This is a genomic window from Delftia sp. Cs1-4 (assembly GCF_000214395.1).
Taxonomy (GTDB): domain Bacteria; phylum Pseudomonadota; class Gammaproteobacteria; order Burkholderiales; family Burkholderiaceae_C; genus Comamonas; species Comamonas acidovorans.
Genome location: NC_015563.1, coordinates 4,008,875 through 4,063,365 on the forward strand (window position 1 = coordinate 4,008,875; position 54,491 = coordinate 4,063,365).

Sequence of the window (54,491 nt, forward strand, 5' to 3'; positions counted from 1 at the left end):
GAAATCGTGGTCAAGCGCGGCGCCGACGGCTGCAGCTACTTCAGTGCCGACGAGCGCATCGACCTCGACGCCCTTGCCGTGGACGTGGCCGACCCCACGGGCGCGGGCGACTGCTTTGGCGCTACCTTCATCGCCTGCCGGCGCCTGGGCAAGACCGCGCTGCAATCGCTGCGCTACGCCAATGCGGCCGGCGCGCTGGCCGTCGCCAGCAAGGGGCCGATGGAGGGCACATCCGGCTTTGCCGGGCTCGACGCGCTGCTGGCACAACAGCCGCAGCACCTGCGGCATGCGGTGATGGAGGGCTGAAACCATGCCCGCCCATCTCACCCACCTCACCCACCCCACCCATCTCACCCACTTCACCCGCCTGGCGCAGTCACGCTCCGGGCAAACGCCAGCAGCCGCAGGCGATGCGCGCGAAACAGGCAGCGCACTCGGCATCTACTCCATCTGCTCGGCCCATCCCCTGGTCATCGAGGCCGCCATGCACCAGGCGCTGGACGATGGCACGCCCCTGCTGGTGGAGGCCACCGCCAACCAGGTCAACCAGTTCGGCGGCTACACCGGCATGCAGCCCGCCGACTTCCGCCGCTTCGTGCTGGCCATCGCCCACCGCGTCGGCCTGCCGCCAGACCGCGTGCTGCTGGGCGGCGACCACCTGGGCCCCACGGCGTGGACCCATCTTCCCGCGGCCGAGGCCATGGAACTGGCGCAAGACCTGGTACACGCCTATGCGGCGGCCGGCTTCGTGAAGCTGCACCTGGACGCCAGCATGGCCTGCGCAGACGACCCCCAGGCGCTGGACGACGAAACCGTGGCCCGCCGCGCTGCCCTGCTCTGCCAGGCGGCCGAGCGCGGCAGCACCTGCCCGGCGCCCGGCCCCGTCTACGTGATCGGCACCGAAGTGCCCGTGCCCGGCGGCGCCGCGCATGCGCTGGAGCATGTGCAAGTCACTGCCCGCGCCGACGCCCAGCGCACGCTGCAGGTGCACCGCGACGTCTTCGCGCAACAGGGGCTGGACCCCGTCTGGCCGCGCATCATTGCCATGGTGGTCCAGCCCGGCGTGGAGTTCGATCACACGCGCGTGGTGGACTACGCGCCCGGTGAAGCGGCCGACCTCAAGCAGTTGCTGCGCCAGCACCCACAACTGGTCTTCGAGGCCCACTCCACCGACTACCAGCGGCCCGAGGCCCTGCGCCAGCTGGTGCAGGACGGCTTTGCCATCCTCAAGGTCGGCCCCGGCGCCACCTTTGCGCTGCGCGAGGTACTGTTCGCGCTGGCCTCCATCGAAGAGCAGCTCATCGACGCGCACCAGCGCTCCCACCTGCCCGCCGTGCTGGAGTCCGCCATGCTGGGCCGCCCCGCCAGCTGGGAGCGCTACTACCGCGGCGAGCAGCCCGATCCCGGCGCCCAAAGGCTGCTGCGCATCTACAGCTACAGCGACCGCATCCGCTACTACTGGGCCGACCCCACGGTGAACGCCGCCGTGGCGCGGCTGCTGGACAACCTGTCCGCCTGCGCCCTGCCCGAGAACATGCTCAGCCAGTTCCTCCCCGCCCAATACCAGGCTGTGCGCGCCGGGCGGCTGGCCCCCTCGCCCCACGCGCTGGTGCTGGACCGCGTGCGCGAGGCGATCAGGCCGTATGCGGCGGCTTGTGGGGGTGTTGTGTGATGCGCCAGCCTCTTAGGGGAACTGGGTCTTGAACTGGGCAATTATGTTTGCACATATACTTTTTGAACCCGTTCCCCCGCTCAAGGAGTAGCCGCCATGTCGCAAATCACACTCTATTTGGACGACACCACCCAAGCTCTGGTGGAAGAGGCGGCCAGAGCCAATGGCATGTCCAAGAGCCGCTGGGTCGCCGAGATCATTCGCAAGTACGCAGCGCATGAATGGCCTCAGGATTGCATTGAGCTGGCAGGTCGCTTCGCCGATTTCCCTCTTGCGAACGAACATAACGCTCCAGTTGCCGCCGATGTGCCTCGAGTCGGCTATTGACATGCGGCCATGCTGATCCTCGACAGCAACACCATCAGCTATTACTTTCGCGGAGACCCGCAGGTAGTGCCTCGCCTGCAGGCTTTGCGCCCCACCGACATCGGCGTACCGGCCATCGTGGAGTACGAGCTGCGTTATGGACTGCAACGCTTGCCGCCAGCCGCCTCCGCGCCTCGTCTTGAGGCATTGGTGCAACTCCTGCGCCCCATGCAGTTGCTGGCATTTGACAGCGAATGCGCGACTCATGCCGCCCGCATACGCGCAGCGCTGGAAGCCAAGGGCACGCCGATAGGACCGCATGACACCTTGATCGCAGCAACTGCATTGCGCCATCAGGCAGCGCTGGTCACCCGCAATATCCGGGAGTTTTCTCGTGTGCCCGACTTGCAGTGCTTGAACTGGCACATGGATTGATCCTCGCCCACCACAGCCTCACAGCTGCCCCGCCTCCCCCCTGATCAAATCCCACACGCTTTGCGCCACGGGCGACAGCTCGCGCTGGCGGCGGCGCACCAGCATGATGTCGCGCTGCACGCGCGGCAGCAGGGGGCGGCTGGCGAGGGCGTCGGGGGTGGTGGCGCCACTCGCGGGAGCTCGCCATTCCTGCGGCACGGCCAGTTCCGGCACCACGCTCAGGCCGAGGCCCGCCTGGAGCATGCAGAAGATGGTGGTGGTGTGGCCGACTTCCTGGACCACGGCGGCCTCGGCGTCGTGGGCCTGCAGCGCGGCGTCGATCAGGCGGCGGCTGCCCGAGGCGTGGTCCAGCAGTACCAGCGGCTGGCCGGCCAGGTCGCTCCAGGCCACCTGGCGCTTGCGGGCCAGCCGGTGCGTGGCCGGGCAGACCAGGCAAAAGGGCTCGCTGAGTATGGTTTCGCAGTACAGGTCATCGCGGCCCTGCGGGTCGATGACCACGCCGAAGTCCACCTCGCCGCTGCGCACGCTTTGCAGCACGTCGCTCTGGATGCGGTCCAGCAGCAGCAGCTCGATGCCCGGCGCCTGCTCGCGGCAGCGCGCAATGCAGCGCGGCATCAGATGCGCCGACAGCGTGGGGCTGCTGGCCGCGCGCACCTTGCCCAGACGCTGGGTGGCCAGGCCGCTGACTTCGAGCAGGCATTCATCCAGCGCGTCCAGCACGCGCGTGGCATGGCCTTGCAGCAGTCGGCCGGCGTCGGTCAGCTCCACCTCGCGCGTGGTGCGGTGCAAAAGCTGCACGCCCAGGGCCTGTTCCAGCTCGGTGACATTGCGGCTGACGGCGGGCTGGGTGAGCGCCATCAGCTCGCCCGCGCGGCTGAAGTTGCGGCTTTCCGCCACGGCCAGGAAGGCGCGCAGCTGGCGCAGGCTGATATTCATACGGAAAAATTATAAAACCATCAGATAAATCCATTTCTCTTTTCAATGGCCGTGGCGTCCAATCGGGGCCTTGCAGCCTGGCTGCACGAACCGATAGTTAGTTGGAGAGAGTTTTCCCATGGCACGCCCCCGCTTCGCCCCTGACAATTTCACGCTGATGCTGCTGTCCACCGTGGCACTGGCCAGCTTCCTGCCCGCCTCGGGCACCGTCTCGCAATGGCTGGAGGTGGCGACCACGCTCATGGTCAGCCTGCTGTTCTTCCTGCACGGCGCCAAGCTCTCGCGCGAGGCCATCTTTGCCGGCATAGGCCACTGGCGCCTGCACCTGACCATCTTCGCGGCCACCTTCGTGCTCTTTCCCCTGCTGGGCTGGGCGCTGCGCCCCGTGCTCGAGCCCCTGGTCACGCCCGAGATGTACATGGGCGTGCTCTTCCTGTGCACGCTGCCGGCCACGGTGCAGTCGGCCATCGCCTTCACGGCCATGGCGCGCGGCAACATGCCCGCCGCCGTGTGCAGCGCGTCGGCCTCCACGCTGATGGGCATCGTGATCACGCCCATCCTGGTCAGCATGCTGCTGCACAAGAGCGCCGAAGGGGGCGATGCGCTGCAGGCCATCGGCAAGATCGCGCTGCAGCTGCTGCTGCCCTTTGTGCTGGGCCATCTGCTGCGGCCCGTGATCGGCGGCTTCATCTCGCGCCATGCCAAGCGCGTGAAGTTCGTGGACCAGGGCTCCATCCTGCTGGTGGTGTACACGGCCTTCAGCGCCGCCGTCATCAGCGGCCTGTGGCAGCAGACGCCCCTGCCTGCGCTGCTGGGCCTGCTGCTGCTGTCGTCCATCCTGCTGGCCCTGGTGCTGGTCATCACGTCATGGACGGCGCGCCGCCTGGGCTTTTCCAAGGAGGACGAGATCACCCTGGTGTTCTGCGGCTCCAAGAAGAGCCTGGTCAGCGGCGTGCCCATGGCCAAGGTGCTGTTCGAGTCCAGCGCCGTGGGCGCCATCGTGCTGCCGCTGATGGTCTTCCACCAGCTGCAGCTCATGGTCTGCGCCGTGCTGGCCCAGCGCTATGCACGCCGGCCCATGCATCCCGAGGCGATCGAGGATGGCGCCGTGCCCGCCAGCGCTGCGCCGGCCGCCAAGGCCGGAACGGCGCCGGCCAAATAAGGCGCGGGCGCGCTCCCATCACAAAAAAGCCTGGCTCTCGCGCCAGGCTTTTTTGCATCTCAGCCCTTCAGGGCCAGGTTGTTGAGCTTGTCCAGCCGTTCAGGCCAGCTTCCCTGCTGCGCCGACTGCAGCAGGATGCGCGTCCAGGCGATCCAGGCGTCCCACTGCACGCGCTTGTCCCAGGCATTGCCCCAGCCGCTGAAGCACTGCAGCGCGCTGGTGGCTGCGCGCGCGGCGTCGTCGGCGCGGCCGGCAGACAGGTAGAGCTGGGCCAGCACCATCTGCGGCTCGCCCACCCAGGGGTTCAGGCGCACGGCGCTTTCCAGCACGGCCGTGGCGGCGTCCAGGTCCACCAGCGGCTGGTCCAGCTGGATCACCGACCAGTACAGCGACACGGCAGCGGCCTCGTCGCCGGGCGGCAACTGCCGGCTGCAATGGTCGAACACCGGCGGCAGCGGCAGCTGGGCGCGCAGCGCCGGGTGCTGCAGCGCACGACCCAGGTCGCTGATCTGGCTGAGCATGCGGCTGGCAGGCCGCATGGGACCGGGCCACAGCGAGGCCGCCCAGTGCACGCCCTGCTGCCGCTGGTTCTGCACCTGCGGAAACTGCGAATAGATGTCTTCCTGCCAGCTGAACCACTGCTCCATGGCATCGGCCATGCTCACGATGGTGAAGGCCGCCACTTCATAGGCACTCAGGCGCTGGCTACGGCCGGCGGATTCCAGCGCCATGGAGCCGTCTTCGGCCAGGTCGCCGGCCAGGATCTTCTGCATGAACTGCGTGCGGCTCATGGTGCAGAACAGGTAGACCAGGTGCTCGGCGCCCTCGCCCACCAGCTCGCGCAGGCGGCCGCGCTCGCTGCCCGCATCGAACTTGACCAGGTCCACGAAGGCGTTGCCGTAGACGCTGTGCAGCAGGCCCAGCAGGCGCACGTCGCGCGGCTGGCGCCACAGCGCCAGCGAACGCGCCACGCCCGCCAGGTGGTGGCGGAAGGTGCCGGCCTTGTGCCAGTCCTGGCCCACGCCGCGCGCCAGCACCACGGGCAGCACAGGAGCGAGGTCGGCATCCTTGGCCAGCCATTCTTCGTCCAGCAGGTCCTGGGCCCGCGTGAACAGCGCCTCGTCAAGTGTCTGGAACAGTGTCGGGACAGGCATGCTCATGCAGGCACCTCCATGGCAGCGGCAGGCCGCTGGGTATATTGCGCCACCCAGCCCGCCGTATCGGCGAACAGGCGCAGCGCCTTGATGCGCCGCGTGGCGGTCAGCGTGAAGCGGTGCTCCACGCCGGCCGGTATGCGCAGGTAGTCGCCGGGCTGCACGCGCAGCACGCGCTCTTGGCCGCCGGCATCGAAGAAGCCGAACAGGCCTTCGCCTTCGAGGATGTAGCGTACCTCGTCATCGGCATGGGTGTGGGGCTTGTCGAAGCGCTCCAGCGCCTCGTCCAGGCCCGGCGTGCCCGGGTGCAGCACGACCAGATCCATGCTGTGGTAGCCATGGGCCACGCATTCGTCGACCACCAGCATGCCCACGGCCTGGACCACGGTGGCCTTGCCGCCGTCGTCCAGTTGGGCCTGCGCCAGCAGCGCGGCCAGGCCGGGCTCGGGCGCCAGCGGGCGGCGCTGCCATTGCACGCCGATGGCGGCCACGAAGTCCGCGTCGGAAACTTGGTGCGATGCGAGGCTGCCCATGCTCTTACCAGGCCGCCGTGTAGGCGCCCTTGAACTGCGTGTCGATGAACTGGCGCACCTCGGGCGACTGGTAGGCCTTGACGAAGGCCTGCAGGCCCGCGTCCTTTTCATGGCCGGCGCGCGTGGCGATCAGCACGGTGACATAGGGCGTGTCCGTGGCTTCCAGCGCCAGCGAATCCTTTTGCGGCGACAGGCCTGCGGCCACGGCGTAGCTGCTGTTGACGGCGGCGACGTCCAGGTCGTCCAGCGAGCGCGCCAGCTGGGCGGCCTCCAGCTCGACGAAGCGCAGCTTCTTCGGATTGGCCGTGATGTCCAGCACCGAGGCACGCGCGCCCGCGCCGGTCTTCAGTTCGATCAGCTTTTGCGCAGCCAGCACCATCAGTGCGCGCGAGCCGTTGGTGGGGTCGTTGGGGATGCCCACGCGCGCACCGCTCTTGAGGTCGGCCAGGCTTTTGATCTTCTTGGAATACACGCCCATCTGCTGGTTGACCGCACGGGCCACGGGCACGAGCTTGTAGCCGCGGTCCTTGTTCTGGGCGTCCATGAAGGGCTGGTGCTGGTAGATGTTGGCATCCAGCTCGCCCTGGGACAGGGCAGCGTTGGGCTGGATGAAGTCGCCGAACTCGACCAGCTTCACCTTCAGGCCGTTCTTCTCGGCCACCTTCCTGGCCACCTCGGCGATCTGGGCATGTGGGCCCGAGGTCACGCCGATGGTGACCGAGCCGTCGGCCGCATGGGCCGGCAGCGCCGCCATTCCCGCCAGGGGCAGGACGGCGGCCAGGGCCAGCGATTGAAGCAATGCGCGCTTTTTCATGGAATCCCTCTTTCAGACAATCTCGCGGCAGCTTGCCGCCCCGGCCGCGCCGGCCGCCGGGGTGTTTGGATCAGCGGTGGCTGAGCCTGCGCACCGCCCAGTCGCCCAGGCTCTGGATGGCCTGCACGAAGAAGATCAGGATGATGACCACGGCCAGCATCACATCGGGCAAAAAGCGCTGGTAGCCGTAGCGGATGCCCAGGTCGCCCAGGCCGCCGCCGCCAATGGCGCCGGCCATGGCCGAATAGCCGGTCAGGCTCACGAAGCTGATGGTCAGGCCCGCCACGATGCCGGGCAGCGCCTCGGGCAGCAGGATCTTCCAGACGATCTGGCCCGTGGTGGCGCCCATGGACTGGGCCGCTTCCACCAGGCCGTTGTCCACCTCGCGCAGCGCGGTCTCCACCAGGCGCGCCACGAAGGGGGCTGCCGCAATGGTCAGCGGCACCACGGCCGCCCAGGTGCCGATGGACGAGCCCGTGATCAGACGCGTCAGCGGGATGATGGCCACCAGCAGGATGATGAAGGGCGTGGAGCGCAGCGCATTGACGATCCAGCCCACGATCTTGTTGGCCGGGCCGTTCTGCAGCACGCCGCCGTGGTCGGTCAGGCGCAGGAACACACCCAGGGGAATGCCGATCAGGCCACCCACCAGGCCCGAGACGCCGACCATGATGATGGTCTCCCACAGCGAGCTGACGAACAGCTCCAGCATCATTTCCGAAAAATTCTCAAACATCGCTCAATCCCTGGTGGAAACGATCTGCACCTGCACGCCGGTGGCGCGCAGATGGTCCACGGCGGCATCGATCTTTGCCGCGTCGCCGCTGGCGAAGACGGCCAGCGAGCCGAAGGTCTGCTCCTGGATCTCGTCGATCTGGCCATGCAGGATGGACAGGTCCAGCCCCAGCTCGCGGATCAGGTGCGACAGGATGGGCTGGTAGGCGCTCTCGCCCGCATACGACAGGCGCAGCAGCCGGCCTTGCTGGCCCGGCGCCAGCTGGGCGGCCAGCGCGTTCACGCGCACGGCCACCGACTCGGGCAGTTGCTGGGGCACGATCTCGTCGATCAGGCTGCGCGTGATGGCCTGCTGCGGGCGCGTGAACACGTCGATCACGGGGCCCAGCTCGGCAATCTCGCCGCCGTCGATCACGGCCACGCGGTCGGCGATCTGCTTGATCACCTGCATCTGGTGCGTGATCAGCACCACGGTCAGGCCCAGTTCGCGGTTGACCTTGCGCAGCAGGTCCAGGATGGAGCGCGTGGTCTCGGGGTCCAGGGCCGAGGTGGCTTCGTCGGACAGCAGCACCTTGGGGTGGCTGGCCAGCGCGCGCGCAATGCCCACGCGCTGCTTTTGCCCGCCCGAGATCTGCGCCGGATAGCGGTCGCGCAGCGCGCTCAGGCCCACCAGGTCCAGCAGCGGGTCCACGCGCTTCTTGATGTCGTCGGCCGACATGCCCGCCATCTCCAGCGGCAGCGCGGCGTTGTCGAACACCGTGCGCGAGGACAGCAGGTTGAAATGCTGGAACACCATGCCGATGTCGCGGCGCGCCGTGCGCAGCTCGGCATCGCTGAGCTGCATCAGGTCACGGCCGCCCACCAGCACCTGGCCGGAGGTCGGGCGGTTGAGCAGGTTCAGGCAGCGCACCAGCGAGCTTTTGCCCGCGCCGCTGCGGCCGATGATGCCGAACACCTCGCCCGACTCGATCTGCAGGTTGATGCCCCGCAAGGCATGGACGGGCCCGGTGGGGCCCTTGTAGGTCAGGGAAAGATCCCGAATCTCGATCATGAAAAAACGCCGCGGCGCAGGACGGCCTGGGGACGCCGCTGCGCATTGTTGGGAAGTGGGAGCAAATATAGGTTGCGCGTATAAAAACGCAAACTATAAAAAAATAAAGTAATAAGAAGCTCCGGTTATGCCCGGGACTTCACTACTTTCTGCACAACCCTCAACTATGCCTGAATGTGGACACGCCCTTGCCCTGCCGGGCTATGCGCGGTGCCACGGAGCACTGCGGCAAGGCCCTTCTTGCGGCGGCGTCTGATTGACAGTGCGGCCGGCACGCTGCCGTCGCGGCCTGGCGGCCCTGGCCCGCTCCTGCTTTTGACGATGGCAAGCACCCGCCGCTGCCGCCGCGCTGACGCCAGAAGCAGCCTTTGCTGACAGGCCGCGCGGCATGCGCCCTCCTACAGTGGGCTCAACCCCACAGGAGAAGAGCGCCATGCGCCCAGAACAACACTCCGGCGCCGGCAGCCAGGCCGGCGCGGCTCCCTTGTCGCGGCGCGGCTTTCTGCAGGCCGCCAGCATCGCAGGCGTCAGCGTCTGGGTGGCGCCGCTGGCCAGCCAGGCCTATGCAGCCCTCTTTGAAGACCGCGTCCTGGGCAGCGTGGCCCGCGAGCCGGCCACGCAGCTGCCGCGCATGCGGCTCGATGGCCGCTCCAAGGTCATGGGCGCCAAGGTCTTCGCCCGCGATATCCGCGCACGCGACATGCCGCACTGGCCCCAGCAGCAATCCCATGCCTTCATCGTGCGCACCACGCTGGCCGACCGGCTGTTCGACGGCATGGACCTGTCTTCCCTGGACGGCGAACTGGCACCCGACCGCGTGGTCACCGCCGAGGACCTGGTGCGCGACGGCCTGGCCTTTCCCGAGTTCTATGGCGAAGACATGCTGCTGCCCACAGGCAAGACCCCCGCATACCTGGGCCAGGCCGTGGCCATCCTCATCTACCACGACTTCGCGCGCTTTCGCTTTGCCAAGGAAAGGCTGCAGGCCACGGCCGGCGTCATCCGCTACGGCCGCATCACGGGCGCGCTGGACCGTCCGCCCTGGGGCGTGTTCCGCTATGTGCGCCAGGGCGGTGCCACGGCCTTTGACGACGACGTGTTCTCCAGCCTGCGCGATGCCCCGCTGTTCCCCGCCGAACGCAAGCCGCTGGTCTGGCCGCAGATCTCCAAGGCCGACGCGGTCACGGCGCGCGGCCTGCGCGCGGCCGAGCAAATCGCCCAGGAGCTGGCCACGCCGCCTGCCGACTGGCTGGTGCTGCAGCGCCATTACGCCACGCAATCGGTGGACACGGCCGCGCTGGAGCCCGACAACGCCAACTGCTGGTATGACGCGGCCACGCAAAGCCTGCACATGGTGCTGGCCACGCAGTCGCCGCACGAAGTGGCCGAATGGGCTGCGCAGATGGTGCAGGCCAGCAGGTTCCCGCTCAAGAACCTCTTCATCCACCCCTGCTACACGGTGGGCTACGGCTCCAAGGACCACGCGCCCATGCCCTACTACGGCCTGGTCTGCGCGCTGTATGCGGACGGCAAGCCCGTGCGCCTGGCCAATGACCGGTTCGAGCAGTTCCAGTCCTCGCTCAAGCGCCATGCCTTCGAGATCGACTACACCATGGCCATCGACAGGAAGACCGGCCTCTTCCAGAGCCTGGTGGCCAGCATGACGGCCAATGGCGGCGGCCGGGCCAACTTCTCGCCCTCGGTGGCCATGGTGGGCGGCACGGCGGCGCAGTCCATCTACTACTTTCCCAAGAACGACATCACCGCCGTGGCCCTGGCCAGCCGCGCGCTGGACGCGGGCTCGGCACGCGGCTACGGCACGCTGCAGAGCATGGCGGCCACCGAAATGATGGTGGACGAAATCGCCGGGCTGCTGCAGATCGACCCCATCGAGCTGCGCCTGCGCAACGTGCTGACCTCGGGCGCCAAGAACACCCAGGGCGCCATTGCCGCCGGTGCCCTGCGCGCCGACGAGGTGCTGGAGCGCGCCCGCCGCCATCCGCTGTGGACCGAGCGCGCCAAGCGCAAGACCGCCTACGAGGCCAGCCACCCGGGCCAGCGCTACGGCGTGGGCTTTGCCTGCGTGCAAAAGGACTTCGGCACGGGCGGCGAGGCGGCCTTCGCCCGCATCGAGATATCGCCCCAGGGCCGCGTGCTGCTGCACCACTCGGGCACCGAGATCGGCACCGGCATGGGCACCTCGCAGGCCCAGCTGTGCGTGCAATGGTTCGGCAAGCCCGCCGACGAGCTGCAGACCGCCTGCCTGGACTGGCCGGAGCTGCCGCTCAAGGCCGAGGGCGACAACTACACCATGCCCCAGGCCGACCAGGACCGCTTCGCCACCCGGCCGCTGTGGACGCCGGTCTACGCCTCGCCGGCCAGCGCCAGCAACTCGGCCTACTACTACAGCCACGCCACCAGCGAGACGGCGCGCGTGGTCTTCGAGCACGGCCTGTGGCCGGCCGCCGTCGCCATCTGGAGCCAGGGCACGGGCGGCGGCCAGAAGGCGCCCTACGTGGTGCGCCGCGAGGACGCGCGCTGGGTCAACGGCATGCTCACGGCCAACGGCATGCAGCCGCTGTCCCTGCAGGCCCTGGCCCAGAAGGCCCATGCCATGCAGCTGGTCACGGGCGCCGTGGGCCATACCTTCAACCGCTGGCAATGGGCCGAGGCGGACTTCGACATCCTGGGCACCAGCGCGCGCCGGCCGATGGACGCGCTGGCCGTGCGCCTGGGCAGCGCGCCCGATGCTGCCGCCGTCACGCCGGCCCCTGACACCACCGACACGCCGCAGGCGGCCACGCCCGTCGAGGCCTCTGTCACCGCGCGGCGCAGCGCCGCCGGCTACCGCATGATTGCGCGGCGCAACCTGTTCTATCCGCCCATGCAGCGCAACAACGCGGGCGTCACTTACTACAGCGCCAATGCGGCCCTGGTCGAGCTGGCGGTGGACACGGGCACGGGCGCGGTCGAGCTGCTGGCCCACCACTCCATCATGGAGTGCGGGCGGCCCATCGTGCCCGAGCTGGTGCACGGCCAGCTCGAAGGCGGCATTGCCATGGGCATAGGCCACGCCCTGTACGAAACCATGCCGCTGTACGAGGGCGGCCCCGGCGACGGCAACTGGAACTTCCACCGCTACCACCTGCCTCGCGGCAGCGAGGTGGCGGTCTGGAAGCAGACGGCCGAGCTGCTGGCACCTCTGTCGGACACCGATCCGCCCAAGGGCATTGCCGAGGTGGTGATGATTCCCATCGTCGCCGCCATCGTCAACGGACTGCACCACGCCATAGGCAAGCGCTTCCACGACCTGCCCGTGACCCCGCAAAAGATCAGGGAGGCACTCGCACCATGAGCCTTGTCCCACGCCCCTTGTCACTGACCGTCAACGGCCAGAGCGTCGGCCCCATGGACGTGCCCGAAGGCATGCCCATGATCGACTTCCTGCACGAATACCTGAACCTCACCGGCTCGCGCCTGGGCTGCGGCATCGGCGAATGCCGGGCCTGCACCGTCATCGTGGACGGGCCCGAGGGCAGCCGCGAGATGCGCACCTGCATCACCGGCGCCCACTACTTCCAGGGCCGCAAGGTCCGCACCATCGAAGGCATTGCCGACCCGGCCGGCGCGGACACCGCGCCCCCGCCCCCGCCCGGCGCCTCGGGCCAGCCGCGCAAGGTCATCGCCATCAGCCCCGTGCAGCAGAAGTACCTGGAGCATTTCAGCTTCCAGTGCGGCTACTGCACGCCGGGCTTCGTCATCGCGGCCACGGTGCTGGTCGAGCGCCTGGCCAAGGCGCCCATCCGCGCGGCCGATGTGGAACAGGTCGTGGGCGAGGCGCTGCAGCCCCACCTGTGCCGCTGCACCGGCTATGTGCGCTACTACGCGGCCGTGAAGGACCTGGTCCTGAACACGCCCGGGCTGACCTTGAAAGGATGAGCGCCATGTCCGCCGCCGACCCCAGCGCAGCCGCCCCCGCCGCCGCCACCGCCGCCACCGCCGCGCCACCTGCCGACTACAGCGGTGCCCGCCCCCCGCCACCGCGCAGGCCCAGGCGCCGCTGGCGCGGGCTGCTGCTCATCCTCCTGCTGCTGGCCGTGCTGTTTGCCATTGCCGCCGTCTGGGGCAACCGGCCCCATGTGCCGCAGCGCGAGCCGCAGGCCGTGCACCGCAGCCCCCAGCAGCTGGCCCAGGGCCTGTACCTGGCGCGCGCCGCCGACTGCATGGCCTGCCATGACGGGGTGGGTGGCATAGGTGGCGCCCGGGAAGGCCAGCCCTTTGCGGGCGGCAAGCCCCTGCCCACGCCCTTCGGCACCCTCTACGGCACCAACATCACCCCCGACCCCGACCACGGCATAGGCCGCTGGACGGCCGAGGAATTCCACGCCGCCGTCACCCGCGGCACGGCGCCGGGCGGGCGCCAGCTCTACCCGGCCATGCCCTATGCCTCCTACCACCTGATGAGCCGCGAAGACTCGGACCTGATCTACGGCTACCTTATGAACATCCGGCCCGTGGCCCAGCCCAACACCAAGCCCGCCCTGCCCTTCCCCTTCAACCTTCGCGTGCTCATGTTCGGCTGGAAGACGCTGTTCCTGTCCAGCGCGCCCCTGCCCGTGGGCTCGCAGGGCCAGAGCCCGGCCTGGCTGCGTGGGCAATACCTGGGCAATGTCATGGGCCACTGCGCCGAATGCCACACGCCGCGCGGCATGTTCGGCCAGATGCAGAAGGACCGCTGGCTGCAGGGCGGCACGCTGTCGCTGTTCACGGCCCCCGGCATCACCGCCGAAGCCCTGGCCGCACGCGGCTGGACGCGCGAGGGCATGGCCCAGTTCCTGCAAACGGGCTTCTCGGCCCACGGCAGCGCCTTCGATGAAATGCACGAGGTCATCGCCAACAGCACCCGGTACCTCACGGCCGAGGACATGACGGCGCTGTCCACCTTCCTGCTGGGCGACAACCCGCCCGCGCCCCAGCCCCTGCCGGCCGCCGTGTCCCCGGATTCCGGCACCGGCAACAGCGCGGGCAATGGCGCCGGCAACGGTGCGGGCACGCTGGACGCGGGCCGGGGCCACTACATGGCGCTGTGCGCCAGCTGCCACGGCAGCGAGGGCCTGGGCCGCAGCCTCACCATGCCCCCGCTCAAGGGCAACAGCACCGTGCGCCAGGCCGACGCCCGCAACCTGGTGCTGGCCATCCTCGTCGGCCTGCCCAAGCACCCGGCCACCCAGCAGGGCCCCACGCCCCTGCCCGGCATGCCCGGCTTCATGCAGGAGCTGACCGATGGCGAAGTCGCCGCCCTGGCCAACTACACCCGCACGGCCCTGGGCGGCCAGCCTGCCGATGTGACAGCCGCCCAGGTGGCCGACCTGCGCAGCGCAGCCGGAAAGTCAGGGCACAAGGCTGCGCCGTGAAACACCGGCTGTTCTACGGAGCCCAACCCGTATGCCCGCGCCTGCGGCGTGGCGGTTGCGGGGTTGCAAGCCTGCCGAAGGACAGGCTTGCTTCGTCGTCTGACTCGCCGTGATGTCTGAACGTAGCGTGCAGCGCGAAGTGAGTTTCACGGCGAACCCCGCAACAGCCACGACGCAGGTTGCCCGCAGCGAAGCGGAGGGTCGCGGACATCCGGGTCGCCTTCTTTGATCTGACCTTTCTTGGCGAATCAAGAAAGGGCAGTCGGCTGCCGGGCCGAGACCCGGCCTCGAAAAATAGCCACCCGGCAGATGGCCATAAGCATCCCTGCACTAGCTGACAAGCCGCGGTCACAGCCCCAAAACACAAGCCCATTGTTTCCACCACGGAACCAACCGCGTTCCACCACCCTCCTTTGCCAGCCGCCCCTGTCTCCCTAGAGTGAAAGCAAAAGGAGACAAGCATGTTCGAAGCCAATCTATTCCAGGGCCAGCGCGTCCTGATCACCGGGGGCGGCACGGGGCTGGGCCTGGCCATGGCGGCCAAGCTGGCGGAACTGGGCGCCGAGCTGCACCTGTGCGGCCGGCGGCGCTCCGTGGTGCAGCAGGCCTGCGAGATGCTGAACAACGACACGGGCGCGCAGGCCTTTGCGCATGAACTCGACATTCGCCAGCCCGAGGCCGTGCACACCGTCATCGACCGCATCTGGGCCGAACACGGCCCCCTGACGAGCCTGGTCAACAACGCGGCCGGCAACTTCGTCAGCCGCACGGAGGACCTGAGCATCAACGGCTTCCATGCCATATCGGACATCGTCTTTCGGGGCACCTTCTACGTCACCCAGGCCGTGGGCCGCCGCTGGATCGCCGAAGGGCTGCCGGGCTCAGTGCTGTCCATCGTCGTCACCTGGGTGGACACGGGTTCGCCCTTTGTCGTGCCCTCGGCCATGTCCAAGGCCGGGCTGGACGCCATGACCAAATCGCTGGCCGTGGAATGGGGTCCCAAGCGCATACGGTTCAACGCGATTGCACCGGGCGTGATTCCCACCCAGGGCGCCAGCCAGCGCCTGCGCCCCAGGATCGACGGCAACGAGGACTCGGCCGACCGCCGCCGCCTGGACAACCCCACGCGCCGCCTGGGCACGGGCGAGGACATCGGCAACATGGCCGCCTTCATCCTGGCCCCGGGCAACACCTGGCTCAACGGCCAGACCATCACGCTGGACGGCGGCGACGCCCTGGCCAACGGCGCCTACTTCACCGAATACCAGGCCTGGGACGATGCCGACTGGGCGCGCGCCCGGCAGATGGCCAAGGCCGCCAACCAGCCCAACGTCAACGATGGGGAGCAGGAGGCCACGCCCACATGAGCACCGCCGCCACGCCCCATTCCACCCTGGTCTTCGAACAGCGCACGCTGACCGGCGCCGCCCAGCAGCAGCGCGGCCGCCAGCTGGCCCAGGGCCTGCGCAGCCTGGGCCTGGCCGAAGGCGACGTGCTGGCCGTCTTCCTGCGCAACGGCATCGAATACGCCGACGTGGTCCATGCCTGCCGCATTGCGGGCATCTACTACTGCCCCGTCAACTGGCATTTCACGGCCACGGAGATCGACTACATCCTGGCCGACAGCGGCGCCCGCGCCCTCATCACCAGCCAGGACCTGCTCGACGGCCTCAAGGGCGAACTCTATGCGGACCTGCCCCGGCGCGTCGCCCACGCACGCGAGCCGGAGCTGGACTACGAAACCTGGCTGGCCGCCCAGGCACCCTACGATGGCCCGCTGGTCGCGCCGCGCGGCCACATGGCCTATACATCGGGCACCACGGGCCGCCCCAAGGGCGTGCTGCGCAAGGCGTTTCCCGTGGAAGAACTGCCCCGGCGCCTGGCCGTGAACCAGGCGCTGATCGCCACCGCCTACGGCCTGCAGCCCGGCGCGCGCACCCTGCTGACCGCGCCCATCTACCACAGCGCGCCCAGCCTGTACTTCCAGAACGCGCTCATGCTCAGCGAGCTGGTGGTGCTGGAGCAGCGCTTCGACCCCGAGCGCTTTCTGCAGCTGGTGCAGGAGCACCGCATCGACACGGCCTACATGGTTCCCATCATGTACGTGCGCCTGCTCAGGCTGCCGCGCGAGGTGCGCGAGCGCTACGACATCTCCTCGCTGCGCTTCATCGCCTCCACCGGCTCGCCCTGCGCGCCCGAGGTCAAGAAGGCCATGATCGAGTGGATGGGGCCCATCATCAACGAGACCTATGCCTCCAGCGAGTCGGGCCTGGTCACCTTCATCGGCTCGGCCGACGCGCTCACCCACCCCGGCAGCGCGGGCCTGCCGCTGCAGGAAGCCGAAGTCCGCATCCTCGACAGGCAGGGCCAGGCCCTGCCCACGGGCGAGGTCGGCCTGATCTACGTGCGCCAGCCCGCCTATGCCGACTTCACCTACAAGGGCAACGAAGACGCCCGCCGCAAGATGGACCAGGGCGGCCTGATCACCCTGGGCGACATGGGCTACCTGGACGAAGAAGGCTTTCTCTACGTCTGCGACCGCGACTCGGACATGGTGATCTCCGGCGGCGTGAACATCTACCCGGCCGAGATTGAGAACGAGCTGCTCAGGCACCCCGGCATAGCAGACTGCGCCGTCATCGGCGTGCCCGATGCCGAGTACGGCGAACGGCTGCTGGCCCTGGTCGAGCCCGGCCAGTCAGGCACACTGCCCGAAGCCGAACTGAAAGAATGGCTGCGCGGCCGGCTGGCGGCCTACAAGCTGCCGCGCAGCTTCGTCTTCCAGCGCCTGCCCCGCGACGACAACGGAAAGATCGCCAAAAGAAAGCTGCGCGACGCCCACTGGGGCGCGACGCAGCGCAAGATCTGAACCCGCCAACACCGAAAGAGAAGGAGACAACGCATGAACAAGGCCATCGCATTGCTGCTTGCCGCTGCGGCCACCGCAGCCGCAGCCCCCGGGTTCGCCCAGTCCGACTACCCCAGCAAGCCTATCAAGCTCATCGCCCCGTATGCGCCGGGCGGCTCGGTCGATGTGCTGGCCCGCACCCTGGCCACGCACCTGTCCACGGAGCTCAAGCAGTCCGTGGTCGTGGAGAACCGGCCGGGCGCCAACACCATGATTGCCGCCTCGGCCGTGGCGCGCTCGCCGGCCGACGGCTACACCCTGCTGCTGGCCAGCAATGCCAGCATGGTCCTCAACCCCCTGCTCTACAAGAAGCTCAGCTACAACCCCGACCGGGAGCTGAAGCTCACCAACATCCTGGCCGAGGCCCCGCTGGTGCTGGTCACCAACAGCCAGACCGGCATCAAAAACGTGGCCGACCTCAAGGCCTACTCCAAGGCCCACGCGGGCAAGCTCAACTACAGCTCGGTCGGCCTGGGCAACCCGCTGCAGCTGACCACCGAGCTGATCAAGTCCCGCCTGGACGTGGCCGCCACCCACATCCCCTTCAACGGCAGCGCGCCGGCCCTCACCGCCCTCATGGCCAACGACACCCAGCTCATGGTGGACGTGGCCGGCACCTCCCTGCCCCACATCAAGGCCGGCAAGCTGGTGGCCATTGCCACCACCGGGCCGGAGCGCTCGCAGTTCCTGCCGCAGACGCCCACCATTGCCGAATCGGGCGTGCCGGGCTTCAGGGCCTCCACCTGGTTCGGCATTGCCGTGCCCGCAGGCACGCCAGCGGACGCGCGCAACACCCTGCAGGCCGCCGTCAACAAGGTCATGCTCAACCCCGAGTTCGCCAGCGCCCTGGGCAACCAGACCCTGGCCGCCAGAAAGCCCCAGACCCAGGCCCAGCTCGACGACTTCCTGGCCGCTGACGGCCAGATGTGGCGCAAGGTGATCGCGGACAACGCGATTGCGCTGGAGAACTGAAGCACTGGTGAACCGAGGCGCTAAGGCCCGGGCTCCCCGGCCTGCTCCACGAAGCGCAGCAGGCTGGCCCTGAGGAACTCGGTCATCACCTTGACGGCATGCGAGGGCCGCCGGTCCTCGGCCGTGATGATGTACAGCCGGTCGCCCAGGCCGGACACCGTCCAGTCCGGGCACACGCGCTGCACCGCGCCCGATCGCAGCTCGTCCATCACCATGTAGTTGGGCAAGGTGGCCACGCCGCTTCCCCGGAGCATGGACTGCTTGAGGAAGGGGAAATGCTCGCTGGTGATGCAGGGCTCGCACTTGAGCGCAATCTCCTGCTGCCCCTTTTTCACCGAGACGGCATAGGTCTTGCCGTCGCCGGGCGGCGTCAGCAGCACTCCGTGGGGAATCTCGGCAGGGTCGTGGAACGGCCGCGCCTTGGCATAGGCGCTGCTGGCATACAGGCCAAAGCCCACCGGCCCCAGGTCGCGCGCCACCAGGTGCTCCTGCACGTCGCGCGCCACGCGCACGGCCACATCCACCTGGGCGCTCATGGGATCGCTCACCCGGTTGGAGAACAGCACGCGGATGCGCACCTGCGGGTGCCGCTTCTGGAACGCCAGCAGCATGTCGGCCAGGTACAGCTCGCCCAGGCCCGTGGGAATGCTCAGCCGCACCGAGCCCGTCACCACATGCTGCAGCGCGTCGATGGCGCCCTGCGCCGCCTCCACCTCCTGGATGATGCTGCGCCCATGCTCGTACAGCACCTCGCCCGCCGCCGTCAGCAAAAAGCTGCGCGTCGTGCGGTGCAGCAGGGTCACGCCCAGCGCCGTCTCCAGCGACTTGAGCTCCTTGCTCACCTTGGAGCGCGTGATATCGCGCTTGCGCGCCGCAGCGCTGAGGCTGCGAGCGTCCACGATCTCTACGAAATTGCGGATGAGGTTGATGTCCATGGCTTGAGGCGGCAGGTCAGGCGGCCCGCCTTGTGCGCGGCCGCAGGCAACGCGCCCGGACCGCCACCCCCGGACTATGGCACCGTCACGACGCCTGGCCCCGCCACCCGTGGGCGCCTGGACACAGGGCTTTCCCCGGTGCCCGCCGCATCAGTCCAGGCTGATCTGCGACGAAGCGGCCACCTGCTTCCAGGTCGTCACATCCTTGAGGATCACCGCGCCGAACTGCTCCGGCGTATTGGCCACCACCGTGCCGCCCAGCTCCGCCAGGCGCTGGCGCAGTTGCGGATCGGCCAGGGCCTGCACGCTGGCCTTGTGCAGCTTGTCGCGGATGTCCTTGGGCAGGCCCTTGGGCGCCAGCAGGCCGTTCCAGGCCTGCACGGCGTAGCCGGGCACGCCGGACTCGGCAAAGGTCGGCACGTCGGGCAGCTCGCTGCTGCGCTGGGCCGTGGCCACGGCCAGCGGGCGGATCTTGCCGGACTTGATGTGCGGCAGCGAGGCCGGCAGCGGCTCCCACAGCATGGACACCTGGCCGCCGATCAGATCGGTGAAGGCCGGGCCAGCGCCACGGTAGGGCACATGCATGATCTGCACGCCCGCCTTGGCCTTGAACAGCTCCATGGCCAGATGGCCCAGCCCGCCCGCGCCCGAGGACGCATACGACAGATGCCCCGGCTGCGCCTTGGCCAGCGCGATCAGCTCCTTCAGATTCGCCGCCTTGACCGAGGGATGCACGCTGAGCACGCCCGGCACCGTGATCACCTGGGTGATGGGCGTGAAATCCTTCACCGCGTCATAGGGCAGCTTGGTGTAGACGGCCGGATTCGTGCCGTGCGTGCTGGACGTGGCGCCAAGCAGCGTATAGCCGTCCGGCTTGGCATCGGCCACGAAGCGCGTGCCCAGCGAGCCACCGGCACCGGCCTTGTTCTCCACGATCACCGAGGCGCCCAGCACCTTGCCCAGTTGCTGCGCGAACAGGCGGTTCACCACATCGGCCGTGCCGCCGGGCGGAAACGGCACGATCAGGCGGATGGGCTCGGCCGTGGGCCAGCCGGCATCGGCCGCCAGGGCCGACTGCGCGGGCGCCAGGGCGCCCAGGGCCAGGGCCGCCGTGGTTGCAGACAGGCTGCGGATCATGAAATTGCGGCGTTGCATGAGATTTTTCTCCTCGTTGAAATTCTTCGGGACCAGCACTCTCCAGTCACCGGCCCAGGCGCTCCAGCCAGGCCAGCATCCGGCCCAGCACCTCGTCGCCATTGGTGTCCAGCATGCAGAAATGCGAATTGCCGGTGATGCCTGCGGCCGGCAGGTCCAGCACCTCGGCACGGCCGCCCAGGCGGCGCAGCAGCTGCCAATACACATCGGTCTGCGCGCGGTACTTCTGCCACTGCGGGCTGTGCGCGAAATGGTCGCCCCACACCGCCAGATGGGGGATGGCCGAGGCAGGCGCGAAGGCATCCGCCCCCTCCTGCCCCTCCTGCCCCTCCTGCCCCTCCTGCCCCTGTTGCCCCTGCTGCCCTTCTTGCACCACCGGCATGCCCGTAGGCTCCACCCCCACCACGGCGCGCACCAGGTGCGGCTTGCGGACGGCCGCATGCGCGGCAAAGCCGCCGCCCTGGCTGTGGCCTATCACCACACAGGGGCCGAACTGCTCCAGCAGCGCGTCATAGGCCGCCATGGCCATGGCCTCATGCCCCAGCCAGCGCGGCACCATCTGCCGCACCAGGGCGTCAAAATTCTCATGTGGAAACCGCTGGCCGACGAAGGGCTCGCCCACACCGTCGCCCGAAGGCGCGCCATGGCCTATGCGAAACAGCGTCCATGCCTCCTCGGCACTGCGGAACACGGGCGCCTCGGCATAGATCTCGGGGAACATCGCCCAGCCCGCGCGGCCGCGCTCCACTGCATCGCAGACCACCACGTCGTGGCCGGCCTCCAGCAGGCGCCACAGCCAGCCCTGGCGGCCATCGGGCGTGGACTCCCACTGCGCACCCGTCATGCCGCCGCCGTGCCACAGCAGCACCGGCAGGGGGCTGCGCGGACGCGCAAGCCGGTACTCCATGGCGTACATCTGGCCCACGGCATAGCTGCCATTCATGTCCAGCGGCCGCTCGCCGCCATTGCGCACCACTTCCCTGTGCTGGATCGGCAGATCCCGCACCGTGCGCTGCGCACCGCCAATGAAATGGCTTTGCATCTTCCTGAGGCAAACTTCAGGCATAACAGGGCTTCTCTCGCATGCCGCCATGCTAGGCATGCCCCGCCTTGGTGCTGTGCCGATTACGGCGGCGCTGTGCCGGATCAGCACAGCCCTGGACCCACCCTACCCATGCACGAACTCAACCTCAAACTGCTGCAGGACCTGCAGGCCCTGGCCGACACCGGCAGCCTCTACAAGGCCGCCGAGCGCCGCCACATCACCCACCCTGCCTTTGGCCGCCGCATCCGCGCGCTGGAGGAATGGGCGGGCACGCCCCTGGTCGAGCGCGGCCACCAGTCCACCACGCTCACGGCCGCCGGCAAGACGCTGCTGGCCTCGGCCCATGAAGTGCTGGGCATCCTGGAGCAGACCCACGGCCTGCTGCAGCGGCCCCACCGCACGCGCGACGAAACCATCACCATCGCGGCCGGCCGCACGCTGTCGCACACCGTCCTGCCGGGCATCATCACCGCCCTCAACCAGGCCATGCCCCAGCTGTGCTGGAAAGTGGTCACCACCAGCCTGGACTACGGCGTGGAAATGCTGCTGCAAGGCAAAGTGGACCTGCTCATGTGCCATGCCCAGCCTGCCATCGAAGGCAGCCTGCAGGGCCACCACCTGGCCTGGCTGCCCGTGGGTCAGGACACGCTGATCCCCGTCAGCATCCCCCTGGTCCCCCAATTGCCCAAGTACGCCCTGCCCGCCCACGGCGGCGGCCCGCTGGTGCCCTACCTGGACTACGCGCAAAGCATGTCCCTGGGCAAGATCCTGCGCAGCCACCTGCACGAACTGTGCGACACCACGCGCCTGCGCACCGTCTACGAGGCCGACCTCGCCGACTCCCTGCACGCCATGGTCCACCAGGGCCTGGGCCTGGCCTGGCTGCCGCTCACCCTGGTCAAGACCGACCTGACCGAAGGCCGCCTGGCCCGCGCGGCCGGGCCCGACAAGGACGTGCCCATCAACGTGCGGCTCTACCGGCGGCCTGCGGCCCAAAGCAAGCCGCTCACGCGCAGGGTGTGGGCGGGGTTGGAGAATCTTTATGGGAGGAGTCAGAAGTCGTGAGCAGTCAGTCTGACCCGTAGCGTTCGACCTTCACGTTACTCAGCGTCTGCGAATTTAGAGCTGCAGAACTCATCCACCATCGCCTTGAACATCGGGCTTTGGCCAGTCTCTGCGGCCACCAGCGTACTGGCAGCATTCGAATAGAAAGCGCGATAGCCGGAATAGGCACCGGCTTCATTCTTGCCATCAATTTTTCCGCACAGCGTGGGCTGTTCATCCACGTTGCTGATAAACAAGTCCTTGAAGCGTGCAGACTGGGGATTCTGGAGCTTCTTGGATGTACTGATCTTCGCGTTTGCCACGAAGCTCTTCCAATTGCCAGCGGCGATCTGGCCCACTGCCTGTTCATTGGATTGGCGCTTTTCCTGCGAGGATTTCAAATCAGCCTTTGAGAACTTGCGCCCCATCACGCTGGCCTCTTCCACCTCCGCACTGGTCTTGCCCACGGAGCACACCAGCTTTGCGCCCATGTAGTTGAACTCAAGATTGATGCGATCGTCCTGTGCAAACGTTCGCATCTTGTCGTCCACGGGAGAAGCCGCTTCGGGGAATGTCTTGAGGCACGCCTTTATCGCACTGTCGCGATTGGCCACAGGTGCGGCGGCAACGCTCAATGCCATCTGCGCAACGGCCATTGCAATGATCAGCTTCTTCATGTGTTCCGCTCCCTTATTCAATTGATTCACTCATGCCCGACTTGGGCGCGGGCATCTTATCAGTTGCATTTGAATCATTCGCGCAATGGACGATGCGGATTCCCACTTCGGATTGCATCCCTTCATCACTTGCCAAACAGCTGCTTCCCAAAGCCTGCATTCGGCCTCGCAGACACACCGAATCGCTGCCCCGCCCTCCGCACCCTGCGGCATCAGGCAGGCCACATTGCAGGGATGGAAGCTGCCCAGGACTTTCCCCTTGGCCCCGCTGCAGCCTTGAACTAGCATGGCCTGCACCGCCCCGGCCGGGGCGGCTCTCCTTTGGGCATCGATGAGCTTTCCCGTTCAGATTCCGATCCGAGTCCCCTGCCCTCCGGGCGCCTGCATCTGCGAGCACGACGCCCTGCTCGCCGACTCCATGGCCGACCAGCGCATTCTGCGACTCACCAGGGAAGAGGAAAAACGCCTGCTGCTACGGCTGGAACGCATCACCAGCCTGCAGGACCTGCGCCATGTGGAGCAGCGCATGTATGAGCAGCTCGGCATCCGCGTGCGCATCGAGCCCGGCGCCAGCGAAGTGCGCACCGTGCGCGGCATACAGATCGAGGTCTTGCCCATGCGCGGGCTGTGCAGCAAGACTCGGCAGGCGATTCCTGCGGCGATTCGGCGGGGGATGGAGAGGACGCCTGAGGTGGCGTTTGAGTTGTTGGATGAGGGGGGGTTGTTTGGGTAAGGATTGGCAACCTCGACCGACCAGGAATCACTGGTTTTCCGCAAGGCGCTCAATTCCAGCTTTGCGACTGTGGCCAGAAGCTAGCTCCAGACCTCCTCTGTCAGACGCCTCAACTCATCAACCGCCGCAGAAAAAGCCGTCTTGTCAAATACTGCTCTTTTATTTCCCGCTACCCATTCAACCGAAACAACAATACCATTTCTCACATCGATAGCACGTCCGATTCTCGCCCAACTCACCGCTTCTTCATCAACCAGCTGCTCTACCACCGCAACAGTGCAATTCATATCCATATCATCTGGACAGATCATGATTGGCACTATCGTCGACGAATTTTTATTTTTTGGATTCAAAAGATACCAAGCATTTTGCAAATCGCACTCATCAATAAGCCACCCTTGGGCCGGGACAAGGCCACCCACAGTATCTTCTCCAAAGACAGCCGAGCAATCTGCCTCTTTCAACCATAACTCAAGCGGCACCCCGTCAACCACCAGGACAGGATGGGGAGCCTTCGCGTAAAGCGACATGTGCATTACAGCTTCAATAACGTTCATGTGGTGCCAAGATTTCATTTTCAGTGTCCATGACGATCGATTGTCCTTACCGCGCACAGGTCCCGTCAACCTCCTTCACCCTCCGTAGGCTCACCATCCCTGTCGCGTGACCCATACGGGCACTCCGCCCGAAGACATGCACGCCATCGCGAGGCGACCTGCCACCATGCCTACTCACCGCCACCGCAAACGCTGAGGATGCATGGCAGCACGCCTGAATCAAGATGCCAAGCTCCTCATCATGCGGCACAATCAGCCGACAGCGCCCCTGAAGCCAGGTTTGAATCTACTGGAAGCACCAGCCACCCGCCTCCAACATGGAATGCCCCATCTGCACAAGCACTGATTTTCATCGCCCCGCGGAGAAATCTGCAATGGAAATATGGCACTGCAAAAACTGCGGGAATGGATGTGCAGTGCGTTGCAATTACATCCCCGATCTTTCGGACGTGAAAGGCCATGACCTGTTCGTTGGAACGGCATCGGTTTCCACAGGTATAACGGGCCTTAAGGCATTGATCCAGTTAAAGAAAGCTCTTTCATTTGCAGAGCATTTTGTGCCTGCCAGACTTGATGAGCAGCACCGAGCCGGGAAACTCCGTTGGGACCTAGGATATTTTCTGGATTTTGAAGTCCAACAGGCCGAAGCAGAGTGCGAACGAATCGGTATAGCTGCGTTATTCAATAGATTGGTCTAGGCGGGCTTGATGCAGATGACAACCGGCGTGCGACGACTGACAATGCCAGTCCGTGGCACAAGCTCCTGAGATCAATCACAATCAATACGGCCGCATGGAGATAACAATGGCATTCAAGATAAATGCAGATACAAGAACCACGATCGAGAATATTCTTGGTCGATCCATCGAAGCGGAGTGCGGTGATCTGGCCAATTATGGCGAAATCGTTGACAAGGATCTGGAGAGTTTTCGGCGGCTCTGGCCCACCGGCGCAGTGATCACAGCCAACTATCTTCTATACAGGCTGGACGGACGATACGGCCTGCAAAAGGCGATGATGTATATACATCATGTGATCGGAGTTGAGGACATGACGGCGGATCAATGGCTAAAGCAAATGTTGACACTTGAGCAATAAGATGTCGAGAACTGCTTTCGGCCGATCAGACGCATCTGCGAAAACTCAGTAAAAATCACTAATTAATAAAACGTCAGACATATGGTGGCTCTCATGTCCTGGGGCGCCGAACATCCACCCATGACATTCCAGAAGACATGAATATTGAGGCACTGGCAGAAATTTTCCATGATGGCAGCAACGGCCTGATTACATCCATAAGTCGTTCAGAGAACAATGAACTCTTGATTTCGATCGAATGCGATGACTGGAAAAATTCACGGATACGCAGAGAATTCAAAATCGTGTGCAAGCAATGGCTGGACACCGACGTGTGCATTTGCAGTGCAAATGCAATATCCGTATACCGGGAGCACCCCTTGCTCCTGAACCGCTCCGGAAGACAAGGCAGCCTTTACTTCTCCTCGTGCCCCCAGGATCCTTACCAAATTTATGCCTATATTTGGGAAATTCTTCATCACCACTACAAAGGCTGGCTGGCCGCATCCAGAATGATGCCGGGTTCACCGGCATCCTTTCATACACTGCTGACTGGAGGCTATGGCTTGCTCTTGCGCGGTCCTATCTCTGTCCTCACCAGCGTTCGAGATCGCATTGGATCCGATTTAAAAACACAACTGATCGACACGCATATCGTCGAAACAAGCGCGGTTGTCCTGGAAATTGGAAATCACTTCGTAATATGCGAGGAAATAGAAGTGATCGATCACAATGTCTGACCACTTCATCCAGAGGATGTCCGTCGACTGAGCCGTCCGCATCCGGCTTCTGACGGCCAGATGGGGGATTCACCACGGCACTGCAGTTGAAAGTACCTTATTGATGTCCTTATACATTGCCCATTTCCTCATGAAGGAGGAGAACGCTTCGCTCAGCACGCAGCCACCTTACGACGTCAACCGCAGAGAGAAACGCCATTTCATCGCGTCGCATCTGTTCGCTGCCAGCGATGCCGAGGCAGCCTACGATCGCGCCATAGGCATGCTCCCCGGCTTGAGCGACGCAAATCACGATGGGCCCGGTGATCGAACGAACGTGGAGCCTGTTGGCATCTTCGACCTTGACGAGGTATTCGTCGCTGAGGGGCAGGTCGTAACCGGATTGAGCCAGCCATACGGTATCGATGTCGGCATCCGGTTTATCGAGGAATTGCTGTGTCAGCGCACAAGAACCAAGCAGGAGCTGACTGTCTTCGCCGGCCCTAGGGATGGCAGGGCAGAGCAGCTCTAATTCCCCAACATCCTCGCACGTGCTCCTGAGATAGCCCCCTGATTCCCCGGCCCCGTCTTATCGCTTATCTTTGAAGATAGGAACAGGACTGTGCATATGACTAGGCATACGGACTCAGTAGAAGTAGTCGTGAAGGGCCAGCGCCGCAGGCGCTGCTCCCTCGCAGAGAAGGCGGCGCTGCCGCTTGGTGACGCTGATCTCCGGCAGGTCGGCCCACAGCACATCTTGAACAGCATTACGAACGTGTGGTGTGAGCGCACCGGATTCAATGAGACCATGGGCAAACTGCGGCAGCCCCTCGTCGGGCAGTGCATCAAAGGAAGCATACATGTGATCTCGTTTGGAGCTTCCCTCATGAGGAAGGGGCAGACCGATGCTCTCGCAAAGCTCTGGTATGAGGCGGTCTGGCCCCCCTATCCTTCATTTCGCCGACAACTGGCCGTAACAGCAATCGCGACTCTAGATAGTTCATACCCGTCCGTCTTACAGGCACCGCCTCCAGCTTATGGGCCTGAGGATGGAACGGCAACGACTCCGTCGCCGCGGGTTAGCTGGGGAGTGAGAGCTTTGTCTAACAGGCAGTGCAGTCTGAAGGTTGGTCACTTGAGTCACTGGTGGCCATTGGCCCACGGAGATGCTGCGATCATCCCGGTCTATGGCCGCAGCTAGCTGGCAGTTGCACCCCAGAACGGGCCTCAAGGCATCCCAATCCGGCGATGAAGGCACGTTGCGCGCGGTGACCACGGCCTAGCTGGCAAAACTATTGCCTTCTATTCAGAGAAATTGCATATACTTCCCTAATCATCGAGGAGATTTCTGTTGAGCCAAAAAAGTGAACCTGTGCCTTCTATTCATTCACATGTTTCCGATCTCGCACTGCAGCTTCACGAAGAGCGGCAATTAAAACTTCGCGTGAATCTGGCACCCGGACAGGTATTGGAAGAGAACAATTTTCCGACAGGCTGCAAACTGATTGATGGTGCGATTGAGTTTGAATCGCTCGAAGTACGCAACACGATCATTGCAGCAGCAGCCTACAAGCGTCTTAGCGCCACATCGGAGATCGACACCAATGCGCTGTTTCAGCACGCCTTTGAGCTGTGGCGCAAGGAGAACGGACGCAGCGATAAGGCCTCTGGACGCTTGCTCGCACTTGCCGCCGAGAGCATGGATGTATTTGCCATTGGAGCACAGCGGATTCGATCCGGCTCGGATGTATTTGACGTTTTGCATCTCATCGAAGCTGCCCTCCCCTACCTAGAAAAAATCCCTGCGTCTTCCATCATTGATCTGCTGGCCGCAAAGTACGAGCCGACCAAGAATGACATGGTCGCAGGAAGAATCAACAGATTCCTAGAAGAGTGGCTTGAAAAAAGACCTGAAGTTGCACGTGAGCTGCATACCAAAGTTCTCGAAAACCTATCCGAAGAGACCTCAAGCTTGCTTGGCAACGCTATCATTGCGTTGTCTAAGTCAGATTATGCTGCCGGTGTCGAAATGGCGAGAGCTGATACTCGATCCGATATGCTTATGCAAGCGCAGGTGGGCACTTGGACCTTAGGGCGTCTGCTGCTGGATGAGCACGCGCAGCCAGAAGCAATCAACGTCGTAGTGGAATCCGTGCTCAGCCTAATCGAAAGCGAGCAACCTGAAATCAGGTCGCAGGCAATCAGAGCTGCAGTTGGCGCAATGCACAAAACGTCCGAATTCGACTCTCTTTTGGAAAGACTAGCGGAAGATGATGATCAAGACGTACTATGCGCCGCAGCCACCGCGCTATTTCAGAAAAGCAAAGAAATTCGCGAGCGCGGCATTACACAGCGCTGGCTCCAACTGCTGACAACGTTAAAGCCGGAATTCACAGGGGCAGTTCGAGAATTGGACTATGCAATGTCGCAGTTGCTCTCTGAACCGGGTCATACCGAGATGGTGGCTTCAATGCTGGGGCAGTGGGCGGCCAATCACGGCTCGCTGGCTTCAACAGACTCGAATATCGCTGAACTCTTCGATGACACGATCCGTGAACTATCCGGCTTCGAGGAAAGCTGGTCATTGCTGATAACGGACTGGTTGCTGAGCGATGAACAAACACACGCTGCTGCGCTGGCAGAAATTCTTTCCCAATTCAACGACCATTCGGCAACAGACATCAAGCTCAACAAGAACCGCCTGAACGAACTCTCACCGGAGGATCTTTTATTCCTTGCCCGACGCATGTTGGGCTATGTACATGACAGAGCACAGTTGACCTCACTGGCCCTGTCCATGCTTCAGTCAAACGCCCCGGAGAAACGCATTTACCCCGTGCTATGGTCGCTGCTTGTCGAAGAGATCGGCTATGACTACCCTGGGAGTACGGTCGATGCCCTACACAAGGCGGCAGAGGAGATATTACCGGCAGGCCATCGAGACTTTCTACGAGCGGCGGCTGACTCCATCAGCCAAATAACTGAAACGCAAAGAGCTTTGCCCTCTATCAATGAACTTCGGCCGCCAACAAGGTTGCGAAGGCTTTTTTCTCGAGCTCGAGAAAAACAGATGAACAATTCGCTCGAAGAAGCGAGGAAGCACTCTCCCTTACGACAAATTGTCACTCAGATACCACTCAAGGCAGGGGCTGGGACTTTCAACTACCACCACTCCAGCTACGGTCCATCGACGAAGCTTTCAACAGTGTCTCATTCGATCGAATTACCGAGGCGTGAGGCTTTTGATCCGATCGGAAACTCTATGCGCCATTTCGAGCTTATGCTTGCCAAGCGAGGTGAACCATGAGACTGATTATTTCGCAGTTCCTACGCACGTTGCGGGAGCGTGACGAATTCGATCGACTGCTGCCAGATCTGCTACTAGCAATGGGCTACATTCCCCTTGCGAAACCCCAGACTGGTGTTCGGCAGTACGGGGTCGATCTGGCTGCTGTGGGCAAATCGCTCGTCGACGGCATGGATGAGATGCTGCTGTTGGTCATTAAACAGGGGGATCTTGGACGACGCGACTGGGACAACGGTGAACCTACTTCGGTTCGCCCTAGTCTGAATGAAGTGTTGGACGTCTACTTGACGAGGCTTGTACCACCGGAGCACAACGGACTACGAAAGACCATCATTCTCGCGACGACCGGGGATCTGAAACAGGACGTCGAAATGAATTGGACGGCTTTCAAAGAGTTGAACGCCACGAAAGCAAGCTTCGACTTCTGGGGAGCGGATCGAGTATCTGACCTAGTTGAGCGCTATCTGCTCGATGAAAACCTCTTTGCGCCAAGCGATCGATCCGATCTTCGGAAGTCACTTGCCCTGGCCGCCGATCCAGAGTACGAATTCAGTGACTTTAATCGCCTACTGCTTCGACAATTGGACTTAACGGCTGCTGGTAAAGCAGCCAAGCCAGATATTGATCTCAAACAATTGCAGAAGGCTTTCCGCCGCGCTCATCTCGCAGCGCAGATCTGTGCGCGGTGGGCCCAGGTAGACGGTGATTCGCGACAAGCACTCTGGATCAATGAACGTATCCTTCTATGGGCTTGGCACAGGGTGCAACTCTTGGATGCCGATGACAGATCCAAATTCTATCCTTCGATTGCGGGAATGTGGGATTCTTACATCCAGGCTGCAGCCAGATACCTCGAAGTGATAGCACCGCATTATCATGTGCGCGATGGCATGGCCGGATACGGTAGCGAAGGGGCGGCTTTCGCAATTGTCCTATTTGAGCACATTGGCCTTATTGGCACAGTCGGTCTTGCATGTCGCCTGAAACAAGGAATCAACGATGAGGATAACGCAACCATCAAAGCCAATGTCTCTGCGATAGCGGATGGTCTTTGTGCACTTATCAAGAACCATGGGGCAAGTGCTTCACCGCGTCTTGATCGGCACATCATAGACATTTCGCTAGCGCTGACATTTCTGATACTGGCAGAGCGACGTCAGGAAGCTGAAACTTGGGTTGCCGAAATTGCTAAACGCCTAGACTACTGTTTCAGGGCTCGAGCCAAGTTTCCTATTGCCTCGGATTCACTCGAAGACCTAGTGGAGGTGGAGGTCAACCCGAAGGATGTTAGCTTGGTGCAGAAACTAATGCGCACGTCTTGGTCACTCGCGACAGTGGCAGCATGGTGCGTGATCTTGGATTTGCGTGAGCATTACGCAGCACTTTCGCAAGGCGTCGCGGGACCGTATAAAGAGGTATGCGCCCAGTTGTGGCATCCAACCAGTGACTGGCCCACGTACTGGTACTTTGGTGGATCACTGAACCATGGAGAAACCGAGGCACCATACGCCCTACCTGCCACTATTGATGAAATGCACAAGAGGATGACCGATTTCCTAGCCCTAGAGAATTATGACTGGATTGCGTCATCACCTAGCCGCGATGTCGGTATCTGGGCTATCGATTTCATCGCATGCCGTCACTTTCGTACACCAGTCCCAGCATCAGCTTGGTATCGGCTCGTAGACATGACTCCTCATCGGAGTCCAAAGCCATAGGCAAAGCGGAGCCGTCCACAACTTCGAACAGCAATAAAATATATACCCACATACGATATTACCCCCATGAGACCAACTCCTAAAGAAATAGGTGCGTCCATCGATGCTCACCGGGCCCACCCGGAGGTTGATCTGAGAGCGCACAGCCGGAACAAGCAGATTGAACTAGCCATGAGTCTGAAGGGGCGACGCGCTATCTATTTGGACCTCAAATTCTGGATCGGAATTCGAGATGCACAGGCAGTTGGTCATGCGCTTCATCCCTATAGCACCCTGCTATCTTCACTCCGCGAGGCCGTGGCAAATGGCCGTGCGTTCTGCCCCATATCGGACAGTTGCTTCATGGAGGTTTTCAAACAAGCTGACATAAACACGCGTCGGCTGACTGTCGCGCTGATTGATGAACTGAGCTTGGGCGTCACGCTCGTGGCGTTCGATCTTCGTATAGGCACCGAAATTGCGCATTTGCTACATGCAGCACTCACACCGGATCAGGTATATCCGCTAGACCAGCTCGTCTGGACCAAGCTCAGCTATGCGCTAGGCTATTTCAGCCCGCCGATCGACATGTTCGATGAGCATACCGGGAGGGCAATCGAAAAAGCGTTTTTTGATCACATGTGGACCATCCCTTTGGGTGAAATCGAACAGTACATTGGCGATTTAATGTCCAGTAAAGATCCTGGGCATCAACATCGCCTAGCTCACACTCTGAACCAGGATATCGCAGAGCACGCCTTGGGGATCAAGAGCTTCAAACAGGTCTATGAGGACGAACTCATTGGCGTGATGGATCTTTATGCTGGCCGCGCCGCAGACATCATGTGCGATATGGCCCCACCATCCCTCGGGCCGCGCCCAGCAAAAGACACGGCCGAATATAAGACTATCGAACACCACTGCCTTGGCTTGTTGGTGGGATCAATGGGCTCCAGTAAAGGCAAGGCCACACTGCGAACGCTGCATATCGAGACATCTATACATGCGGCCGTCCGCTGGAATAAAGGTCAGAAGTTCAAAGCTAACGACTTCTTTGACATCCAGCATGCGGCCGCGGCAGTTGGTTACTGTGATGCTTTCTTTACGGAGCGCTCGCTCGCCAACGTGCTGACCCGAAGTGACCTGGCTTTAGACAAGCTCTATGACTGCACTGTCGAATTCACGCCCACTGCTGCCGTGGAGTATGTCAACACGAAGGTCTAAGCAGCGCACTCACCGCGCAGTCACTACATACCCCGTCCGTCCCAGCTCTCTTTAGCAAATATCGAAATTTACAGCCAACGACTCTTGAGGGGCCACACAGCAGTCACTTGAGCCCGAACAACGACCGGCAGCAATAGGGTCGCAAGCCGCCTTCCACGCAACCCGAACGCCCTACCCCTTCAACACCTCGCTCACCCTCTTGCGCACCGCCCTGCTCGCCTGCCCATACCTGAGCAACAACTCCGCCACCTCATCATCAGTATCCGAATAGAAAAACGCCATCGGAACCTTGAGCACTTCCGCCAGCTTGCGCACGGTCAGCAGGTCCGGCTTGTGTTTCCCCAGCTCATAGCGATTGATCCGCGCACTCGCCACAAACGGATCGATTCCAGCTTCAATTCCCAGCATTTTTTGGGACAGGTCTGCTGCAAGCCGAGCTTGCTTGAGCCTCGCGCCCCATTGTTCATCTGCGTCTGACATCTCGTGCTTTCCAAAAGCTACGAGACTCGTAGTTATGCTGTATTCTCGATACTACGAGTTGCGTAGTTTTCTAGCCTGCAGCCACGAATCGCTACGGAACGTCCTCGCCGCAGCACGGCGCTTCGACACAGGAGCAGCAACCCATGAAGCACATCCCCCCATCCCCTCCCCCCGAAAACACCCACGCCCAGAAGCTCGCAACAGCGCTGCATGAAATGGACCGCTTCGTGCAGCAAGGCTGTGCCGAGGTTTCCGCCCTGGCCCAGCTGGCGCTGGCCTGGCTGGAGATCCCCGAAGGCCATCAGCGGCTGGACGTGGTGGCGCAGGCGCTGGTGACCATTCGCAACAGTGCTGAATCGCTGGCGGAGTTCGCGGGCAGTGAAGCCCGGGTGATGAACTGCGAGTACGAGGACCAGGCAGAGGTGCGCCGCAGCGAGGCGGCCAAGGTGGCTGCCGAAGAGGCCGGGCATGTGTACACCGTGGTGGGGCCTGCGGTGGCGCGCGGCGTCAGGTAGTCCCGGATGCACTGGGTCTGCGCCCCCTTGCACCCTGCACGGCCGTCTATCCCTTGCGCGTGCGAAACAGCAGCCACAGCAGATACACCCCGCCCAGCAGCCCCGTCACCAACCCGATGGGCAGATGCAGGCGCACGGGTGCCCACTGGCTGAGCATGTCGGCCGCCAGCAGCAGAACGGCGCCCATGGCTGCTGCCGTGAACAGGGGCACGTCGGGCGACAGGCCTAGGCGCCTGGCCACCTGGGGCGCGGCCAGCGCGATGAAGGCGATGGGCCCCGCCGCTGCCGTGGCGATGGCGGTCAGGGCCACTGCAGCCATCACCATGGTGAGCCGCGTGCGCGGCACGTTGACGCCGAGCTGGGTGGCGGCATCGTCGCCCAGCTCCAGCAGGTTGATGCGCCGGGCGCACCACAGCACGACGGGCACGATGGCGATGAAGCCCAGCGCGGCGGGTACGACATGGGCCCAGGTCCGCGCGCTGAGCGAGCCGGCCAGCCAGCGCTGCGCGGCGACGGCCCGGTCCAGGTCCCCCATGACCAGCAAGATGGTGTTCAGGCCCGAGAGCGTGGCCCCCACGCCTATGCCCACCAGCACCAGCCGGTAGCCGCCGCCAGCACGCCGGCCTCCGGACAGCGCAAGCACGACCGCCGCCGTGGCCATGCCCGACAGCACGGCGGCCAGCGATGTCCACAGCGGCCCGGCGTCACCCAGCACGATGAGCGCAATCGCCCCGCTGGCCGCGCCGGTGGTGAAGCCGATCACGTCCGGCGAGCCCAGCGCGTTGCGGGAGATGGACTGGAAGATGGCGCCCGCCATGCCAAGCGACGCGCCCACGAAGACGGCCGTGAGGACACGCGGCAGCCGCACCCGCTGCACGATGCGCTCTGCTGCGGGGTTGGAGCCCGTGCCCAGCAGGCTGTCCAGCACTTCGGCGGGGCTGAGGGACAGGGTTCCCGTGCCCAGCAGCAGCACACCCAGCACCAGGGCCAGCACGACCAGCGCCAAGCCCACGGCCAGCGGCCTGGGCCGCCAGAGAAACGAACAGGCTCCCCAGCGCACAACCGATGTGTTCACGGAGGTCTTCATAGCCTGCTCAACCGGTATCTGCACGCCACCCAGACAAAGAACGGCCCGCCGATCAGGCAGGCGACGATGCCCGCAGCCACTTCTGCAGGTGCCGCGACGACGCGGCCCAGCACATCGGCACCCAGCAGCAGCACCGCCGCGTAGAGCGCGGACAGCGGCAATATCCAGCGGTAGTCCGGCCCGCACGAGAGGCGTGCAAGATGCGGCGCCACCAGGCCGACGAAGGCGATGGGCCCCACGGCCGCCGTGGCCGCCCCGGCCAGCAGCATGACCGCCAGGCAGGCCAGTTGCGCGGTGGCGCGCACATTGACGCCCAGCGCCAGGCCCACGTCATGCCCCAGCGCCATGGCGTTGAGCTGGCCGACGATGGCCCAGGCCGCCGCCAGCCCCGCCGCCACGGCGGCCGCCAGCACGGCAGCGCTGGCATAGCCGCTGCCCTCCAGGGAGCCGGCCGCCCAGTGGCGGAAGCCGTCGAAGACTTCCGGGGGCGCGTTGAGCAGGATGATGCCGGCGCTGGAGGTGAGCATGACCGACAGGCCGGCCCCGGCCAGGACCAGGCGCACCGGGTGCGCGCCCGCGCCCCGGGACTGGCCGAACGCGAAGACGGCAGCGCCCGCCAACCCCGCGCCGGCAAAGGCGCACCAGACGTACTGGAGCACGGACGTCAGGCCGAAGGCCGTCATGCCGATGAGCACGGCCAGCGCCGCGCCCGCGTTGACGCCCAGCAGGCCCGGCTCCGCCAGGGGATTGCGGGTGACGGCCTGCATGAGCGCGCCGGCCACGCCCAGCGCCATGCCGGCCAGGATGGCCACCACGGTGCGGGGCATGCGCAGCAGGCTGACGATCAGGTGCTGGTCATCACGCAGGTCCGGAGCCCGCAGCGCGCCGAGGATGTCGGCCAGCGCAATGTCGCGCGAGCCGACGGTGATGCCGAGCACGGCGATGATGGCCAGCGCCAGCAGCCCGCCTGCAAGGCCCAGCCAACGCCTGCAGTGCCGGGAGGACCGCGAGGAGGACCGCGAGGAGGAGCGCAAACAGGAGCGCTGGGCAGGCCGCGCCGCCGCGCCTTGGAGCCGTGCACGCATGGCTCAGCGGAAATGGCTTGCCACGGCGTCGACCATCTGCTGCCCCGAGTAGTAGTCGATGCGAAACGAGGTCGGGCCCAGCGGATAGACGCGCCGGCCGGCAACGGCGGGCAGGTTGGCCAGCAGCGGATCGTCCAGGAAGGCCTGCACATCGCCCTGCGAGGCGCCGAGCAGGAAGACGGAGTCGCCGGTGATGGCGGCCGAGAGATTCTCGCGGGAGATGAATTCGAAGTCCGAGGCGCGTGTGACCTGGGCGGCCAGCGCGGGCGGCAGGCCCTCCACCTTGAAGCCCAGTGCGGCCAGCAGCCGCGCATGGGGGCTGGCGGCGCGGCCTATGGAGTAGCTGCCGGCCAGGTTATAGGCGACGATGCTGACGGGCTGGGCCGGGGGCGTGATGGAGGCGGCGGTCTGCGCCACATGGGCATCGAAGCGGGCAATGGCTGCGGCGGCCTGCTTCGCATGGCCCGTGATGCGGCCCAGCTCGGTGGCGATGTCCTGCCAGGACTGGCTGGAGTAGTCGACCACGACCATGGGCACGCCCTGCGCCTGCAGTTCGGTGCGGTGCTGGGCCACGCTGTCGGCCCCGGTGGCGGAGGCCACCAGCAGGTCGGGGCTGGCGCCGATGGCGGCCTCGATGTCGAATTGCAGGTTGCGGTAGAGCACCTGCACGCCGCGCTTGTCGGCAACGGCGGCCCATTGCGAGAAAAAGCCCTTGTCGTCGGTCATGCGGCTGGGCGTGGTCGCGGCGGTCGCAACGACCGGCGCATCGATGGCCAGCAGGATGCCGGTCACGCTGGGCGAGGTGGAGACGATGCGCCGGGGCAGCGGTGCATGGTCTGCGTGTGCTGCAGCCGGCGTATCCGATGTATGCGGTGCGGCGCCCGCCACGGGAACGGCGGCGCGTGGAAACCATGCGAAACAGGCCAGCACGGCCAGTGCGGCGGCCGCGCCCAGGGCGGCAAGTTTGAGTCTGTTCATCTCGATCCGAAGCGACGGGGCCGGGCGCCAGGGCGGCGTCTTCAGCGTATTCCGTATTGTAGAATTCATTCCACATTGCAAACACTGAAGGACCTATCGATTGTGGGAAATGACCGGCCATGACGCAGCGCCTGAGTGCTGATGCGGTGACGCTGCGCTACGGCGAGCGCACGATTTCGCAGGGCCTGTCCCTTGCCATTCCCGATGGTTCCTTCACCGTCATCGTGGGGCCGAACGCCTGCGGCAAGTCCACCCTGCTGCGCGCGCTGTCGCGGCTGCTGGTGCCGGCTGCCGGGCAGGTCATCCTCGATGGCCGGCACATCTCGCAATTTCCCGCCAAGGAGGTGGCGCGGCGCCTGGGCCTGCTGCCGCAAAGCGCGGTGGCGCCCGAGGGCATCACGGTGGCGGACCTGGTGGCGCGGGGGCGCTACCCCCATCAATCCTTCCTGAGGCAGTGGACGGACGCGGATGAGCAGGCCGTGGCCGAGGCCATGCAGGCCACCGATGTGGCAGCACTGTCCGACCGCCTGCTGGACGAGCTGTCAGGCGGCCAGCGCCAGCGGGTGTGGATTGCGATGGTGCTGGCGCAGCAGACGCCGATCCTGTTGCTGGACGAGCCCACGACGTTCCTGGACATCGCCCACCAGATCGAGCTGATGGAGCTGCTGGCGGATCTCAACGATGCCGGCCGCACGGTGGTTGCGGTGCTGCACGACCTCAACCAGGCCTGCCGCTATGCCTCGCACCTGATCGCCATGCGCGACGGGCGCATTGCCGCGCAGGGCGCGCCCGGGGCGATCTTCACGGAGCAGTTGGTGCAGGAGGTGTTCGGCCTGCCGGCCGTGATCATGGCAGACCCTGTGTCGGGGACGCCCCTGGTGGTGCCCAGGGGGCGCAGGGCCGTGAATGCCATGAAGCGCGCCGCAGGGAACTGAGGCGCCCGGGCATTCTTCCCGGCGCGGCTTTCAAGGCGAATCTGCGCTGAAGGCCCGCCCGCCCGTGGACTGGTTGATCAGGCTGGCCTCGCGGAACAGCGCGACCCGGTCTTGCGGTGACTTGAGCTGGCCCAGGTCCGAGACGGTGGTGACCACGCAGACGATTTCATGCTGCGCATCGAACACCGGCGCCGCCTGGCCCGTGACGTTGGACAGCAGGTGGCTGGTCATCTCGGACCAGCAGCGCTCGCGCACTTCGTCGAGCACGGCCTTGGCCGGCGGCTTGCCACGGAAATGGGCGGGCTGCTGGCGCCGTGCGGCGTCGATGGTGGCCTTGGGCAGGAAGGCCTGGAACACCAGGCCGCAGGCGGTGTTGTCTATGGGCAGGATATCGCCCAGCGCCAGCGGGTTGATCGAGAAGTAGGCGCTGCGGTACCAGCGCACCAGGGTGGGCCCCCGGTCGGTCCAGATGGCGACGCCGCCGCTGAGCGCATGGCTGTGCGTCAGCGCCTTCATGCGCTGCGCCGCAATCTCCACCGCATCCACACGCTTGAGCGCGCCAATGCCGATGCTCAGCGCCGCGCTGCCCAGGTCATACAGGCCGCTGGCCGGGTCCTGCTTGGCCAGGCCTTCCTTGACGAGGCTTTGCAGGTAGCGGTGGGCCGTGGAGCCCCCCGTTCCCGTTCGCCGGGCCACCTCGCCCAGCGCCAGTTCGCTTTCGGCATTGGCCAGGACCATGAGAAACCGGGTGGCGATGGAGACGGACTGGATGGTGCCGGAGCGCTTCTCGCCGGCTGTCGTCTGAGGTGTTGTTGTTTTCAAGGGCTGGGCTTTCTTGCCTGTACCAGGCGCATCGCAGGTGGGGGCGCAGGCGCCGCCGGTGTCGATGATACCGGCTCTGCCGAAGGCTCTGCACGGGTGCGCGCACACCATTTCGTCGCTGTTTTTCTCTTCCGCATGTGGGAATGCATTCCCTACTGTGGAATTTCAATGCATGATGGCGACCTTTGAAAAATACGAATCATTCTCATCAAAGGAAGATGCTGTGAAGCTGTGTTTCCATCGCAGGCTCCCGTCCCGGGCGGGCGCCATCGCACTCTCTACCCTGATGGCGCCGGCCGGCGCCTTCGCTCAGGGCGCGTCGGGTTCCGGGGGGGAATCCAACGCGCTTGAAGCGGTCGTGGTCAGCGGAGAAAAGGTCAGGCGCGAACTCAAGGACACGGCCTCCTCCGTGTCGGTCAAGGCCGGCAAGGACCTGGCCCGGCAGGAGTCCGGCAATGCCTCGGTCCACGAGGTGCTGCACGACGTGCCCAACGTGGTCTACACCGACACGGTGGGTGCGCCCATCATCCGCGGGCAGGACACGCAGGGCCCCAACAACGGCCAGAACGTCTTCTGGGGCGGCACGGTGCCGCGCGCCACCATCAACCTGGATGGGCACTACCTCAACTACAACGAGATGTTCTTCGGCGCGACCTCGGTCTGGGATGTGGAGAGCATCGAGGTGTTCCGCGGCCCGCAGACCACCTCGCAGGGTGCCAATGCCATTGCGGGCGCCATCGTCGTGAACACCAAGGACCCCAGCTTCAAGCGCGAAGGGGCCTACCAGCTGGAGGCGGGCGACTACCACTCGCGGCGTGCGTCCATCGCCGTCTCCGGCCCCGTGGGCGAAGAGCTGGCCGCGCGGCTGGCCGTGGACTACTCGGGGCGCGATACCTTCATCGACTACACCAATCCGCAGTTCCAGCGGGGCCAGGCCGATCAGGATTTCCGCGCGCTGAACGCACGCATGAAGTTCCTGTGGCTGCCCAGCCGCATTCCGGGCCTGGAGGCCAAGTTCACCTATTCCCACAACGACAGCAACCGCCCCAGCCAGGAGGCGGCGTCCGCTCCGTTCAGCGCGCTGGAGCACTGGACGACGACCATGCCCAGCTGGAAGCAGAAGACCGACACCGGCATCCTCGACCTCAGCTACGAGCTGGGCAACGGCGTGCGGCTGGTCAACCAGTCCCAGTATTCGCGCTCGTCCGTGCAGCGCTACACGGGCATTCCCGGCGAGGGCGATGCCGATATCCGCCAGAACAATGTCTCCAATGAGTTCCGCGCCCTGGTGGGCAGCGACAAGGACCGCCTGAGCGGCTTCGGCGGCGTCTACTACGCGCGCACCGGCACGGACGAAAGCCTGCTGCTGCGCGGCCTGTCCGCCTTCGACGACACGAAGAAGAACCTGGGCGTCTTCGGCGAGCTGAACTGGCGCCTGGCCGACCGCTGGACCCTGACCAGCGGCCTGCGCTACCAACAGGACGAGGTGGTGCGCACCGGCACTTCGGTGCTGGCACCCACCGCCCTCGACTACACGAAAACCTTCTCGGCACTGCTGCCCAAGCTGTCCCTGGCCTATGCCGCCACACCGCGCTGGACCGTGGGCGCGCTGGTCAGCCGGGGCTACAACCCGGGCGGCGTGTCGCTGAACCTCACCAGCCGGCAGTGGGCCTATTTCAAGAAGGAGTCGATCTGGAACTACGAGCTGTTCAGCCGCGCCAGCCTGCTCGATGACCGGCTGATGCTCAACACCAACCTGTTCTACATGGACATGCGGGATGCGCAGTACAACATCCCCGTGGTCATCTCCCCGGGCGTGGCCCAGTCCTACACCATCAACGCGGAGAAGGCCCATGCCTACGGCTTCGAGCTGGGCGCCGACTACCGCGCGCTGGACAACCTGCGGATCAAGGCCGGCGTGGGCGTGCTGCGCACCCGCATCGAGGAAATGGGCAGCAACCCCGGCTACGAGCACAACCGCTTCGCCCGCTCGCCCGGCTACAACCTGAGCCTGGGCGTGAGCTGGGACGCCAGCCCCCGGTTCAATGTCTCCGGCCAGGTGCGCCACCTGGACGGCTACTACTCCGATACCGCCAACACGCGCGCCTATGCGGTCGGCTCCAACACCATCGCCGACCTGCGCATGACCTATGCCTACAGCGCGCGCGTGCAGCTGTACGGCTATATCAAGAACGTGTTCGACAGGCGCGCACCGACGTACCTGCAGCAAAACCGCGGCATCGGCGGCATCGAGGCCAGCATGACCGCGCCGCGCATGATCGGCGTGGGCGTGCGCGGAACGTTCTGAGATGGGAATGACAGCAGACATGACAACCCGCAAACCCCTGCACATCGGCCTTTCGCTGGCCCCCACCTGGCTGAGCGGCGACGCCTGGCGGCGGCCCGGCAGCAATATCGAAGGGCTGTACTCCAGCGACTTCGCCCTGGACCTGGCCCGGCGCGCCGAGGCTGCGCACCTGGACTTCGTCTTCCGCCCCGACGTGAGCTTTCTGCCCATGGAGGCGCTGGAGACGGGAGCGGGCTTCGCCAGCCTGGACCCCACGGTGCTGATGGCCGCGCTGGCGCGCGAGACCTCGCGCATCGGCCTGGTGTCCACGGTATCGACCACGTTTTTCCCGCCCTATGCGGTGGCGCGCCAGCTGCAGTCGCTGCACTGGATCAGCAACGGCCGCGCCGGGTGGAACATTGTCACGGCCCTGCAGGGCCACGAGAACTTCGGGCTGCAGGCCATGCCCGATGCCGATGAACGCTATGCGCGGGCCGCAGAGTTCACCGACGTGGTGCGCCGGCTGTGGGCCAGCTTCCCCAACGAGGCCTTGAAGATCGACCGGGACAGCGGCCGCTACGCCGACGCCTCGCTGGTCCACCCCATAGACCACGAGGGACCGCACCTGAAGGTGCGCGGCCCGCTGAACCTGCCGGAGTTCGGCGGCCCGCGCATTCCGCTGGTGCAGGCGGGCGCGTCCAGCACAGGGCGCGACTTTGCCGCATCGGTGGCAGACATCGTCTTCGCGCCCACGCCGGACCTGGACGCGGCGCTGGAGCTGCGCCGGGACCTGTCTCGGCGCGCCCAGCGCCATGGCCGCCAGGCGCAGGATGTGCGCCTGCTGCCCGGCCTGAGCCTGTACCTGGCCGACACCCGCGAGCAGGCCCGGGAGATCTTCCAGCAGACGCACGGCCGGGTGGACAGGGGCCGCAAGCTGGCATCGATCAAGGCCATGGTCGGCCTGGACCTGACGGACTGGCCCGCAGACCGGCCGATCACCGCAGCCGACCTTCCGCCGCCCGTGGCAACCCCGTCCAGCCGCACGCATGCGGGCCTGCTCAGGCGCCTGATGGAGCGCGAGTCATTGCGCATCGACGAGCTGCTGCTGCGGCCGGAAATCCTCTCCGCCGCGCACTGGCAGGTGGTCGGCACGGTGGACGATGCCGTGGCGCAGATCACCGAGTGGAGCGCTGCCGGCGCCATCGACGGCTTTCTGGCCGCGCCCGGCGGCTCCGTCGAGTCCCTGCATTGCGTGCTGGAGCAGTTGGTGCCGCGCCTGGTGGAGGCCGGCCTGTTCCGCTCCCGCTACACGGGCACCACGTTCATGGAGCACCTCGACGAGTCGAGGTAGGGGCTGCGCCCTGCCCTCGCCGGGCCTTCACTGCGCCCGCGTGTCGGACCCTCCATCGGGCTCGAACGCAAAGCCCACGCCATAGACGGAGCGAATCCACTCATGGCGGTCGTCCGCCGCCTTGAGCTTTTTACGCAGGTTCTTGATGTGGCTGTCGATGGCGCGTTCGTTCACGTCCAGCGTGTCGGCGCAGGCCAGCTCCAGCAGCTGCGCGCGGGAGTACAGGCGGCCGGGCTGGCGCATCAGGGCCTGCAGCAAGGTCAGCTCCCGCTTGGTCAGTGGCAGCACGCTGCCGTTGAGCATGGCGCGGCCCTGCTCGGGCAGCAGCGTCAGGCGTTGCTGGGCAGGGCCGGGGCCGGCACTGCGGCGCAGCACGGCCTTGACGCGGGCCACGACTTCGCGCGGGGCGAAGGGTTTGCAGATGTAGTCGTCCGCACCCAGCTCCAGGCCCAGCAGGCGGTCCATTTCTTCGACACGCGCGGTGAGCAGGATGACGGGGCTGGCGCTGTGCGGGCGGAACTGGCGCAGGATGTCCAGGCCGTCCAGCCCCGGCAGCATGATGTCCAGCAAAGTGAGGTCGGGCGGGGAGCGCAGCATGCGGTCCAGCGCCTCTCGCCCGTGGCGGATGTGCTCGACTTCGTAGCCTGCATGGCGCAGGTAGTCGATGACGATGGCGGCCATGTCGGCTTCGTCTTCGACCAGGAGGATGCGGGCAGGCTTCATGGCGCGGGATTTTCCAGCAAGGGCAGCCACAGCGTGATGCGCAGGCCGCCCAGCGGCGAGGCGGCGGCCTCGATGCTGCCGCCATGGGCCTGGACGATGGTGCGGCAGATGGCCAGCCCCAGGCCGGAGCCGCCCAGGCCATCGCCGTCGCGCACGCGGGAGGCGTCCACGCGATAGAGGCGGTCGAACAGGCGCGGCAGGTGCTGGCTGGCCACGCCGGGAGCCGTGTCGTCCCAGCACAGCTGCAGCATGCTGCGGCCCTGCAATTGGACGATTTCGGCAGACACCTGCAGCCGCCCGCCCGCAGCCGTGTAGCGCAGGCTGTTTTCCAGCAGGTTGGCAAACACCTGGTGCAGCCGGTGCGGGTCGCCCTGCACCAGCGGCGGCGGAACGCGCGCGGCCAGCTGGTCCACGGTGGAGCGGTCCAGGCCGATGCCGACCTGCTCGAAGCCGGGCCGCGCGCCGTCCAGCGCCTCGCCCAGCAGGGTCAGCACATGCACGGGCACATGGCCCGAGCCGTGCAGGGCCTGCGGGTCGTCCAGGCTCACGCGCAGGTCGCTGACCAGCCGTATCAGCCGCATGATCTGCCGGTGCAGGCGCAGCGCCATGCGGTCGTCCATGGGCAGCACGCCGTCCTGCACGGCCTCGACCTCGGCGCGCATGGTGGACAGGGGCGTGCGCAGCTCATGCGCCACGTCGGCCAGCCAGCGCTGGCGCGAGGCCTCCATGGTGGCCAGCTGCACGGCCATGTCGTTGAAGGTTTCCGCAAGGCGGGCCAGTTCCGCATCGCCCTTGATGGCCACGCGCGTGTCCAGCCGCCCGGCCGCAATGCCGCGCAGGCCATCGACAAAGGCGGTCAGTGGCTCCAGCCAGCGCCGCGTGAGCCAGGCCGACAGCAGCAGCGCCAGCAGCAGGCCGGCCAGCCCGGTCCAGGCCACAAAACCCATCTGCTGCGCGAGGAAGGCGCGGTCCAGGTCGCGCTGCATGCCCTGCCCTGTCTGCACGGGGGACAGCACGATCTCGCCAATGGCCTGCCCGTTGGCAGCGCGCAGAACGCGGTGCGCCGCACCGGGCTGCGGCGCCATGCCGGAGATGAGCTGGCCCTGGGCATCCAGCAGGCCCACGCGCGCCCACGGGCCGCCAAACGGGCGGTCTGGCGGCGGGCCAGGGCGGTCTGTACGGTCTGTACGGTCGGAGCGCTCTGATCGATCTGATCGATCGGCAGGCTCTCCGCCTTCCGGCCCAGGTGGCGGCGGAAACTCCGGGCCCGGCCCCGGACCGTGGCTTCCCTCAAAACCAGGCCTCGGCTCCGGCATGGGCATGGGCATGGGGGGCCGTGGCCCGGGTTCGCCCGCAGGAAAGCCCCGGCCCATGCCTGCGCCCGGGCGCACCATGTCGCGCCAGAAACCGGGGTTGGCGCGCGCCGCATCCCAGCCGCCGTTTTGCTCATGGTGCTGGACCAGCCGCTCGGCCAGCCCGTCCATGCCGGTCAGCTCCACTTCGGCCATGTACGGGCCCAGGCCCCGTTGCAGGCCCAGGCGGGAGAACCCGAGAAACACCAGCAGCAGGGCCACCAGCAGCACGGCCAGGGCGAAGAAGGCCTTGTGCTGCAGCTTCAGGCGCGGGAGGCGAAGGCTCATTCAGTCCCTGGGTCAGACGGCAATGCCGATGGATATCGTGGCGGTATGGCCATTGGTGGTGTCTCCGGTGAAGGTGGGCGTCTGCCAGGCGATCTGCTCGCTGGTGTTGTCGCCGAAGACATTGTCCGATGTCACGCTGACCCGCGACAGGTTGGAGACGCTGGCGCTGTAGCCGCTGACACCGGCATAGACGGCGCTGGCCACGTCCTTGGGCATGGCCATCTGCGAGGTCAGCAGCTTGTTGGTGTAGCTGCCGGCCGTGTTGAGGCTGCGGAACACCTCGAAGTGCATGTGCGGCCAACGCCCGTCATAGCAGCCCGGGAAGATGGTCACAAAGGTGCATTCGCCATTGCTGTCCGTCGCCTGCACGCCGCGCAGGAAGTTCTGGTTGAGCAGGTCGGTGGAGTACAGCGAATACTCGCCCTCGCGGGTGCAATGCCACAGGTAGATGGCATAGCCTTCCAGCGGGCTGCAGTTGGTGCCGACGTTGACCAGGGTGATCTTGAGCGTCAGCGGCAGGCCCGCAGCCGTGCCGTTCATGCCGCCAAAGCTGCTGCGCAGGTCGCTGCGCACCACGCCGCTTTGCGACAGCACATTGACCAGGCTGCCGCGCGAGCCGTTGGAGCCGTCGGCGGGGTAAGGGCCTTCGGTTTCCGTGGGATCGACCATGCAGGTGGTGGTGGTCGTGCCCGTGCCGGTGCCCGTACCTGTGTCGGTACCGGTGCCTGTTCCGGTGCCCGTGCCGGTCCCTGTCGAATCACCGGAATCACCTCCGCCGCCACCGCAGGCGGACAAGAGCGCGGCAGCGCCACCGGCAGCCATCAGGCCCAACAGGCGGCGGCGCTCGGACAGGCGGCGCGCCATGACTTGCAGATCGTGCTGAAGGCCCAGGTCGTGGGCAAGGTCATGGGCATCGTGAGAGTGGTTCATGGGGATGGCTTTTTCATGAGGGCCTGTGCGCAGGCCCGTGGGGTTGCAGACAGCCCGGCGGCGTGGCCCGCCGGGCCACGCGATCACTGCTGCGGATGGGGCGGTGGCCCGCCTGCGCCGGGCCCTCCAGCCGGCATGGCCACCAGCTGCCCGTTCAGGCTGCGGCAGGTGCCGGCCAGCGTCTTGCCATCGGGCATGGTCAGCGTCACGCTGTCGCCCTCGGCCTTGCCCTGGCAGGCGGTATAGGCCTCGGGCGGCGGCGACGGCGGATTGCCGTGCCCACCGTGGCCCTGCGCATGGCTGCAGGCCGCCGCGAAGGCCGCCACAGCCAGCACCAGTGCCGGGCGAACGCGTGAAGCGTTGGTTTGCGAGAAATCAATCATGGTCTTTTCCTGGAGTTGCCAAGGAATTCTTGCGACCAATCTGGGGGGAAATTGGGAGAAGTGGGGACGAGCTGGTACAAGCTCACAGAGCGAGTGAGTCAACAAGCTCTGCATCGCACAACAGAACCATGAAACCAACAAGATTCCTGCTGCTGGCCGCCCTGCTCGGCCCACCCGCTCTTGCCGCAGATCTGACCGTGATCGAAATGCATGCGGCAAGCGGCAATGATCGCCCGTACAGCCTGGATGGCCAGCGGGTCAGTCCGGCTCAGTTGAGAAACACACTCTCCAGGAAGCTGACCGCAGCCCCCGATGCCAAAAGTACGGTTCGCATTGCCGTGCTGGTCGATCCCGATGTGAAGGTCGGCGCCCTCTCCGAGCTTCGCGGTCTGGTGATGAAAGTGGGATTCGACATGCCGCGCTATTTCATGACGACGCGGGTGAATGACAGGCTCTCCGAGATCCAGGTGAACTACAGCCCGGTCTTCCCGAGAAGCGGGCTGGAGGCGGTGATGTCGTCCGGCCAACCGGCTGCGGATCCGTCGCTCACAACGCCAGCGCCACCCCGCTGAGCCGTGCCAGCGCTTGCAACTCATTGATCAGCGCAGACGACAGAGGGATGCCTTCGGCGCGGCGCTGGAGCTCGCATTCATGCTGGCGCAGTCCGGGATAGCGGCCTTGGGTGCCCTGGGCCGCGAGCAGGCCAGTGATCCAGCTGGCCATGTAGTTGTCAAATCCCCGGGGTGACGGTGCGGCCAGGGCTGGGTTGATGACCAGCAGAAAGGCGCAGGCGTTGGGGGCGGAACCTTCCGCCGATCCGGGTACAGCGGGCTGGAACAGGCCGCCGCCCAGCGCCCCCGCCAGGCATTCGACCACCATGGCCAGGCCCAGGCCCTTGTGGCCGGCCATGGGCTGCATGGCGCCCTGCAGTGCGGCGCGGGGATCGGTGGTGGGATGGCCGTGTGCGTCCAGCGCCCAATGCGGCGGGATTTGCGCATGGCCGTCGCGGGCGGCAGCCAGGACAGCGCCGCGTGCGACCGCACTCAGGGCCATGTCGAAGACCAGTGGCGGCCGTCCGGCCACGGGCGCGGCGAAGGCGATGGGGTTGTTGCCCAGCGCAGGCCGCGTGGCACCGTGCATGGCCATGATGGGCGGCGTGCGCTGGCACAGCAGGGCCATGCAGCCCTGTTCCACGGCGGGCAGCAGCAGCACGCCCAGGGCGCCGAGGTGGCCGCAGGCCTCGATGTGGCAGGCCACCACGGCCTGGCTTGCGGCCCTGTCCAGGCAGGCTTGCAGCGCCAGCTCCAGCACGGGCTGGCCCAGGGCATGGTCGCCATGGCAGCGCAGCAGGCCGTTGCGCTCCTGCAGGCTGGGCTTGGCCCGGGTATGGATGGTGCCTTCGCGGATGCGCTGCACATAGGGCGGCAGCCTTGCCACGCCATGCGTGTCCACGCCGCGCAGGCTGGTGCGCACCAGTGCCTGGGCGGTGGCCTGCGCGTGGCATGCGCTCACATCAAAGGCCTGGAGCACGCCAGCAGCCCAGGCTTGCAGCGCTGCGGCGGGCATGCGCACGGCGTCGGTCAGCGGGTTCAGGGAATCAGTCAATGCGCTGCAGCTCCTGGCGAAAGGACATTGCACGCTCCACGTAGCTGGCGGCGCTTTGCAGCAGGCCCGCGACTTCTTCGTCACTGAGCGTACGCACCAGCTTGGCGGGGGCGCCAAGAATCAGCGAGCGCGGAGGGAACTGCTTGCCTTCGGTGACGATGGCGCCGGCACCCACCAGGCTGTGCGCGCCGATGACGGCACCGTTGAGCACCACGGCCTGTATGCCGATGAGCGAGCCCTCCCCCACGCTGCAGCCATGCAGCATGGCCTGGTGGCCCACGGTGACATGGGCAGCCAGGGTGAGCGCGAAGCCGGGATCGGCATGCAGCACGGCGCCTTCCTGCACGTTGCTGCCCTCGCCTATGCGCACGGGTTCGTTGTCGCCGCGCGCCACGGCGCCGGGCCAGAGGCTGGCGCCCTCGCCCAGTGTGACGTCGCCGATGAGCGTGGCCTCGGCCGCCACATAGGCGGATGCGGGCAGCCGCGGAGCTTTGTTCCGATAACGATAGAGGGCCATGCGCTTACTCCAGCGTGACATTGGCTTTTTTGACCAGGCGCGCAAAGCGTTCCTGCTCGGAGCGCAGGAACTGGGCTGCCGCCTCGGGGCTGTTGAGCACGGTGTATTCGTCGCGCCGTGCAAAGCCGGCCTTGACCTCGGGGTCGGCAAAGGCAGAGGCGATGCCGTCGTGCAGACGCCGCACCTGGGCGGGCGGCATGCCCTTGGGGCCTATGGCGGCCACCCAGCCGGCGATGTCCACGCCGGGAAAGCCCTGCTCGGCCACGGTAGGCACATCGGGCAGCGATGCCACGCGCTCGCGGCCCATGATGCCGATGGCGCGCAGCGCGCCGGATTTGAGGTGCGCCTGCGCCGTGCCCACGGCGATCACGCCGAAGTCCACCTGCCCGCTGAGCAGGTCCACCACCATCTGGCCCACGCCCTTGTAGGGAATGTGGCGTGCCGTGGTGCCGGCCGCGTCCAGAAAGACTTCGGCCGCGAGGTGGAAGATGGTGCCGTTGCCGGACGAGGCGTAGTTGAGGTCGCCGGGCCGCGCCTTCATGAGCGCCTGCAGTTCGCGCGCATTGCGCGCCGCCACCTTGGGGTGCACGACCAGCACGAAGGGCGAGCCGCCGACGATGGACAGCGGCGTGATGTCGGCCAGGCTGTCGTAGGGCAGCTTCTTGAACACGCTGGGGTTGACAGCATGGTTGTTGGAGATGAAGGCGATGGTGTTGCCATCGGCCGGCGCCTTGACCAGCATCTGCGTTCCCGTGATGCCGCCCGCACCCGGCAGGTTCTCTATGACCACGGGCTGGCCGCCCAGCGAGCGCACCAGCGCGGTCTGGGCCGAGCGCACGATGGTGTCGGCGCCCGAGCCTGCCCCCACGGGCAGGATGACGCGCAGCGGCGTGCCATTTTGGGCGCGCACGCCCAGGGCAGCGGCCCCCAGCGATGCGCCGGCCAGGGCCAGCAGGGTGCGGCGGCGGGTGGGATGGGACGAGTGCATGGGGTTGTCTCCTTTTTGTGTTGTCTCATGCGCGCCGGGGTGGTTTTTCTGCGGCCTTCGGCGCCCGGGTTTGGCTGTCAGGTCCGTGATGCAAGGGCTCCGAGGATTTCTTCGGTGTGCTCGCCAATCCCGGCCAGCGGCATGCGCACGCCGGGACGGTGGCCGTTCATGAGCAGGGGCAGCAGCACCACGTCGGTCTGGCCGCCGTCTTCGGTCTGCATGGAAGCCAGGCCGCCGCTTTGGCGCAGGTGCGGGTCGTCCACCAGTTGCTCGGGCCGAGTGATGGGCGCGTAGGGAATGCCTGCGGCCTCCAGCTGCGGCGCGAGCCGGGCCGATTCATGGCTGGCCAGGATGGCGCCCAGCTCGGCCAGCAGTTGGGGGCGCACGGCCACACGGGCGGCGTTGTCGGCATATTCGGGGCGCTGCAGCAGGTCGGCACGGTCCAGCACGCGGCACAGGGTGGCGAACTGCTTGTCGCTGACGGCACCGATGAACAGCTGCTCGCCACCGGCCAGGGTGAACACGTCGTAGACGCTCCAGGCCGATACGCGCGAGGGCATGGGCGGCGGTGCCTCTCCCGTCATCAGGTACTGCTGCATGTGCTGGGAGGACAGGAAGACGCAGTTCTCGAACAGCGCGCTTTGCACCTCCTGGCCGCGCCCGGTGCGCTCACGCTCGCGCAGGGCGGCGAGCACGCCGATGGCGCCGAACATGCCGCCCATGATGTCGTTGACGCTGGTGCCCGCGCGCAGCGGCCGGCCCACGGGTCCGGTCATGTACGACAGGCCGCCCATCATCTGCACCACCTCGTCCAGCGCCAGGCGCTTTTCGTAGGGGCCGGGCAGAAAGCCCTTGTGGCTGACGTAGATGAGACCGGGCGCGCGCTGCGACAGCGTGGCGTAGTCCAAGCCCAGGGACTGCATGAGGCCGGGGCGGAAGTTCTCCAGCACCACGTCGCTGCCAGCGGCCAGTTCGGCAGCGGTGGCGCGGCCCGCTTCGGTGGTGATGTCCAGCACCACGCTTTTCTTGTTGCGGTTGAAGCTGCGGAAAAAGCCGATGCCCAGGCCAGGCAGCGTGCGCGTTTTGTCGCCGCCCGGTGGCTCGACCTTGATGACTTCGGCGCCCAGGTCGGCCAGGATCATGCCGCAGGTGGGGCCCATGACCATGTGGGTGAATTCGATGACGCGGATGCCGGACAGCGGCAGCAGGGGTTCGGTGGCCATACAGGTGTGCTCGTGGGAAGGTAAGGGGTTCATGCAGCGGCTGGGGCTGCGTCGGCGGTGACGCTGCGCGGCAGGCCCGCGCGCCACAGCGCGCCATGCAGGCTTTCGCCGTCCAGCCAGGCGGCCACCTTGGCGCGCAGGCGCAGCAGGGCCTCGATGTCCAGGCCCGTGTCGATGTCCATGGTGTCCAGCATGAAGGCCAGGTCTTCGGTGGAGGCATTGCCGCTGGCGCCGGGCGCATGGGGGCAGCCGCCGATGCCGGCCAGCGTGGCGTCAAAGCGCGTGACGCCGGTTTGCAGTGCGGCATGCACATTGGCCAGCGCCAGGCCACGCGTGTCGTGGAAGTGGCCGCACCAAAAGCGTTCGCCCGCAATGCGCCTCGCCTGCTCGAACAGCGATTGCACCTGGCCCGGCCCGCCATGGCCCACGGTGTCGGCCAGGCTGACGCGGTCGGCCCCCGCGTCCAGCAGGGCCTGCATGCAGCGCAGCACCTCGGCCGGCTCCACCCTGCCCTGCAGCGTGCAGCCGAAGGCCGTGCCAATGCCGCCTTCGATCAGCATCTTCGAACCTGCGGCATCGCGTGCGGCACGCATGCGGGCCACCTCGGCCACGACCTCATCGGGCGTCTTGCGCAGGTTGGCCAGGCTGTGGGCATGGCTGGCCGACAGCGGCACCAGCATCAGGTCGGCCCCGCTGGCAAGGGCGCTTTCGGCACCGCGCAGATTGGGCACCAGCACGGAGACGAACAGGCCCGGCAGTGTTCGGGCATAGGCCACCAGCTCGGCCGTGTCGGCCAGTTGGGGCAGCAGGCGCGCAGGGACGAAGGAGCCGACTTCAATCTCGCGCTGGCCGGCAGCATAGGCATCGCGTATCCATTCCTTCTTGCGCTCGGTGGACAGCACGGTCTGGATGCTTTGCAGGCCATCGCGCAGGCCGACCTCGCGGATGACGGCGGACTGCAGGGCACGGATGGGTTCTGGCATGGGAAGGTTCGCGTGGGGTGGTTTGTCTTGAATGGCACTTTAGACATTCCCACCAGCGTGCAGAAGCGATAATTTTTCGCCTCAGAGTTTCCCGAATGGAAATCCATAACCACCATGAAAGACCTGGACCTGACCACCCTGCGGCTCTTTGTCGCGGCCTGCGACCTGGGCAACATCGCCCGCGCGGGCGAGCAGCAGCACATCGGCTCATCGGCCATCAGCAAGCGCATGGCGCTGCTGGAAGAGCAGGTGCAGGCCCCGCTGCTGGAGCGCCACCGCCGGGGCGTGGTGCCCACCGCAGCCGGGCTGATGCTGCTGGAGCACGCACGCGCCATGCTGGCCAGCGCCGACCGCGCGGCCCGCGACATGGCGGCCTACCAGCATGGCGTGAAGGGCCAGGTGCGGATACTGGCCTCGGTCTCGTCGATTGCCGAGTCGCTGCCCGATGACATTGCGGCCTTTCTGCAAAAGCCCGAGCACGCGCAGATCCGCGTGGACATCGAGGAGCTGACCAGCAGCGAAATCATCCGGTCCATCCGCGAAGGCCTGGCCCTGGTGGGCGTGTGCTGGAACGCGGCCGATCTGGAGGGCCTGCAGACCCTGCCCTACCGCTGCGACACCCTGGCCGTGGCCGTGCCGGCCGGCCACCCGCTGGCCTTGCGCGACAGCTGCAGCTTCAGCGAAACGCTGGATTGCGAGCATGTGGGCCTGCCTGCCTCCACGGCCGTCTACACCATGCTGGCGCGGGCGGCGGCCATCATCGGCCGGCCCATCAATTACCGCGCCGTGGTCAGCTCCTTCGACGCCACGATCCGCTGCGTGCGCGCCGGCCTGGGCGTGGCCATCATGCCCAGGGAGATCCTGGGCATGGCGGGCCCCGGTCAGGGTGTGCAGGGCGCGCAGGGTGTGCACATGGTGCCGCTCACCGATGCCTGGGCGCGGCGGCAGTTCGCCATCTGCTTCAGGGACGGCAGCCGGCTATCGCCTGCGGCGCGCACGCTGGTGGACTATCTGGCCGGGTGCGCCCAGGCGGGCTGAGCCGGCCTTGGGAGTTATCACGATTAATTGAAGTTTGCGTGATACATCCGCTACAGGGTCCCTCCAACAATGGGCCCCATGAACACCGCCCTCATCACCCCCCAACCGGCACAGCCCCAGGATGGCCAGCGCATCCACCCGCTGTGGCTGCGCCTCACGCATTGGCTCAATGCGCTGGCCGTGGTCATCCTGGTGACCAGCGGCTGGCGCATCTACAACGCGGCGCCGTTCTTTGATTTCAGCTTTCCGGGCTCGATCACGCTGGGCGGCTGGCTGGGCGGGGCGCTGCAATGGCACTTCGCGGCCATGTGGCTGCTGGTGTTCAACGGATTGCTGTACCTGCTGCTCAACATCGCCAGCGGCCGGTGGCTGCGCAAGTTCTTTCCCGTCAGCGTGCAGGGCGTGCGCCAGGACCTGGTGGCCGCCCTCAAGGGCCGGCTCTCGCACGCCGACCCGGCCCGCTACAACCATGTGCAAAAGCTGGCCTACCTGTTCGTGGTGCTGGACCTGGTGGTGATCGTGCTGTCGGGCCTGGTGCTGTGGAAGTCGGTGCAGTTCCCGCTGCTGCGCGAGTTGCTGGGCGGCTATGAGTCCGCACGGCGCGTGCACTTCTTCGGCATGTCCGCGCTGGTGGCCTTCGTGGTCGTGCACCTGGCAATGGTCGCCCTGGTGCCCCGGACCTTCCTGACCATGATCCACGGCCGTGCGCCCAAGTCCCCATGAAAATCTTCAAAGCCCCTTCCCTGCCCGGCGTCGATGGCGCGGCCGTGGTGCACGAGGCACGCTCGCTGATCGCCCGCAAGCTCGACCAGCCCGCACGCCGCGCCTTCTTGCAACGCTCGCTGACGCTGGGCGGCCTGTCCCTGCTCACGGGCTGCAGCATCAGCGATGACAGCCACGTCGAGGCCGCGCTCAGCCAGGTATCGCGCTTCAACGACCGCATGCAGGGCCTGCTCTTCAGCCCCACGCGGCTGGCGCCCACCTATTCCGCAGCCGAGATCACGCGCCCCTTCCCCTTCAATGCCTATTACGGAGAGGACGAGGTGCGCGAGGTGGACGGGGCCAGCTGGCGCCTGGAGGTGACCGGCATGGTCGCCGACCGCCATGCCTGGACCCTGGCCGAGCTGCGCGCCATGCCGCAGGACGAACAGATCACGCGCCACATCTGCGTGGAAGGCTGGAGCGCCATAGGCCGCTGGGGCGGCGTGCGCTTTGCCGATTTCCTGCGCCACATAGGCGCCGACACCAGTGCCAAGTACGTCGGCTTCAAGTGCGTTGACGACTACTTCACCAGCATCGACATGGCCACGGCCCTGCATCCGCAGACGCTGATGGCATTGACTTACGACGGGCAGCCCCTGCCGCCCAAATATGGCTTTCCGATGAAGCTGCGCATGCCCACCAAGCTGGGCTACAAGAACCCGAAGCACATCCAGGCCATGTTCGTCACCAACACCTACTCCGGCGGCTACTGGGAAGACCAGGGCTACAACTGGTTCGGAGGCAGTTGAGCGGCCTTCCAAGCCGCTGGGCCGCCAACGAAGGTGCGAGGCCGGGCCCATCCAAAGCCGGCCGATTTGCAATCCCGCAAACCGCTAATCCAAAGGAAGACTCAAATGACCAAGCTCACCACCACCCTGCTCGCCACCTGCCTCGCCCTGGCCGGTGCCACCACGGCATTCGCTGCGGATGAGATGGCGAAGGACGGCATGTCCAACGGAGCCATGTCCAAGGATTCGATGTCCAAGGATGGAATGAAGAAGGACTCCATGGCCAAGGACGGCATGAAGAAAGACTCCATGTCCAAGGACGGGATGAAGAAGGACTCGATGTCCAAGGACGGCATGCACAAGGATGGCATGCACAAGGACGGCATGTCCAAGGATGGAATGAAGAAGGATTCCATGGGCAAGGACGCCATGTCCAAATAAGCAGACGGACTCGCCTGATCCGTCTGGTGCCCTCCAGGCGGTCGGGCCGTCGGGGCTGCTTGGAAAGCTGACTGGGGCTGCCGATCAGGCAACCAGGCACAGAGCCCGGTCCTGCCTGCGCCCCGAATGCCCGCTCTGCAACAGAAGCGGGCCGGCGGGCTTCAGCGGCGCTGCGGAGGACGCGGGCCCGGTGCGCCGGAGCGTTGCTCGATGTGGCGGAACGTGAGGCGACCCTTGTTCAGGTCATAGGGCGACATTTCAAGCGTCACCTTGTCGCCGGCCAGCACGCGGATGCGGTGCTTGCGCATTTTTCCGCCGGTATAGGCGATGAGCTGGTGGCCGTTTTCCAGCGTTACGCGGAAGCGGGAATCAGGCAGCACTTCGTCTACCCGGCCTTGCATTTCGATCAGTTCTTCTTTAGCCAATGGGACTCCTGTGAGTACATGTTGAAAGGGTTGCGTCGCCGCAAGTTGCTGGTGCAGCACCATGCTGCGGCCTTGGGCCAGCGCAGGATGACCGCTGCACGCAGGCAGCGGAGCATCGAAAAAGGGAAAAGAGGACCCTGCAGGTGGCAGGGAGAGTGCGGACCCGGGAGGTGGGTTGGATTCGCGTGGTGCTCGCCGTTGAGAGTGACAGTTGCGGACCTCGTCACAGACTTTGTGACAGTGGGCGGCTAACGGCAGCCCGGAGACCGCGAAGGTGTCAGACGGGCACTGAGGAGGCGAACA

The 54,491-nt window shown here is 65.6% G+C and carries 55 protein-coding genes (1 of these 55 cut by a window edge); 28 read left to right on the top strand and 27 right to left on the bottom strand.

Translation table 11 applies throughout. The annotated features are described in order from the left end of the window. From DELCS14_RS17480 to DELCS14_RS17495, 4 genes are all read left to right on the top strand, one after another. A protein-coding gene (locus DELCS14_RS17480; RefSeq protein ID WP_013802840.1) for a sugar kinase crosses the window boundary here: on the top strand, positions 1–306 show its 3' end. The gene continues 663 nt to the left of window position 1, outside the view; the window shows 306 of its 969 coding nt (coding positions 664–969); its start codon lies off the left edge, out of view; the stop codon is at positions 304–306. A 4-nt stretch (positions 307–310) separates the two neighbouring features. Then, positions 311–1,672, top strand: coding sequence for a D-tagatose-bisphosphate aldolase, class II, non-catalytic subunit (locus DELCS14_RS17485; RefSeq protein WP_013802841.1), 1,362 nt, complete (start codon positions 311–313; stop codon positions 1,670–1,672). Between the two features lie 96 nt (positions 1,673–1,768). Further along, entirely contained in the window at positions 1,769–1,999 is a 231-nt protein-coding gene (locus tag DELCS14_RS17490) for a CopG family transcriptional regulator (RefSeq protein ID WP_013802842.1), read from the top strand. A gap of 9 nt (positions 2,000–2,008) precedes the next feature. After that, positions 2,009–2,413, top strand: coding sequence for a type II toxin-antitoxin system VapC family toxin (locus DELCS14_RS17495; protein WP_013802843.1), 405 nt, complete (start codon positions 2,009–2,011; stop codon positions 2,411–2,413). Between the two features lie 18 nt (positions 2,414–2,431). Here DELCS14_RS17495 and DELCS14_RS17500 read toward each other — a convergent pair whose 3' ends face one another. Further along, a complete protein-coding gene (locus DELCS14_RS17500; protein ID WP_013802844.1) occupies positions 2,432–3,349 on the bottom strand; it encodes a LysR family transcriptional regulator in 918 nt (305 codons plus the stop codon). A 118-nt stretch (positions 3,350–3,467) separates the two neighbouring features. Here DELCS14_RS17500 and DELCS14_RS17505 point away from each other — a divergent pair, with 118 nt between their 5' ends. Beyond that, complete coding sequence (locus tag DELCS14_RS17505) at positions 3,468–4,511, top strand: bile acid:sodium symporter family protein (RefSeq protein WP_013802845.1); 1,044 nt, start codon at positions 3,468–3,470, stop codon at positions 4,509–4,511. A 59-nt stretch (positions 4,512–4,570) separates the two neighbouring features. Here the strand turns inward: DELCS14_RS17505 and DELCS14_RS17510 are convergent, their stop codons facing one another. The 5 genes from DELCS14_RS17510 to DELCS14_RS17530 all read right to left on the bottom strand — a co-directional run bounded on the left by DELCS14_RS17510 (position 4,571) and on the right by DELCS14_RS17530 (position 8,798). Further along, entirely contained in the window at positions 4,571–5,671 is a 1,101-nt protein-coding gene (locus tag DELCS14_RS17510; RefSeq protein WP_013802846.1) for a DUF6817 domain-containing protein, read from the bottom strand. Then, complete coding sequence (locus DELCS14_RS17515; RefSeq protein ID WP_013802847.1) at positions 5,668–6,198, bottom strand: cupin domain-containing protein; 531 nt, start codon at positions 6,196–6,198, stop codon at positions 5,668–5,670. Before DELCS14_RS17515 ends, DELCS14_RS17510 begins: the two co-directional genes overlap by 4 nt. A 4-nt stretch (positions 6,199–6,202) precedes the next feature. Beyond that, positions 6,203–7,012 (bottom strand): MetQ/NlpA family ABC transporter substrate-binding protein, encoded by an 810-nt coding sequence (locus DELCS14_RS17520; protein ID WP_013802848.1) that lies wholly within the window; start codon positions 7,010–7,012, stop codon positions 6,203–6,205. 70 nt (positions 7,013–7,082) lie between these two features. Beyond that, on the bottom strand, positions 7,083–7,748 hold the full coding sequence (locus DELCS14_RS17525; protein WP_012205011.1) for a methionine ABC transporter permease: 666 nt from the start codon (positions 7,746–7,748) through the stop codon (positions 7,083–7,085). Between the two features lie 3 nt (positions 7,749–7,751). Further along, positions 7,752–8,798, bottom strand: coding sequence for a methionine ABC transporter ATP-binding protein (locus DELCS14_RS17530; protein WP_012205010.1), 1,047 nt, complete (start codon positions 8,796–8,798; stop codon positions 7,752–7,754). A gap of 433 nt (positions 8,799–9,231) precedes the next feature. Between DELCS14_RS17530 and DELCS14_RS17535 the strand changes: the two genes are divergently transcribed. From DELCS14_RS17535 to DELCS14_RS17560, 6 genes are all read left to right on the top strand, one after another. Next, complete coding sequence (locus tag DELCS14_RS17535; protein ID WP_013802849.1) at positions 9,232–12,153, top strand: molybdopterin cofactor-binding domain-containing protein; 2,922 nt, start codon at positions 9,232–9,234, stop codon at positions 12,151–12,153. Next, positions 12,150–12,737: a (2Fe-2S)-binding protein gene (locus DELCS14_RS17540; RefSeq protein ID WP_013802850.1), complete on the top strand. Its 588-nt coding sequence runs from the start codon at positions 12,150–12,152 to the stop codon at positions 12,735–12,737. Before DELCS14_RS17535 ends, DELCS14_RS17540 begins: the two co-directional genes overlap by 4 nt. A 5-nt stretch (positions 12,738–12,742) precedes the next feature. Continuing rightward, the gene (locus DELCS14_RS17545; protein WP_013802851.1) at positions 12,743–14,212 is read left to right on the top strand and encodes a cytochrome c; all 1,470 of its coding nucleotides are present in this window, start codon (positions 12,743–12,745) and stop codon (positions 14,210–14,212) included. A 461-nt stretch (positions 14,213–14,673) separates the two neighbouring features. Next, positions 14,674–15,579 carry an SDR family oxidoreductase gene (locus DELCS14_RS17550; protein WP_013802852.1) on the top strand — a complete coding sequence of 302 codons (906 nt, stop codon included), beginning with the start codon at positions 14,674–14,676 and terminating at the stop codon, positions 15,577–15,579. Further along, positions 15,576–17,081 carry an acyl-CoA synthetase gene (locus DELCS14_RS17555; RefSeq protein ID WP_013802853.1) on the top strand — a complete coding sequence of 502 codons (1,506 nt, stop codon included), beginning with the start codon at positions 15,576–15,578 and terminating at the stop codon, positions 17,079–17,081. The genes DELCS14_RS17550 and DELCS14_RS17555 overlap by 4 nt, the downstream gene beginning before the upstream one ends. A 33-nt stretch (positions 17,082–17,114) precedes the next feature. After that, the gene (locus tag DELCS14_RS17560; protein WP_012205004.1) at positions 17,115–18,092 is read left to right on the top strand and encodes a tripartite tricarboxylate transporter substrate binding protein; all 978 of its coding nucleotides are present in this window, start codon (positions 17,115–17,117) and stop codon (positions 18,090–18,092) included. Between the two features lie 20 nt (positions 18,093–18,112). Here DELCS14_RS17560 and DELCS14_RS17565 read toward each other — a convergent pair whose 3' ends face one another. The 3 genes from DELCS14_RS17565 to DELCS14_RS17575 form a co-directional block, all read right to left on the bottom strand. After that, the gene (locus tag DELCS14_RS17565) at positions 18,113–19,027 is read right to left on the bottom strand and encodes a LysR family transcriptional regulator (protein ID WP_013802854.1); all 915 of its coding nucleotides are present in this window, start codon (positions 19,025–19,027) and stop codon (positions 18,113–18,115) included. A 150-nt stretch (positions 19,028–19,177) separates the two neighbouring features. After that, complete coding sequence (locus tag DELCS14_RS17570) at positions 19,178–20,182, bottom strand: tripartite tricarboxylate transporter substrate binding protein BugE (RefSeq protein ID WP_013802855.1); 1,005 nt, start codon at positions 20,180–20,182, stop codon at positions 19,178–19,180. Between the two features lie 46 nt (positions 20,183–20,228). Beyond that, the gene (locus DELCS14_RS17575) at positions 20,229–21,224 is read right to left on the bottom strand and encodes an alpha/beta fold hydrolase (protein ID WP_013802856.1); all 996 of its coding nucleotides are present in this window, start codon (positions 21,222–21,224) and stop codon (positions 20,229–20,231) included. A 132-nt stretch (positions 21,225–21,356) separates the two neighbouring features. Here DELCS14_RS17575 and DELCS14_RS17580 point away from each other — a divergent pair, with 132 nt between their 5' ends. After that, positions 21,357–22,292, top strand: a complete 936-nt coding sequence (locus DELCS14_RS17580; protein ID WP_013802857.1) for a LysR family transcriptional regulator — start codon at positions 21,357–21,359, stop codon at positions 22,290–22,292. Between the two features lie 35 nt (positions 22,293–22,327). On the opposite strand, the gene DELCS14_RS17585 is transcribed toward DELCS14_RS17580, so the two are convergent. Next, the gene (locus DELCS14_RS17585; RefSeq protein ID WP_013802858.1) at positions 22,328–22,948 is read right to left on the bottom strand and encodes a hypothetical protein; all 621 of its coding nucleotides are present in this window, start codon (positions 22,946–22,948) and stop codon (positions 22,328–22,330) included. Between the two features lie 331 nt (positions 22,949–23,279). Between DELCS14_RS17585 and DELCS14_RS17590 the strand changes: the two genes are divergently transcribed. Further along, positions 23,280–23,681, top strand: coding sequence for a hypothetical protein (locus tag DELCS14_RS17590; protein ID WP_013802859.1), 402 nt, complete (start codon positions 23,280–23,282; stop codon positions 23,679–23,681). An 80-nt stretch (positions 23,682–23,761) separates the two neighbouring features. Here DELCS14_RS17590 and DELCS14_RS30085 read toward each other — a convergent pair whose 3' ends face one another. After that, complete coding sequence (locus DELCS14_RS30085; protein WP_013802860.1) at positions 23,762–24,238, bottom strand: hypothetical protein; 477 nt, start codon at positions 24,236–24,238, stop codon at positions 23,762–23,764. A gap of 804 nt (positions 24,239–25,042) precedes the next feature. Between DELCS14_RS30085 and DELCS14_RS17595 the strand changes: the two genes are divergently transcribed. The 3 genes from DELCS14_RS17595 (at position 25,043) to DELCS14_RS17600 (ending at position 26,566) form a co-directional block, all read left to right on the top strand. Beyond that, positions 25,043–25,336 carry a hypothetical protein gene (locus DELCS14_RS17595; RefSeq protein WP_013802861.1) on the top strand — a complete coding sequence of 98 codons (294 nt, stop codon included), beginning with the start codon at positions 25,043–25,045 and terminating at the stop codon, positions 25,334–25,336. Between the two features lie 137 nt (positions 25,337–25,473). Beyond that, entirely contained in the window at positions 25,474–26,055 is a 582-nt protein-coding gene (locus DELCS14_RS30715) for a hypothetical protein (protein WP_013802862.1), read from the top strand. 130 nt (positions 26,056–26,185) lie between these two features. Further along, positions 26,186–26,566, top strand: a complete 381-nt coding sequence (locus DELCS14_RS17600; protein WP_157158295.1) for a hypothetical protein — start codon at positions 26,186–26,188, stop codon at positions 26,564–26,566. 114 nt (positions 26,567–26,680) lie between these two features. Here the strand turns inward: DELCS14_RS17600 and DELCS14_RS17605 are convergent, their stop codons facing one another. Then, a complete protein-coding gene (locus DELCS14_RS17605; RefSeq protein ID WP_013802864.1) occupies positions 26,681–26,896 on the bottom strand; it encodes a hypothetical protein in 216 nt (71 codons plus the stop codon). Positions 26,897–27,385: 489 nt separating this feature from the next. Here DELCS14_RS17605 and DELCS14_RS30720 point away from each other — a divergent pair, with 489 nt between their 5' ends. The 3 genes from DELCS14_RS30720 (at position 27,386) to DELCS14_RS17610 (ending at position 32,262) form a co-directional block, all read left to right on the top strand. Continuing rightward, positions 27,386–29,341, top strand: coding sequence for a HEAT repeat domain-containing protein (locus DELCS14_RS30720; protein WP_013802865.1), 1,956 nt, complete (start codon positions 27,386–27,388; stop codon positions 29,339–29,341). Beyond that, positions 29,338–31,059 (top strand): hypothetical protein, encoded by a 1,722-nt coding sequence (locus tag DELCS14_RS30725; protein WP_013802866.1) that lies wholly within the window; start codon positions 29,338–29,340, stop codon positions 31,057–31,059. Before DELCS14_RS30720 ends, DELCS14_RS30725 begins: the two co-directional genes overlap by 4 nt. 66 nt (positions 31,060–31,125) lie before the next feature. Then, positions 31,126–32,262 carry a hypothetical protein gene (locus tag DELCS14_RS17610; RefSeq protein ID WP_157158296.1) on the top strand — a complete coding sequence of 379 codons (1,137 nt, stop codon included), beginning with the start codon at positions 31,126–31,128 and terminating at the stop codon, positions 32,260–32,262. 171 nt (positions 32,263–32,433) lie between these two features. On the opposite strand, the gene DELCS14_RS17615 is transcribed toward DELCS14_RS17610, so the two are convergent. Further along, positions 32,434–32,742: a helix-turn-helix transcriptional regulator gene (locus DELCS14_RS17615; RefSeq protein ID WP_013802868.1), complete on the bottom strand. Its 309-nt coding sequence runs from the start codon at positions 32,740–32,742 to the stop codon at positions 32,434–32,436. A gap of 143 nt (positions 32,743–32,885) precedes the next feature. On the opposite strand from DELCS14_RS17615, the gene DELCS14_RS17620 reads away from it, so the two are divergent. Then, on the top strand, positions 32,886–33,257 hold the full coding sequence (locus DELCS14_RS17620; protein WP_013802869.1) for a hypothetical protein: 372 nt from the start codon (positions 32,886–32,888) through the stop codon (positions 33,255–33,257). 46 nt (positions 33,258–33,303) lie between these two features. Here the strand turns inward: DELCS14_RS17620 and DELCS14_RS17625 are convergent, their stop codons facing one another. The 3 genes from DELCS14_RS17625 to fepB are packed head-to-tail and all read right to left on the bottom strand — an operon-like array spanning position 33,304 to position 36,407. Then, positions 33,304–34,344, bottom strand: a complete 1,041-nt coding sequence (locus DELCS14_RS17625; RefSeq protein ID WP_013802870.1) for an iron chelate uptake ABC transporter family permease subunit — start codon at positions 34,342–34,344, stop codon at positions 33,304–33,306. Next, positions 34,341–35,429, bottom strand: coding sequence for an iron ABC transporter permease (locus DELCS14_RS17630; protein ID WP_013802871.1), 1,089 nt, complete (start codon positions 35,427–35,429; stop codon positions 34,341–34,343). Before DELCS14_RS17630 ends, DELCS14_RS17625 begins: the two co-directional genes overlap by 4 nt. 3 nt (positions 35,430–35,432) lie before the next feature. Continuing rightward, complete coding sequence (fepB, locus tag DELCS14_RS17635) at positions 35,433–36,407, bottom strand: Fe2+-enterobactin ABC transporter substrate-binding protein (RefSeq protein ID WP_043796279.1); 975 nt, start codon at positions 36,405–36,407, stop codon at positions 35,433–35,435. A gap of 119 nt (positions 36,408–36,526) precedes the next feature. On the opposite strand from fepB, the gene DELCS14_RS17640 reads away from it, so the two are divergent. Then, the gene (locus tag DELCS14_RS17640; protein WP_013802873.1) at positions 36,527–37,342 is read left to right on the top strand and encodes an ABC transporter ATP-binding protein; all 816 of its coding nucleotides are present in this window, start codon (positions 36,527–36,529) and stop codon (positions 37,340–37,342) included. A gap of 30 nt (positions 37,343–37,372) precedes the next feature. On the opposite strand, the gene DELCS14_RS17645 is transcribed toward DELCS14_RS17640, so the two are convergent. After that, the gene (locus DELCS14_RS17645; protein WP_085929072.1) at positions 37,373–38,164 is read right to left on the bottom strand and encodes an IclR family transcriptional regulator; all 792 of its coding nucleotides are present in this window, start codon (positions 38,162–38,164) and stop codon (positions 37,373–37,375) included. A 358-nt stretch (positions 38,165–38,522) separates the two neighbouring features. Between DELCS14_RS17645 and DELCS14_RS17650 the strand changes: the two genes are divergently transcribed. Both DELCS14_RS17650 and DELCS14_RS17655 read left to right on the top strand, forming a co-directional pair. Continuing rightward, positions 38,523–40,472, top strand: coding sequence for a TonB-dependent receptor (locus DELCS14_RS17650; RefSeq protein ID WP_228676785.1), 1,950 nt, complete (start codon positions 38,523–38,525; stop codon positions 40,470–40,472). Between the two features lie 19 nt (positions 40,473–40,491). Then, positions 40,492–41,802: an NtaA/DmoA family FMN-dependent monooxygenase gene (locus DELCS14_RS17655; RefSeq protein WP_043796282.1), complete on the top strand. Its 1,311-nt coding sequence runs from the start codon at positions 40,492–40,494 to the stop codon at positions 41,800–41,802. A gap of 27 nt (positions 41,803–41,829) precedes the next feature. On the opposite strand, the gene DELCS14_RS17660 is transcribed toward DELCS14_RS17655, so the two are convergent. The 4 genes from DELCS14_RS17660 to DELCS14_RS17675 form a co-directional block, all read right to left on the bottom strand. Continuing rightward, positions 41,830–42,525, bottom strand: a complete 696-nt coding sequence (locus DELCS14_RS17660) for a response regulator (RefSeq protein WP_013802877.1) — start codon at positions 42,523–42,525, stop codon at positions 41,830–41,832. After that, positions 42,522–44,165: an ATP-binding protein gene (locus tag DELCS14_RS17665; protein ID WP_013802878.1), complete on the bottom strand. Its 1,644-nt coding sequence runs from the start codon at positions 44,163–44,165 to the stop codon at positions 42,522–42,524. The genes DELCS14_RS17660 and DELCS14_RS17665 overlap by 4 nt, the downstream gene beginning before the upstream one ends. Before the next feature lie 12 nt (positions 44,166–44,177). Beyond that, positions 44,178–45,095 carry an intradiol ring-cleavage dioxygenase gene (locus DELCS14_RS17670; protein WP_013802879.1) on the bottom strand — a complete coding sequence of 306 codons (918 nt, stop codon included), beginning with the start codon at positions 45,093–45,095 and terminating at the stop codon, positions 44,178–44,180. Positions 45,096–45,178: 83 nt separating this feature from the next. Then, on the bottom strand, positions 45,179–45,478 hold the full coding sequence (locus DELCS14_RS17675) for a hypothetical protein (RefSeq protein ID WP_013802880.1): 300 nt from the start codon (positions 45,476–45,478) through the stop codon (positions 45,179–45,181). 128 nt (positions 45,479–45,606) lie between these two features. Between DELCS14_RS17675 and DELCS14_RS17680 the strand changes: the two genes are divergently transcribed. Next, complete coding sequence (locus DELCS14_RS17680) at positions 45,607–46,050, top strand: hypothetical protein (protein WP_013802881.1); 444 nt, start codon at positions 45,607–45,609, stop codon at positions 46,048–46,050. Here the strand turns inward: DELCS14_RS17680 and DELCS14_RS17685 are convergent. From DELCS14_RS17685 to DELCS14_RS17705, 5 genes are all read right to left on the bottom strand, one after another. Then, positions 46,025–47,083, bottom strand: coding sequence for an Ldh family oxidoreductase (locus DELCS14_RS17685; protein WP_013802882.1), 1,059 nt, complete (start codon positions 47,081–47,083; stop codon positions 46,025–46,027). The two genes, DELCS14_RS17680 and DELCS14_RS17685, sit on opposite strands and share 26 nt — an antisense overlap. Next, the gene (locus tag DELCS14_RS17690; RefSeq protein ID WP_013802883.1) at positions 47,076–47,600 is read right to left on the bottom strand and encodes a gamma carbonic anhydrase family protein; all 525 of its coding nucleotides are present in this window, start codon (positions 47,598–47,600) and stop codon (positions 47,076–47,078) included. Before DELCS14_RS17690 ends, DELCS14_RS17685 begins: the two co-directional genes overlap by 8 nt. Positions 47,601–47,604: 4 nt before the next feature. Next, on the bottom strand, positions 47,605–48,588 hold the full coding sequence (locus DELCS14_RS17695; RefSeq protein ID WP_013802884.1) for a tripartite tricarboxylate transporter substrate binding protein: 984 nt from the start codon (positions 48,586–48,588) through the stop codon (positions 47,605–47,607). Between the two features lie 77 nt (positions 48,589–48,665). Further along, the gene (locus DELCS14_RS17700) at positions 48,666–49,811 is read right to left on the bottom strand and encodes a CoA transferase (protein ID WP_017407219.1); all 1,146 of its coding nucleotides are present in this window, start codon (positions 49,809–49,811) and stop codon (positions 48,666–48,668) included. Positions 49,812–49,840: 29 nt separating this feature from the next. Beyond that, positions 49,841–50,794: a hydroxymethylglutaryl-CoA lyase gene (locus tag DELCS14_RS17705; RefSeq protein ID WP_013802886.1), complete on the bottom strand. Its 954-nt coding sequence runs from the start codon at positions 50,792–50,794 to the stop codon at positions 49,841–49,843. A gap of 114 nt (positions 50,795–50,908) precedes the next feature. Between DELCS14_RS17705 and DELCS14_RS17710 the strand changes: the two genes are divergently transcribed. The 4 genes from DELCS14_RS17710 (at position 50,909) to DELCS14_RS17725 (ending at position 53,763) form a co-directional block, all read left to right on the top strand. Next, complete coding sequence (locus DELCS14_RS17710; RefSeq protein ID WP_013802887.1) at positions 50,909–51,832, top strand: LysR family transcriptional regulator; 924 nt, start codon at positions 50,909–50,911, stop codon at positions 51,830–51,832. Between the two features lie 78 nt (positions 51,833–51,910). Further along, complete coding sequence (locus DELCS14_RS17715) at positions 51,911–52,555, top strand: cytochrome b/b6 domain-containing protein (protein ID WP_172642962.1); 645 nt, start codon at positions 51,911–51,913, stop codon at positions 52,553–52,555. Next, complete coding sequence (locus DELCS14_RS17720; RefSeq protein ID WP_013802888.1) at positions 52,552–53,343, top strand: molybdopterin-dependent oxidoreductase; 792 nt, start codon at positions 52,552–52,554, stop codon at positions 53,341–53,343. The genes DELCS14_RS17715 and DELCS14_RS17720 overlap by 4 nt, the downstream gene beginning before the upstream one ends. Positions 53,344–53,448: 105 nt before the next feature. Further along, positions 53,449–53,763: a pentapeptide MXKDX repeat protein gene (locus DELCS14_RS17725; protein ID WP_012204972.1), complete on the top strand. Its 315-nt coding sequence runs from the start codon at positions 53,449–53,451 to the stop codon at positions 53,761–53,763. A gap of 161 nt (positions 53,764–53,924) precedes the next feature. Here DELCS14_RS17725 and infA read toward each other — a convergent pair whose 3' ends face one another. Then, complete coding sequence (infA, locus tag DELCS14_RS17730; protein WP_012204971.1) at positions 53,925–54,188, bottom strand: translation initiation factor IF-1; 264 nt, start codon at positions 54,186–54,188, stop codon at positions 53,925–53,927. Positions 54,189–54,491: the final 303 nt, after the last annotated feature.

Excerpts from the sequence above, each read along its gene's own strand:
- DELCS14_RS17485 (WP_013802841.1), top strand. The coding sequence starts at position 311 with ATGCCCGCCCATCTCACCCACCTCACCCACCCCACCCATCTCACCCAC.
- DELCS14_RS17490 (WP_013802842.1), top strand. The coding sequence starts at position 1,769 with ATGTCGCAAATCACACTCTATTTGGACGACACCACCCAAGCTCTGGTG.
- DELCS14_RS17495 (WP_013802843.1), top strand. The coding sequence starts at position 2,009 with ATGCTGATCCTCGACAGCAACACCATCAGCTATTACTTTCGCGGAGAC.
- DELCS14_RS17500 (WP_013802844.1), bottom strand. The coding sequence starts at position 3,349 with ATGAATATCAGCCTGCGCCAGCTGCGCGCCTTCCTGGCCGTGGCGGAA.
- DELCS14_RS17505 (WP_013802845.1), top strand. The coding sequence starts at position 3,468 with ATGGCACGCCCCCGCTTCGCCCCTGACAATTTCACGCTGATGCTGCTG.
- DELCS14_RS17510 (WP_013802846.1), bottom strand. The coding sequence starts at position 5,671 with ATGAGCATGCCTGTCCCGACACTGTTCCAGACACTTGACGAGGCGCTG.
- DELCS14_RS17515 (WP_013802847.1), bottom strand. The coding sequence starts at position 6,198 with ATGGGCAGCCTCGCATCGCACCAAGTTTCCGACGCGGACTTCGTGGCC.
- DELCS14_RS17520 (WP_013802848.1), bottom strand. The coding sequence starts at position 7,012 with ATGAAAAAGCGCGCATTGCTTCAATCGCTGGCCCTGGCCGCCGTCCTG.
- DELCS14_RS17525 (WP_012205011.1), bottom strand. The coding sequence starts at position 7,748 with ATGTTTGAGAATTTTTCGGAAATGATGCTGGAGCTGTTCGTCAGCTCG.
- DELCS14_RS17530 (WP_012205010.1), bottom strand. The coding sequence starts at position 8,798 with ATGATCGAGATTCGGGATCTTTCCCTGACCTACAAGGGCCCCACCGGG.
- DELCS14_RS17535 (WP_013802849.1), top strand. The coding sequence starts at position 9,232 with ATGCGCCCAGAACAACACTCCGGCGCCGGCAGCCAGGCCGGCGCGGCT.
- DELCS14_RS17540 (WP_013802850.1), top strand. The coding sequence starts at position 12,150 with ATGAGCCTTGTCCCACGCCCCTTGTCACTGACCGTCAACGGCCAGAGC.
- DELCS14_RS17545 (WP_013802851.1), top strand. The coding sequence starts at position 12,743 with ATGTCCGCCGCCGACCCCAGCGCAGCCGCCCCCGCCGCCGCCACCGCC.
- DELCS14_RS17550 (WP_013802852.1), top strand. The coding sequence starts at position 14,674 with ATGTTCGAAGCCAATCTATTCCAGGGCCAGCGCGTCCTGATCACCGGG.
- DELCS14_RS17555 (WP_013802853.1), top strand. The coding sequence starts at position 15,576 with ATGAGCACCGCCGCCACGCCCCATTCCACCCTGGTCTTCGAACAGCGC.
- DELCS14_RS17560 (WP_012205004.1), top strand. The coding sequence starts at position 17,115 with ATGAACAAGGCCATCGCATTGCTGCTTGCCGCTGCGGCCACCGCAGCC.
- DELCS14_RS17565 (WP_013802854.1), bottom strand. The coding sequence starts at position 19,027 with ATGGACATCAACCTCATCCGCAATTTCGTAGAGATCGTGGACGCTCGC.
- DELCS14_RS17570 (WP_013802855.1), bottom strand. The coding sequence starts at position 20,182 with ATGCAACGCCGCAATTTCATGATCCGCAGCCTGTCTGCAACCACGGCG.
- DELCS14_RS17575 (WP_013802856.1), bottom strand. The coding sequence starts at position 21,224 with ATGCAAAGCCATTTCATTGGCGGTGCGCAGCGCACGGTGCGGGATCTG.
- DELCS14_RS17580 (WP_013802857.1), top strand. The coding sequence starts at position 21,357 with ATGCACGAACTCAACCTCAAACTGCTGCAGGACCTGCAGGCCCTGGCC.
- DELCS14_RS17585 (WP_013802858.1), bottom strand. The coding sequence starts at position 22,948 with ATGAAGAAGCTGATCATTGCAATGGCCGTTGCGCAGATGGCATTGAGC.
- DELCS14_RS17590 (WP_013802859.1), top strand. The coding sequence starts at position 23,280 with ATGAGCTTTCCCGTTCAGATTCCGATCCGAGTCCCCTGCCCTCCGGGC.
- DELCS14_RS30085 (WP_013802860.1), bottom strand. The coding sequence starts at position 24,238 with ATGAACGTTATTGAAGCTGTAATGCACATGTCGCTTTACGCGAAGGCT.
- DELCS14_RS17595 (WP_013802861.1), top strand. The coding sequence starts at position 25,043 with ATGGCATTCAAGATAAATGCAGATACAAGAACCACGATCGAGAATATT.
- DELCS14_RS30715 (WP_013802862.1), top strand. The coding sequence starts at position 25,474 with ATGAATATTGAGGCACTGGCAGAAATTTTCCATGATGGCAGCAACGGC.
- DELCS14_RS17600 (WP_157158295.1), top strand. The coding sequence starts at position 26,186 with ATGAAGGAGGAGAACGCTTCGCTCAGCACGCAGCCACCTTACGACGTC.
- DELCS14_RS17605 (WP_013802864.1), bottom strand. The coding sequence starts at position 26,896 with ATGTATGCTTCCTTTGATGCACTGCCCGACGAGGGGCTGCCGCAGTTT.
- DELCS14_RS30725 (WP_013802866.1), top strand. The coding sequence starts at position 29,338 with ATGAGACTGATTATTTCGCAGTTCCTACGCACGTTGCGGGAGCGTGAC.
- DELCS14_RS17610 (WP_157158296.1), top strand. The coding sequence starts at position 31,126 with ATGAGACCAACTCCTAAAGAAATAGGTGCGTCCATCGATGCTCACCGG.
- DELCS14_RS17615 (WP_013802868.1), bottom strand. The coding sequence starts at position 32,742 with ATGTCAGACGCAGATGAACAATGGGGCGCGAGGCTCAAGCAAGCTCGG.
- DELCS14_RS17620 (WP_013802869.1), top strand. The coding sequence starts at position 32,886 with ATGAAGCACATCCCCCCATCCCCTCCCCCCGAAAACACCCACGCCCAG.
- DELCS14_RS17625 (WP_013802870.1), bottom strand. The coding sequence starts at position 34,344 with ATGAAGACCTCCGTGAACACATCGGTTGTGCGCTGGGGAGCCTGTTCG.
- DELCS14_RS17630 (WP_013802871.1), bottom strand. The coding sequence starts at position 35,429 with ATGCGTGCACGGCTCCAAGGCGCGGCGGCGCGGCCTGCCCAGCGCTCC.
- fepB (WP_043796279.1), bottom strand. The coding sequence starts at position 36,407 with ATGAACAGACTCAAACTTGCCGCCCTGGGCGCGGCCGCCGCACTGGCC.
- DELCS14_RS17640 (WP_013802873.1), top strand. The coding sequence starts at position 36,527 with ATGACGCAGCGCCTGAGTGCTGATGCGGTGACGCTGCGCTACGGCGAG.
- DELCS14_RS17655 (WP_043796282.1), top strand. The coding sequence starts at position 40,492 with ATGACAACCCGCAAACCCCTGCACATCGGCCTTTCGCTGGCCCCCACC.
- DELCS14_RS17660 (WP_013802877.1), bottom strand. The coding sequence starts at position 42,525 with ATGAAGCCTGCCCGCATCCTCCTGGTCGAAGACGAAGCCGACATGGCC.
- DELCS14_RS17665 (WP_013802878.1), bottom strand. The coding sequence starts at position 44,165 with ATGAGCCTTCGCCTCCCGCGCCTGAAGCTGCAGCACAAGGCCTTCTTC.
- DELCS14_RS17670 (WP_013802879.1), bottom strand. The coding sequence starts at position 45,095 with ATGAACCACTCTCACGATGCCCATGACCTTGCCCACGACCTGGGCCTT.
- DELCS14_RS17675 (WP_013802880.1), bottom strand. The coding sequence starts at position 45,478 with ATGATTGATTTCTCGCAAACCAACGCTTCACGCGTTCGCCCGGCACTG.
- DELCS14_RS17680 (WP_013802881.1), top strand. The coding sequence starts at position 45,607 with ATGAAACCAACAAGATTCCTGCTGCTGGCCGCCCTGCTCGGCCCACCC.
- DELCS14_RS17690 (WP_013802883.1), bottom strand. The coding sequence starts at position 47,600 with ATGGCCCTCTATCGTTATCGGAACAAAGCTCCGCGGCTGCCCGCATCC.
- DELCS14_RS17695 (WP_013802884.1), bottom strand. The coding sequence starts at position 48,588 with ATGCACTCGTCCCATCCCACCCGCCGCCGCACCCTGCTGGCCCTGGCC.
- DELCS14_RS17700 (WP_017407219.1), bottom strand. The coding sequence starts at position 49,811 with ATGGCCACCGAACCCCTGCTGCCGCTGTCCGGCATCCGCGTCATCGAA.
- DELCS14_RS17705 (WP_013802886.1), bottom strand. The coding sequence starts at position 50,794 with ATGCCAGAACCCATCCGTGCCCTGCAGTCCGCCGTCATCCGCGAGGTC.
- DELCS14_RS17710 (WP_013802887.1), top strand. The coding sequence starts at position 50,909 with ATGAAAGACCTGGACCTGACCACCCTGCGGCTCTTTGTCGCGGCCTGC.
- DELCS14_RS17715 (WP_172642962.1), top strand. The coding sequence starts at position 51,911 with ATGAACACCGCCCTCATCACCCCCCAACCGGCACAGCCCCAGGATGGC.
- DELCS14_RS17720 (WP_013802888.1), top strand. The coding sequence starts at position 52,552 with ATGAAAATCTTCAAAGCCCCTTCCCTGCCCGGCGTCGATGGCGCGGCC.
- DELCS14_RS17725 (WP_012204972.1), top strand. The coding sequence starts at position 53,449 with ATGACCAAGCTCACCACCACCCTGCTCGCCACCTGCCTCGCCCTGGCC.